This window comes from Pseudomonas sp. GOM6 (assembly GCF_029537485.1).
Lineage (GTDB): Bacteria > Pseudomonadota > Gammaproteobacteria > Pseudomonadales > Pseudomonadaceae > Aquipseudomonas.
Genome location: NZ_JARPUS010000018.1, coordinates 1 through 57,671 on the forward strand (window position 1 = coordinate 1; position 57,671 = coordinate 57,671).

Consider the following 57,671-nt stretch of genomic DNA (forward strand, 5'->3'; position numbering starts at 1 on the left):
TCAAAGCCCTGGCCCTGGCGCAGCGCCGCCGGGTCCAGGCCCTGGGCCTGGGCCCACTGCGGCCAGGCCTGCGGGCGCGAGGCGGTGTGCAACAGCGGCTCGCCGAGCAGGGCGGCGGCGGGACGCTCGGCCAGTTCGGCGAAGCGGGCGTAGCGCGGGCTCAGCACCGGGCCGATGCGCTCGCGGGTCAGCTCAAACACCTGCATGTCCGCCGGCCAGGGGGGCGCGGCGAAGCACAGGGTGGCGTCCACCCCGGGGCGGCGCGGGTCAAGCTCGCCCTCGCTGGCCGACAGCTGCAGGCGCAGCTCCGGCAGCTCGCGGTTGAGGCGATCCAGGCGCGGAATGAACCAGCGCGCCAGCAGGCTGCCGGGGCAGCCGAGCACGAAGGGCGCGTCGTCCTGGCGTTGGCGCAGCTCGGCACAGGTGCCGCGCAGGCGCTCGAAGGCATCGGAGGCGGCATCGCGCAGGCGCACGCCGGCATCGGTGAGTTTTACGCCACGGCCATCCTTGACGAACAGGGCCAGGCCAAGCTGTTCCTCCAGCGCACGGATTTGCCGGCTCACCGCGCCATGGGTAACGCTCAGTTCTTCCGCCGCCTGGCTGACACTCTGCAGGCGGGCAGCGGCTTCGAAGGCACGCAGGGCATTCAGCGGGGGCAGTTCTCGGCTCATGGCATTGGTGAGTTTTTCTGACAGGTTAGCGCAATCTAATCGCTTTTCAGACCGGCAGCCAGGGGTAGAATGGCGCCATCACCCGATTAGCCACTCCCGCCAGGAGCCAGACATGACTTCATTCCGCAGCGGTCCCGACGCCAAGGGCCTGTTCGGCCGCTTCGGTGGCCAGTTCGTCGCCGAAACCCTGATGCCGCTGATCAACCAGCTGGCGGCCGAGTATGAAAAGGCCAAGACCGACCCCGCCTTCCTCGAGGAGCTGGCCTACTTCCAGCGCGACTACATCGGCCGGGCCAGCCCGTTGTACTTCGCCGAGCGCCTGACCGAGCACTTCGGCGGGGCGAAGATCTACCTCAAGCGCGAAGACCTGAACCACACCGGCGCGCACAAGATCAATAACTGCATCGGCCAGATCCTGCTGGCCAAGCGCATGGGCAAGCAGCGCATCATCGCCGAGACCGGCGCCGGCATGCACGGCGTGGCCACCGCCACCGTGGCCGCGCGCTTCGGCATGCAGTGCGTGGTCTACATGGGCACCACCGACATCGATCGCCAGCAGGCCAACGTGTTCCGCATGAAGCTCCTGGGCGCCGAGGTAATCCCGGTCACCGCCGGCACCGGCACCCTCAAGGATGCGATGAACGAAGCCCTGCGCGACTGGGTGACCAACGTCGACAACACCTTCTACCTGATCGGCACCGCCGCCGGCCCGCACCCGTACCCGGCCATGGTCCGCGACTTCCAGGCAGTGATCGGCAACGAAGTACGCGAGCAGATCCTGCAGAAGGAAGGGCGCCTGCCCGATTCGCTGGTCGCCTGCATCGGCGGCGGCTCCAACGCCATCGGCCTGTTCCACCCCTTCCTCGATGACGAAGGCGTGCAGATCGTCGGCGTCGAAGCGGCCGGCCACGGCATCGACACCGGCAAGCATGCCGCCAGCATGGCCGGCGGCGCGCCGGGCGTGCTGCACGGCAACCGCACCTTCCTGCTGCAGGACGCGGACGGCCAGATCACCGATGCCCACTCGATCTCTGCCGGCCTCGACTACCCGGGCGTCGGCCCCGAACATGCCTGGCTGCATGAGATAAAGCGCGTCGAATACGTGCCCTGCACCGATGATGATGCCCTGCAGGCCTTCCACCAGTGCTGCCGCCTGGAAGGCATCATCCCCGCGCTGGAGTCGGCCCACGCCCTGGCCGAAGCCTTCAAGCGCGCGGCCAAGCTGCCCAAGGAGCACCTGATGGTGGTCAACCTGTCCGGCCGCGGCGACAAGGACATGCAGACCGTGATGCACCACATGACCGAACAGGAGAAGCACGCATGAGCCGCCTGCAGAGCCGCTTTGCCGAGCTGAAACAACAGAACCGCGCCGCGCTGGTGACCTTCGTCACCGCCGGCGACCCGGACTACGCCAGCAGCCTGGAAATCCTCAAGGGCCTGCCGGCCGCCGGCGCCGACGTGATCGAGCTGGGCATGCCCTTCACCGACCCGATGGCCGATGGCCCGGCGATCCAGCTGGCCAACATCCGTGCCCTGGCGGCGAAGCAGAACCTGCCGAAGACCCTGCAGATGGTCCGCGAATTCCGCGTCACCGACAGCAGCACGCCGCTGGTGCTGATGGGCTACTACAACCCGATCTTCGCCTACGGCGTCGAGCGTTTCATCGCCGACGCCAAGGAAGCCGGGGTCGACGGCCTGATCATCGTCGACCTGCCGCCGGAGCATAACGACGAGCTGTGCGAGCCGGCTCAGGCCGCCGGTCTGGACTTCATCCGCCTGACCACCCCGACCACCGACGACCAGCGCCTGCCCACCGTGCTCAACGGCAGCTCGGGCTTCGTCTACTACGTCTCGGTAGCCGGCGTGACCGGTGCCGGCGCGGCGACCATGGACCACGTCGAGCAGGCCGTCGCCCGCCTGCGCCGGCATACCGACCTGCCGCTGTGCATCGGCTTCGGCATCCGCACCCCCGAGCACGCCGCCGACGTGGCGCGCCGCGCCGATGGCGTGGTGGTGGGCTCAGCACTGGTCGACCAGATCGCCAAGGCCGAATCGCCGGCCCAGGCCATCGACGGCGTACTCAGCCTGTGCGCCCAGCTGGCCGAAGGCGTGCGCGGCGCTCGTCGCTGAGTTCGCCCCGTAATAGAAAAAGCCGCCCTCGGGCGGCTTTTTCGTTTCAGCGGCAGCTGCTTTATGTGGGAGGGGTGGCGGCAGTCCGCCTTGGCCGCGTCGCTGCTGTGCGGCCTCAGTCGCGGCCAAGGCCCTCCTACAGGTGCTCGCTGCCACGCATGGAGTCGGCCTGATAAAGACAGCTACTCCCACAGGGCTGCGCAGGTGACCGGGCTCAGCGACTGCTGACGATCTGCAGCACCTGCCAGTAGCTCGGCGGCTCGGGGGTCAGGCCGCGTGCGCGCAATAGCGCGTGCAGCTGCGGCAAGCGGAAGTAGGGCACCGAGGCCATCAGGTGGTGCTCGATGTGGTAGTTGACCCGGATCGGCGCGACGAAGGCGCGGGCCAGCCAACCGGCGCGGGTGGTGCGGGTGTTGCGTAGGGTGTCGCGGCTCGGCTCCAGGCAGGCGTGTTCGGCCATCGAGCGGATGCGGATGAACAGTGGGAACGGCGTGACATAGGCCAGCGCCCACACGCCGTACAGCCAGGCTTCGCCGCAGGCCCACAGCGCGGCCAGCAGCAGACCGTTGGTGATCAGCATGCCGGCGGCGTTGCGCAGGAAGGTCAGCGGATAGCTCCACCAGCGCCGCCCGTCCTGCGGCAGCACCTGCACGTCGTTGGCCACCGTCCACTTGAGCACGCCGGCATCCATCAGCACCCGGCCGAGCATGAACTTGAGCCCGGTGATGCCAAACAAGTCGCGCGCCAGCTTGCGCAGCAGCGAGGTGCGCGTGGTGGGAAAGCCGGCCACCAGCGACAGGTCCGGGTCCTGCTCGCGGGAGGTCTTGGCGTGGTGCACCAGGTGATAGGGGCGGTACTTGTGCAGCTCATTCCACACCGGGCGGGCGCACAGCCAGTCGGCCAGCACATCGTTGCCCCACTTGCTCTTGAATAGGGTGCCGTGGGCCGCATCGTGCTGCAGGATGGCCAGGCACAGCTGGCGCCCGGCGATCACCGCCAGGCCGGCGAGCAGGGCGAGGGTAAAGGCCCACAACGGCAGATGCGCCTGGGCCCAGGCCAGCGCGGCGAAGGTCAGCGCCAGCACGCCCCAGGTGGAAAAAACGGCCCAGGCGCCGTGCCAGTCGCAACGCTGGGTGAGGGTGCGGATTTCCTCGCGACTGAGGATATCGGCGATACGGGTACGGGTCTCGGACATGGCGGGACGCTCATTGTGGGAGTCGTCCCGATTGCAGCATCAGCCGCCGTGCATTGCAGGCGCCGGAGGTGACTGAATGCATTGCGATTCGGCCAAAGCGCTCAGCGCAGCTTGCCGGCCATCGCCGCCAGCACCGTCAGCACATCCCGCGCCAGGCGCTTGGAGCGTGCACCATTCCAGCCGGTACGCGGTTGCGGGCTGTCGTCGTGGTCCTTGAACGGCATCTCCACGGTGTAGGCCAGACAGTCGTAGGTCTGCCCGACCCAGTTGCAGGCCAGCGCCAGGTTGGCCTGGCCCGGCTGGTCACGCGGATAGCCGTGGGCCACCTGGAACTCGCCAATGGCCATCAGGCGCTGGCGGAACTCCTGCTCCAACGCCTCTAGGCGCGCGGTGAAGCCCGGGTTGCCCTCGCAGCCGGCGGTGAACACATGGGGGATTTCCTCGTCGCCGTGGATATCGAGGAAGCAGTCCACGCCAATCGCCGCCATCTGCTGCTGAACGAACAGCACTTCCGGGCTGCGCTCGGCCGAGGGCGCCTGCCAGGCGCGGTTGAGGTCCTGGCCGGCGGCGTTGGTGCGCAGGTTGCCGAGGAAGGCGCCGTCCGGGTTCATGTTCGGCACCAGGTACAGGTCGGCCTGGGCGAGGAGGGCGCGCAGCTCGTCGTCATCCTGGCCGAGGCGCTCGATCAGCCCCTCCATGTACCACTCGGCCATGTGTTCGCCCGGGTGCTGCTGGGCGATCAGCCAGACCTTGCGCGGCGCGGCGGCCGTGCCGCGTACGTGCAGCAGCGGTAGCTCGCGGCCCTGCAGGCTGCTGCCGCAGGCCAGCAGCTCGACGTTGGGCAGCGCCAGCGCCTTGACCAGCAGCTGGGCATGGCGGGCGCGGGAGTAGGGCTCGAAGTAGGCGAAGCGGACGCTGGTGCGCTCGGCCAGCAGCTCGAAGTGCAGGCCGCCTTCGTCATAGGTGGTGGGCACACGGAACCAGTCCGCACCGTCATAGCTGGCCACCGCCCGGTAGCCGGTCCAGGCATTTTTGTAGCTGGACTGCGGGGCGTTCTCCAGGGTGAAACGGTGGGTCTGTCCCGGCGTCAGGCCCTCGGCGAGGAAGTGGAACCACTGGAAGTGATCGCTGGCGAAGTCCTTGCGAATAGCCAGGCGCACCCGGCCCGGGTCGCTGGCGTCCAGCACCTGGATATTGCCGCTGTCGAAATCGCTGCGAATCTGCATGGCCTGCCCCTGACGGTGAAAATCGGCAGGATAGCCGTCCCGACCAGGCACCGCACGCCCCCGGGCCGGCAGTGTCGCATCCAGGCAAGAACCGTCGCCGAAGCGTTGCAGGCATGAGCCGGTGGGCACAGACTCGTGAATCAAGGCGAACAATCCGTTCATCATTGCTGCCGAGGAATCATCAGTGAAAACCACCCTGGACGAGCTGCAGGCCTTCACCCAGGTGGTGGATGCCGGTTCCATCAGTGCCGCTGCCGATCAGTTGGGGCAGACCGCTTCAGGCATCAGCCGCGCCCTGAGCCGGCTGGAGGACAAGCTCGGCGTCACCCTGCTACGTCGCACTACCCGGCGCCTGGAGCTGACCGAGGAGGGTGCCGCCTTCCTCACCCAGACCCGACGCATCCTCGCCGCGGTTGATGAGGCAGAAGAACAAATGGCCCTGCGCCGCCAGGTGCCGGCTGGACGCCTGCGAGTCGATGCCGCCACGCCCTTCATGCTGCACGTGCTGGTGCCGCTGGTCGCGGGGTTCCGCCAGCGCTACCCGCAAATCGAGCTGGAGCTGACCAGCAACGAGCAAAACATCGACCTGCTGGAGCAGCGCACCGACCTGGCCATCCGCATCGGCCCGTTGCGCGACTCCAGCCTGCATGCGCGGCCGCTGGGGCAGAGCCCGGTGCGCATACTCGCCAGCCCCGTCTACCTGGCCGCCCGCGGCACACCGCAGCGGCCAGACGACCTGAGCGGTCATGATCTGCTCGGCTTCACCCAGCTGGAGCACCTCAACAGCTGGCCGCTGCGCCACGCTCAGGGCGACAGCCTGACGATCACCCCAACCCTGCGCGCCTCCAGCGGCGAGACCCTGCGCCAGCTGGCCCTGGCCGGCGCTGGACTGGTGTGCCTCTCGGACTTCATGACCGACCGGGATCGCGCCAGCGGCGCCCTGGTGGAAGTGCTGGCCGGCCACCGCAGCGAGCGGCGCCAGCCGATCAACGCGGTGTATTACCGCAACACCGCGCTGGCAGCGCGCATCACCTGCTTCCTCGACTACCTGAGCGCCAGCCTGGTAGCGCATGACTGGGCAAAAAACTGACCGGGCAGTCTTGGCCTTGTGAATTTTATTGTGTATTTTTTCATGAAATTCATAAGAACAAATTTCACGAGGTCACCATGTTCAAGCAGTCCGCCCAACACATTGGCACCTACTACGCCGGCACCTACGGCCAGATTCCCCTGCGCCCGCGCCTGCAGGAGTCGCTCGACTGCGACGTGGTGATCGTCGGCGCCGGCTTCAGCGGCCTGCATACGGGCCTGCGCCTGACGCTGGCCGGCAAGAAGGTGGTGATCCTCGAAGCCAGCCGCCTGGCCTGGGCCGCTTCCGGGCGCAACGGTGGCCAGGCGCTGCCGGGCTGGTCCTGCGACATGCCGCCGCTGGAAAAGGCCCTCGGCCTGGAGCGCGCCAAGCGCCTGTGGGACAGCATGACCTGGGCCGCCGACGAGATGCGCGAGTTGCCGCTGCGCCACGGCTTCGATATCGACTATCGCACCGGCGCCCTGTACACCGCCGTGCTGCCGCGCCGCGTACGCCAGCTGCAGGAGAGCCTGGAGGAAGCCGAACAGAAGTACGGCTACCGGCAGCTGAGCTTTATCGCCAAAGAAGAACTGCCGGAGTGGATCGCCAGCCCGCGCTACCTGGCCGCCCTGCATGACGCCGGCGCCGCCCACCTCAACCCGCTGAAGCTGGCCCAGGGCCTGGCCGCGACTATCGAGGCCCACGGCGGGCGCATCTTCGAGCAGAGCAAGGCTGCCCGCTGGGAGGAAAGCGGCGACGGCTACCGCGTGCACACCGAGCACGGCGAGGTGCGCGGCGACGTACTGGTATTGGCCTGCAACGCCTATGTCGACGATCTTGACCGCGGTCTGGCCAAACGCCTGCTGCCGGTCGGCTCCTACCAGGTGGCCACCGCGCCGCTCGACCCGCAGCTGGCGCAGTCGCTGTTCCCCAAGGGCACCTGTGCCATCGACAACCAGTTCGTCCCCGACTACTTCCGCGTCACCCCGGACAACCGCCTGCTGTTCGGCGGCGGCTGTACCTACCTGGGCGGCATCCCCGAGGATGTGCCGGCGGCGACCCGGCCCTACCTGGAACGCGTGTTCCCGCAGCTGCGCGGGGTGCAGATCGACTACGGCTGGGGCGGGCATATCGACTGCACCATGCACCGCACCCCGGATGTCGGCCGCGAAGGACAGAAGTACTGGCTACAGGGCTTCTCCGGCCACGGCATCCTGCCGACCCTGGCCGCCGCCCGGGCGGTGAGCGATGCGATCCTCGGCGAGGATGAGCTGCTCAACCTGTACCAGGGCCTGGACAACCCGCGCTTCCCCGGCGGCGACCTGCTGGCCGCGCCCATCGAGGCGGTGGGCAAGGCCTGGTACCGGCTGCGCGATCTCTTTTGACCCAATACCCGTAGCCCGGATGCAATCCGGGACAACCGCCCCCGGATTGCATCCGGGCTACGCCAGAAGGACATCCCCATGGAAAAACAGGACGAAATCGAAGGCCTGGCGATCCTGGTGCGCGACCTGCGCAAGCACAAGAACGTCACCCTGGGCGAGCTGGCCGAGCGCATCGGCCGCTCGGTGGGCTTCCTGTCCCAGGTCGAGCGCGGCCTGTCACGCCCAACCGTCGCCGACCTCACCGCCATCAGCGAAGCGCTGGGCGTGCCGACCACCTACTTCTACAACCCCGGCAAGCCGCGCGCGGTGCGCTGGGTGACCCGCCCGGACGAGCGCCGCACCCTGTACTACGCCGGCGGCATCACCGACGTGCTGGCCTCGCCCGGCATGGCCGGCGGCTTCGCCATGCTGGAAAGCTTCCTCGAACCCGGCGCCAGCAGCGGCGAGGGCCATCTGAACGACAGCTCGGAGCAGGGCGGTTTCGTCCTCGAAGGCGAGCTGACGGTCTGGTACGGCGACGATGCCGAACCGGTCACCCTCGGCCCCCGCGACAGCTTCCAGCTGCCGCCGCACGCCCAGTTCCGCTACGCCAACCTCACCGATCAACCCACACGCGTCTTGTGGGTCTTCACCTGAACCCTGCAGATATCGCCATGACAACAACAAGATTCCCCGACCTGCTCAGCGAAGTCCGCGCCTTCCGCGCCGCCCACCCCGACGTGCGCTACGTCGACCTGATCTGCCTGGACATCCCCGGGCACTTCTACGGCAAGCGCTACCCCCTCGACATGCTGGAGAAGGTCGCCGCCGGCGGCCCGCTCAAGCTGCCGCAGAACTGCGTGCTGCTCGGCGCCCAGGGTGGCCTGCACCCGATCGGCGACTACTGCTTCAATGACGGCGACCCGGACGCCCCGCGCCGGCTGATTCCCGGCACCCTCAAGCCAGTGCGCTGGGAGAAGCAGCCGCTGGGGCAGATGCTGATCAGCTCCGACGGCACCGAAGCGCCCATCGAGTTCGAACCGCGCGAGGTGCTGGCCCGTGTACTGAAGCGTCTGCAGGCCAAGGGCATTCGCCCGGTGGTGGCCTTCGAGCTGGAGTTCTACCTGTTCGACCGCACGCTGGACAGCGGCCTGCCGCAGTTCCCGCGCGACCCACTGACCGGCGACGAGGACGACCAGCCGAACATGCACATCGAGCGCCTGTCGCGCTTCTCCGAGGTGCTGCACGACATGGTCGAGGCCGCCCAGGAGCAGGGCGTCGACGCCAACGTAATCACCGCCGAACTCGGCCCGGGGCAGTTCGAGATCAACTTCGCCCACTGCGACGATGGCCTGCACGCCGCCGACCAGGCCGCCCTGTTCTGCCGCAGCACTCGCGGCGTGGCGATGAAACATGGGTACAGGGCCAGCTTCATGAGCAAGCCCTACCTGGACGCACCGGGCAGCGGCATGCACGTGCACGTCAGCCTGTACGACCGCGACGGCCGCAACCTGCTCGACCAGGACGAGCAACGCCCGCTGCGCCACGCCGTGGCCGGCTGCCTGGCGTTGCTGCCGCACTGCATGCCGATCTTCGCCCCCAACCACAACGCCTTCCGCCGCTACGGCGCCATGGTCAACTCGGCGAGCAAGGCCAGCTGGGGCTTCGAGGACCGCGACGCGTGCATCCGCATCCCGGAATCCGACGGCAGGAACCTGCGCCTCGAACACCGCCTGGCCGGCGCCGACGCCAACCCCTACCTGGTCCTCGCGGCCATCCTCAGCGGCATGGAGCACGGCCTGGAACAGCGCCTGCAGCCGATCGCCCCGCTCAATGACGACCGTGACAGCGGCATCGACTTTCCCAAGGACATGCTCACCGCCGTGGCGCAGATGGCCTGCCACGAGGTTGTGAAAGAGAAGCTCGGTAGCGAGTTCGTCTTCGTCTACAGCGAGAACAAGCGCCAGGACCACCTGCAGTTCATGCACGCCATCAGCGCGCGGGAGTACCGCTGGTTCCTCTAGCCCGGCGGGCTCAGGGTAGGCTGGGTAGAGCGCCGCGAAACCCAGCGCACCACCCGTTCACCAGGCAATGCCCGAGCAACCGCGCAAGGCAATTGCCCGGCCCGCAACCAGCTGCTAATTTGCCAGCCACGCCGGTGTAGCTCAGTCGGTAGAGCAGCGCACTCGTAACGCGAAGGTCGCAGGTTCGATTCCTGTCTCCGGCACCAGTCATCCCGTTTCAAGCAGTGCCATGCCCCCCAACAAGCCCGCGCCGCGCGGGCTTATTGTTTTATGCAGCGCCAACCCGTCGCACCTGCCAAGTCTGGGGCAAGCTGTCTCCAGATCAGGCCATGACAGCCTCGCCACAAAAGCCGGGGTGATTCAGGGTTCATCTAAGCTATTTGACTGCACCTGCCAGTAGTGGGGCTTTGAATGCGAGAGACGTCCAAACAAGAACGAACCGATGAAGCCCTTGCAGAGCAGGCAGAACGCCTCAAGTGCATCATCGACGGCACCAACATTGGTACATGGGAGTGGAACGTTCAGACCGGGGAAACCACCTTCAATGAACGCTGGGCGGAGATCATCGGCTACCGCCTTGAAGAACTGGCCCCCGTCGACATCAACACCTGGTTGAACCACGCCCATCCCGATGACCTCACCGAGTCAGGCGCCCGCCTGGAGCGCCACTTCAGGGGCGAAACACCCTTTTATGACTATCAGTGTCGAATGCGCCACAAGTCGGGCCGCTGGGTGTGGGTGCATGACCGTGGACGGGTAGTGAGCTGGACCGCTGACGGCAAGCCTCTGATGATGTATGGCACCCATGCCGACATCACCGAGATGCGCGAGCAGCAGGAGCAGGCCCATCGCACCAGTACTCAACTGCAGGCCATTCTCGACTCGGCAACCGGCGTCAGTGTCATCGCCACCAACCCTGATGGGCTGATTACGCTGTTCAACCGCGGCGCTCAACGCCTGCTGGGCTATCAGGCAGAGGAAGTGGTTGGGCTCCAGACTCCGGCCTTGATCCACCTGGGTGAAGAGGTGGAGCAACGAGGCCGCGAGCTTTCCCAGCTGGTAGGTCGCGAAATCAGTGGTTTCGAGGTTTTCGTCCATCTGGCGCGGCAGGGAGAGCCCGAAACGCGGCAGTGGACCTACGTACACAAGGATGGCTCTCGGCGCCGGGTAAACCTGACGGTGAGTGCCATCTTCGACCGGGAGGGCTCGCCCTCCGGTTTTCTGGGCATTGCCAGCGATATATCCGAGCTGGAGGCCACTGCTGGCGCGTTGCAGGAGAGCGAAAACCGTTTCCGGGAGCTGGTGGCCAACCTGCCCGGGGTTGTCTATCGCTGTGAAAACGATGCCGATTGGACCATGCGTTACATGAGCGATGAGGTCGCTTCCCTGACCGGCTTTCCGGCCAGTGACTTCATTGATAACCGTGTACGCAGCTTCTCCAGTGTCGTGCACCCTGATGACCTGCACATCACCTACCAGTCTGTCGAAGCCATTGAGCGACATGAAAAATTTGAGCTGACCTACCGGCTCCAGCATGTCGACGGTCACAGCGTCTGGGTACGCGAGCAGGGGCGGGGGGAGTATGGCGCCAACGGCGAGCTGCTCTGGGTATCCGGCTTTATCTGGGATATCAGCGACCGCAAGGCCGCCGAGGATGCACTGAGCGTGAGCGAGCGGCGTTTCAGTAGCGCATTCAATACCGCCCCCCAGGGCATGGCCATCGTCGACCTTGACGGGCGCTGGATGGAGGTCAATGACGCCCTCTGTCGCATGCTGGGGTACAGCCGTGAGGAATTACTGCAGCTCGACTTTCAGCACATCACTCATCCCGATGACCTGGCCAAGGATTTGGCGCTTCTGCAGCAGCTTGTGGAGGGCGTGATCGCCGACTACCAGCTGGATAAGCGTTACGTCGACAAGCGCGGCAACGTGCTGTGGATTCTGCTCAGTGTGTCGTTGGTCCGCGATGCTCAGGGTTTACCCCTGCACTTCGTGTCACAGATTCAGGACATCACGGATCGCTTCGAGGCCGAGAAACGCCTGCGCGAGCGTGAAGAGTACCTCAGCACCCTGCTGGACAACGTCATTGACGCCATCGTGACCATCGACGAGAGAGGGCAGATTGAAACCTTCAACCCGGCTGCCGAGCGGATTTTCGGTTACACGAAGGCAGACGTGACAGGGCAAAACGTTAAATTGCTGATGCCCAAGCACTACCGCGATCAGCATGATGAGTTCCTATTGGCCTACCGCAAGAGTGGCGTGCCCCGCATGCTGGGTAAGGACCTGGAATTGCCTGGACTGCGGCGCAATGGCGAGTTGTTCACCATGGAGCTCGCGGTGTCGCAGATCACCCTGCAGGGTCAGCGTCGCTTTATCGCCGTAATCCGCGACATCAGCGAGCGCAAGCGCATCGAGCGCATGAAGAATGAGTTCGTCTCCACCGTCAGCCACGAGTTGCGCACACCGCTCACCTCAATTGCCGGAGCGCTCGGCCTGATCAACGGCGGAGCGTTGGGCGAGGTCCCTGCACAGATGGGGGAAATGTTGCGGATCGCCCAGAGCAACAGCCAGCGCTTGTCAGGTTTGATCAATGACCTGCTGGACATGGACAAGCTGGTGGCCGGCAAAATGACGTTTGATCTGCACACCCTGCAACTCTGGCCGCTGCTGGAGACGGCCGTCGAACAGAACCAGCCCTATGCCACGCAGCATTCGGTGACTCTGCAGTTGAAGCCGCCGCCGCTGGAGGTCGAGGTGCGGGTGGACAGGCAGCGCTTTGATCAGATCATGGCCAACCTGCTCTCCAATGCGGCCAAGTTCTCTGCGCCGGGCGCTGACGTTGAGGTTTCTGCAGCCCTGGTCGAAACACGGGTGCGCATCAGTGTGCGTGACTTCGGCGTGGGGATCCCTGAGGCCTTTCGCGCGCGCATTTTTGGCAAGTTCTCACAGGCTGATGCCACGGATACCCGGCAGAAAGGCGGGACCGGCCTGGGGCTGGCGATCACCAAGGAACTGATTGAACGCATGGCGGGAGCCATCGGCTTTGAGTCCGTCGAGGGCCAGGGCACGGTCTTCTGGGTGGAGCTGCCCGTGGAGCAACAGCCTTGATCCGGCCCAACCACACGCCAAGCGTCATTGCCTGGATATGGCTTGTGGCGACACTGCTGGTCATGGGCGGCCTGGTGGAGCTTGGGCTGTGGCGCTACAACCAGTACAGGGATCAGGAAGAGCAGCGTTTTCTGCGTGCCCAGGGCTATGAAATGAGGGCGGTTCTGTTGGCCGAACTCAATGCCACGTTGCACCTCGCCAGCGGCTTGGCCAGTTACATACCGGCCAAGCAGGGCCGCCTGGACGCGACCGAACTGCAACCCTGGCTGCGTGGACTGTTCACCCAGGGACGCTATATCCGCAATATCGGCTTGGCGCCGGATAACCGGATTGCTTACCTCTACCCGCTTGCAGGAAACGAGTCCGCTCTGGGGCTTTACTACCCCGACCTTGCCGAGCAGTGGCCGCAGGTTCAGCAGATCATCGCAAACAGGGCGCCGCAGCTGGATGGCCCCCTGAATCTGGTGCAGGGCGGTAGGGGGCTTGTCTACAGGGTGCCGGTGTATCTGCAGGATCAACACTACTGGGGGCTGATCAGCACGGTGATTGATTACGACCGGCTCATGGCTTACCTGGATGCCTTGGCGCGCCAGCGTGATCTCGCGATTGCCCTGCTACCCTTCGATGCCCCGCCAGCAGCCTCGGCCGGCAACGTTCGCCTGCCGGTATCGCTGGCCGGAGCGCAATGGCAACTGCAGGTTTCGAGTACATCCCCGCCGCGGGTTGCTTTAGGCCTGGCCAGGGCTTTGGGCTGGAGCATGGCCCTGCTCATCACCTGCCTGGCGGCCTGGATGATGCATCTGCACCGTCGCAGAGCTAGCCTGGCTCAGGCGCTGAGCAGGAGCCAGCAGGATTTCATGCGAGCCTTCGACCTGGCGCCACAGGGAATGGCCATGCTCAACGCCTCGGGGTATCTGCTGGAAGCCAACCAGGCGCTGCGCCAACTTCTCAAGCGCAGCCACAAGGAGTTGGTCGGCGCGGTACTGGCTGATTTCTGCCTGCCGAGTGACCGTGAACTGTTGCACCAACATCTCGCCCAAGAGTCCGGACAGTCGCGCCTGGGCTGGTGGATACGGCTGCTGGATGCAGAGCAGAACCCTGTCGACGTCGAATGCAGTGCCTCCTGGCTTGGCCAGTCGGTGACGGGCGAAGCACTCTGCATCCTGCATATTCAGGACATCACCGAGCGTTTGCGCCTTCAGCAGTTGCAGCGCGAGTTCATTGCCAGCGTCAGCCATGAGCTGCGCACCCCCCTGACCTCCATCGCAGGCTCGCTCGGCCTGATCAACGGCGGCGCGCTGGGCGAGGTACCGCCAGCGATGCAGTCACTGCTGCACATCGCGCAAGCCAACAGTTCGCGCTTGCAGGAGCTGATCAACGACCTGCTCGACATGGAAAAGCTGATGGCCGGAAAAATGCGCTACGACATCCGCGAGCACCCCATCTGGCCGCTGCTTGAAGATGCCGTAACGCACAACCAGCCGTATGCCGACCAGTATCAGGTTGGGCTTGAGCTGGTCGGTAATCCTCTAGAGGTCAACGTCGCCTTCGATAGCCAGCGTCTGACCCAGGTCCTGGCCAACCTGATTTCCAACGCGGTCAAGTTCTCCCCGCCCGGATCGGTCGTAACACTCAAGGCAACTGTCGACCACGACTGGCTGCGGGTTAGTGTCAAGGATTGGGGTATCGGCATTAAGGACGAATTCAAGAGCCGAATATTCAGCCGGTTTTCTCAGGCGGACGCCGGCGATGCCAGGCAGAAGGGCGGCACCGGGTTGGGACTGGCCATCTGCAAGGAGCTGATCGAAGCCATGTCGGGACGCATGGGTTACGAGTCACAGGAACACCTGGGCAGCACCTTCTGGTTCGAGCTGCCCATTGCCAATCAGGTGGTCAAGGTATGACGAAACGCAAGACTCCAAGCCATCCTCCCACGCCATCGAATGAGAGCAGCCGGCTCGCCGCCCTGCTCAAGCTCGAGCTTCTCGATACGCCTGCCGAGGCCATGTTCGACAACATCACCGCGTTGGCGGCGCAGATCTGCCAAACCCCTATTGCGCTGATCTCGTTGATCGATACCGAGCGTCAGTGGTTCAAGAGTCGGCAAGGGCTGGACGCCCATGAAACGCCGCGAGAGCTGGCCTTCTGTGCGCACGCCATCAACGGCGAAAGCCTATTCGAAGTGGAAAACGCCCAGCTCGACCCACGCTTTCGGGACAACCCGCTGGTGACCGGCGCCCCGGATATTCGCTTCTATGCGGGCATGCCACTGGCTGACGATGAGGGCCATAACCTGGGCACCCTGTGTGTGATTGATCGCCAGCCACGGCAACTCAATGCGCAACAGAAGGCAGCGCTAGGACTGCTCGCGCAGCAGGCTATTCACTTGTTCGAGCTGCGTTTGCAGACGCGCCGTCAGCGTGAGCAGGCGGCGCTGCACAAGGCAATTCTGAGCAGTGTGGGGACTGCGGTGCTGGTCACCGACATGGAGGGCGTGATCCGCCAGGCCAGTCCTGGCGTGCGTCCTCTGCTGGGCTATGAGGCGGATGCCCTGAGCGGACAAAGCCTGCAACTGATACTACCGGATGAAGATCGCCAGCTGCGCCATGATGCAGTCAGCCCTTCCGCCAACGGCAGTCATGGACAGACCAGCCTGCATGAGTTGAGTGCCCAACACCGCAAGGGACAGCGCATTCCCGTGCTGTTCAGCCTGACGCCAATTGCCATGGATGGCAGTGCGCAGCTGGGCTATCTGTGCATCCTTAATGACCTGAGCTACCGCGAGGAAGCCCTGCAGCGCTTGCAACACATCGCCGGGCAACTGCCGGGGGTGGTCTATCAGTTCCAGCTGCATCCCGACGGCCGCAGCTGTTTCCCCTACGCCAGCGAGGGGCTACAGGATGTGTACGGACTGCAGCCCGAAGAGGTGCGAGAGGATGCGAGCATCGTGTTCGCACGCATCCACCCGGACGATCTTCCCGCCGTGACCAGCAGCATCCAGGCCTCAGGGGAAAACCTCAGCGTCTGGCACCAGGAGTACCGCTTCCTGCATCCCACCAAGGGGCCCATCTGGCTGGAAGGCCGAGCCATGCCGCAGCAACGTGCCGACGACAGCATTCTCTGGCATGGCTTCATCACCGATATCACTCAGCGAAAACACCTGGAGCAGATGAAAAACGAGTTTGTCTCGACCGTCAGCCACGAGCTGCGCACCCCCCTGACCTCCATTGCCGGCTCGCTGGGTTTGATCAATGGCGAGGCGTTGGGCCCTGTGCCGGACGCCATGCGCGAGATGCTGCTGATTGCCCAAAGCAATACCCAGCGTCTGCGCCAGCTGATTGATGACCTGCTGGACATGGACAAGTTGCTCGCGGGCAAGATGAGCTTTATTCCGCAACGACTGGAACTCGACAGCTTTCTCGCCGAGTGTGCCAGCAACCATCAGGGGTTCGCCCGTCAGCATGAGGTGCAGCTCAGCTACATCGGTGGCCCGGCAGTGCAGGTCATGGCGGACCCTCTGCGCTTGCAGCAGGTGCTGAGCAATCTGCTGTCCAATGCGCTGAAGTTCTCGCCAGCTGGGGGCCAGGTGCTGCTCTCAGGTCAATCACTAGATGGGCAGATCAGGGTTTCGGTGATGGATCAGGGTCCGGGTATTTCTGCCGAGTTTGCCGATCGGCTTTTCGAGAAGTTCGCCCAGGCCGATGCCAGTGACCGCCGGCAGAAAGGCGGCACCGGGCTGGGACTGGCCATCAGCAAAGAGCTGATGGAGCGCATGGGCGGCGCCATTGGCTTTTCTTCACGCCCGGAAGGCGGCACGGTTTTTTGGATTGAGCTACCGGCTCCACTTAAGGATGAAACGCAATGACGATGCTTGAACATGCGGTGGCCAAAGGCCCCAGGTGGATGCCTTTCGTGGTGCTGTTGTGCGGCTTGCTGACCACGCTGGGGGCTTGGTATGCGTTGTGCGCCATCCAGGATAAAGCAGCCGCTGAGGAGTTCCAGCAACTGGGCGATGAGGTGCTGGAGGCGATCGAGAAGCGCATGAGCAACCATCGCCAGATACTCCTAGGGGCGGCAGGTCTGTTTGACGCCAGCGCCGACGTCAGCCGGGACGATTGGCGGCGCTATGTCCAACGCCTGGATCTGGAGTCCAACTATCCGGGCATTCTCGGGCTGGGTTACAGTCAGGCCGTGCAACCGGATCAATTGCAAGCATTCGAGCAGAGCGTGCGCCAGGAGGGCTTTACCGAGTTCGCCATCAAACCGGCGGGCAAACGCGATCTGTACACCTCGATCACCTATCTGGAACCCTTTTCGGGGCGCAATCTGGCGGCGTTTGGCTATGACATGTTTTCCGAGCCCACGCGGCGAGCCGCGATGGTCAGGGCAGCGGAAACCGGCCTTGCCCAGCTGAGCAGCAAGGTCACGCTCCTCCAGGAGAATAACGGGCCGGTGCAAGCGGGCTTGCTGATGTACGTACCCGTTTATCAGGCGGGGGCTCAGCTGGATTCAAGCGCCGAACGCTGGGCGGCGTTACGCGGTTTCGTGTATAGCCCCTACCGCGTAACCGACCTGATGAATGCGCTGCTCGACAGTCGGGATTTGCAGATCGACTTCGCCCTCTACACCGGCGCGACAGCCTCCCCTGAGCAGAGGATTTTCATCAGCCACCCGCGGCTTGAGGCGGCGGGCGAGCCTTCACGCACCCAGTTGCTGGAGCTGTTTGGCCAGCCCGTCTATGTAAGCTTCTATGCGCAGCCTGGTTTCTACGAGCGCTTCCAGCAAGGCCAGGGGCTCTTGCTCGGCCTGGGCGGTGTGATCAGCCTGCTGCTGTTCCTTCTGACCCAGGTACTTGCCAACGGCCAGCAACGGGCCATCGCCTTGGCCAGCGACATGACGTCCCAGCTGCGTCAGAGCGAAGCAAGACTCCAGCGCGTCCTGCAGGGGGGACATGATGGCTGGTGGGACCAGGACATCGAGGCGGGTCGCTTCTTTGCCTCGGCGCATACCTGGCGGATGCTCGGATATCCCGACCAGGGGCCTCAGCCGCCCCTCAAGGACCTTCTGCAACTGGTTCACGCTGACGATGTCGCCGCGCTGCGTGAGCAACTCGTGGCCCCCGCAGGAGTCATGGAGCATTACCTCAATCACGAATGCCGGTTGATACGCCAGGATGGCCAGCCACTCCACGTGCTGCTGCGCGCATTGATTAAATGCTCGCCCGAGGGCCGCATGCTCAGTGCCAGCGGCACTGCGATGGATCTCACCGAGCAGAAGCGCATTGAACAGCTCAAGAATGATTTTGTATCGACGGTCAGCCATGAGCTGCGTACACCGCTGACCTCGATCTCGGGCTCCTTGGGCTTGGTCAACGGCGGCGCTCTCGGCACCGTGCCCGAGAGCATGCGACCCATGCTGGTGATTGCCCAGCAGAACAGCCAGCGGCTTTCCCACTTGATTAACGACCTGCTGGACATGGACAAGCTGGCTGCCGGGAAGCTCAGCTTCGAGCTCACCAGCCTTGATTTGGGCCAACTACTCAGTGAAGCCCTGCTCAGCAATGCCTCCTATGCCGAGCAGCACCAGGTGCAGCTGGTGCTCGACACCATGCCCACCATCACCGTGCGCGCCGATGCGCTTCGTCTGCAACAGGTGCTCGCCAACTACTTGTCCAACGCCATCAAGTTTTCCACGCCTGGCGCGGCGGTGCGGGTGCACGGCACGCTACGGGATGGGCGCGTCAGGGTCAGCGTCACCGACACTGGGCGGGGCATTCCCGAGCATTTCCACTCGCACATTTTCCAGAAGTTCTCCCAGGCAGACAGCAGCGATCAAAGGCAAAAGGGTGGCACCGGACTTGGCTTGGCGATCACCAAGGAACTCATTGAGCGCATGGGCGGGCAGGTGGGTTTCGACTCGCATGAGGGCCGGGGCAGCACCTTCTGGTTCGAGCTCCCGGTACTGGCCGAGAACCTTCCACTGCTTGAAATGCAGCGCCCAACCATCCTGGTGGTCGAAGACGATCTGAATATAGCCCGGCTGTTGCAGTCACTGCTGGAAGGGGGAGGTTATCGGGCGCTGCTGGCTGAAAACCTGGCTGAGGCGCGGCATATCCTGGCAACACATGACGTGGCCGCCGTTACCCTGGACTTGCGCCTGCCTGACGGCCACGGGTTTGAGGTTTTACTGGAGATTCAGCGTGCAGAGCGCACGAGAGACTTGCCCGTTATGGTCATCTCCGCAGCGGCCGATCACGGCCGCCTCAATCTGCAGGGTGGTATCCACCTGGTGGACTGGCTGGATAAACCCATTGACCCGCATCGGCTGTTGAGCGGCCTGCGTCGTGCACTCGGCCACGTGCAGGGCAAACCGCGCATTCTGCATATCGAGGATGACCCCGATCTGCGCAGGGTGGTTGCCGAGCAGGCCAGAAATCTCGCGGAATTTGTGGGGGCCAGCACTCTCGTGGAGGCCCGCCAGCAGCTGGCACGCGGCTCATGGAGTCTGGTGCTGCTTGATCTGCTCCTGCCAGACGGCCATGGCTCCAGCCTGATCGAGGAGATCCACCAGTCCCACCCGGGGCTGCCGATAGTGGTACTGTCTTCGACAGAGCTGTCGACGGAACAACTAAGCTCTGTCGAAGCGGCACTGGCAAAATCTCGAACAGAACCGCGGGCATTCTTGAATGTGCTCGCTCGCCTGCTACCGACCAAAGGGGATACCCATGCCTGAGCTGAAACGCATATTGCATGTGGAGGACGATCCCTCCATTCAGGCCGTTGCCAAGGTGGCTCTGGAGGCTGTCGGCGGATTCGAGGTGCTGAGCTGCAGCAGTGGCCAGGAAGCACTCGACAAGGTGGCGGATTTTGCGCCGGACTTTATTCTGCTGGATGTCATGATGCCCGGCATGGACGGCCCGCAAACGCTGGAGCGCCTGGTAGCGCTGGTCGATATCGACGTTGTTCCGGTCGCCTTTATGACCGCCAAGGTCCAGCCTCCGGAAATCGCGCACTACCTGAGCCTGGGTGCACGTGACGTCATCATTAAACCCTTCGACCCCATGCAGTTGGCGAGTCAGATACGCGCCATTTGGAGCCGCTCGAATGGATAGACAGAAGCAATTGGCTGACCTGCACGCCCAGCTGCAGCTGTTGGGCGAACAGTTCGCCAAACGCCTTGAGGAAGAGTTGCCGCAGCTGGCAGACAGGGCGCAGCAATTACAGCGCTCCACCGATCCCGCAGAGCAGATTGAATGCCTGCAGGATCTGCGCGAACAGCTGCACAAGCTGGCTGGCAGTGCCGGGACCTTTGGTTTCAAGGACCTGGGGCATCAGGCTCGGTTACTGGAACAGCAGTCTCAGCAATGGCTCAGCAGCCTGGAGCTGCAGCGCAAGGGGCTCGACAGCTTTATCGATCAGCTCCAGATACTGGCAGGCACTTCAGATCTCTCCGCCATGGCGACGCCAGCCCCAGCCTCTGTCGCGCTGCCACGCAACAGCGCTTCTCAGGAGGACTCCCGCCTCATCTACATACTCGAGGATGAGGAAAATGTGGGCGAGAGCATCCGGCGCACGCTCTCGACCTTTGGTTACCAAGCCCGCCACTTCATCTGCTCTCGCGAACTGGATGAGGCGATAGCTCAGCAGAGCCCGGACGCACTGATTGTCGATGTCAATCTTGGTAATGATCGCCAGAGTGGCCTGGAATATGCAGCTTCACTGCTGGCTCATCTTCCGCAAATGCCTCCGCTACTGGTACTGACGACGCAGGATGACTTCGCTACCCAGCTACAGGCAGCACGCCTGGGGGCCGTCGGCTTTTTCAGCAAACCGGTTGATGTGGCCAAGCTGGAAAGTCGCCTTGAGCAATGTTTCGCACAGCAGGGCGGAACGCCATACCGCGTATTGATCGTGGATGATGACTATGAGCTGGCCAGTCATTACCGACTGGTGTTGGGCAGCGCCAACATGCTGGCGGAGGTGGTCAGTGAGCCGAGCCGGTTGTTCGAGGCCATTGCTCAGTTCAGCCCAGAGGTGCTGCTGCTGGATGTGAATATGCCGGGCTGCTCGGGAACTGAGCTGGCGCAGATGATTCGCTTCCACGACGACTGGATCAGAATGCCGATCATCTATCTGTCGGCCGAGACCGATATCGGCCTGCAGATGAATGCCCTGCTCAAGGCCGGTGATGATTTCATCACTAAGCCGATATCCGACAAAAGCCTGATCACCACGGTGTTTGCTCGAGCCCAGAGAGCAAGGCTGCTCAGCAATGCATTGTCACGGGATAGTCTGACAGGGCTGCTGAAGCACGCGGACATCAAGGAGCAGGTTGCCGTCGAGCAAGAACGAGCCTTGCGCACAGGCAAGCCCGCAAGTGTGGTCATGCTGGACATCGACCATTTCAAGAAGGTCAACGACTCATACGGCCATGCGGTGGGCGACAACGTCATTCGGGCACTGGCCAACCTGCTCAGGCAGAGGCTGCGTAGAGTCGACGGCATTGGCCGTTACGGCGGCGAAGAATTCCTCGCCGTACTGCCCGAGTGCAGTGCCGCTCAAGCCGTGCAGATACTGGACGAAATTCGCCAGCAATTCTCCGGAATAGCGTTCTCCAGTGAAGTGGGGGATTTCAGTGTCAGCCTGAGTGCGGGCGTAGCGTCATGTGCCGAGTTGGAGGGCACTGCACTGATCGATGCTGCCGACAAGGCGCTCTACGCGGCGAAACATTCGGGACGAAACAAGGTGTGTGTGGCTGAGATATAAAAACCAAACCCGAATGGCCCAGCCTTCGATGGACTATTGGGGTTGCTGGCGAGGCACCAGACACCTCTGCACAGCACTGTCCCCGACAGGACAGTGAGCACAAAAAAGCCCAGCTTCGTGCTGGGCTTTTTCTGTCTGCCGACCTTACTGCGCGGCTTGCATGGTACGTGCGCGCTCAGCCTGCTTCTGCTTCTTGTAGGCCAGCGCCGCCGGCGCCACCTGGCTCACCTGGCCGGTTTCCAGCCACTTCTTCAGGCGATTGGCGTCGGCCATGTGGGTGTACTTGCCGAAGGCATCCAGTACCACGAAGGCCACCGGCTTGCCGGCCATCTGCGTACGCATCACCAGGCAGTGGCCGGCGGCGTTGGTGAAGCCGGTCTTGGTCAGCTGGATGCTCCAGTTGGCCTTGTGCACCAGGCTGTTGGTGTTGCGAAAGCCCAGGCTGTAGCGCGGCTTGGCGAACTGCTGGACGTGCTCGCGGGTGCTGCTGAACTGGCCGATCAGCGGAAACTGGCCGGCGGCCTTGATCAGCTTGACCAGGTCGTTGGCGGTGGACACGTTGCCCTCCGACAGGCCGGTGGGCTCACGGTAGCGGGTGTGGTTCATGCCCAGGGCGCGGGCCTTGGCGTTCATCGCCGCGACAAAGGCCGGCACGCCGCCCGGGTAGTGGTGGGCCAGGCTGGCGGCGGCGCGGTTTTCCGAGCTCATCAGGGTCAGCAGCAGCATGTCGCGGCGGCTCAGTTGGCTGCCGATGCGTACGCGCGAATACACACCACGCATCTCGTGGACGTCCTTGATGACGATGGGCAGCTGCTGATCCAGCGGCTGCTTGGCGTCCAACACCACCATGGCGGTCATCAGCTTGGTCACCGAAGCGATCGGCACCTGCAGGTCGGGGTTGCTGGAGTAGAGGACCTGGTTGTTGTTGAGGTCGACCAGCAGGGCGCTGCCGGAGGCAAGTTCCTGGGTCTGTGGCGCCGCCTGGGTGACGGGGGCGGTGAGGGTCAGGCAGGCCAGCAACAGGCCGGCGAAGGAAAGCATTTTTTTCACGGTCGGGATCCGCACGGTCGAGTGATGCCTGGCGATCCCTGCTGGCGAATGGCGTGAGTATAAGTGTGCGCTGCGCCTCAGGCGAGCGCGGGCGCGCTGCGGCGGCCCAGGCGCAACAGGCCCATGGCCAGGAGGATGACTGCGCCGCCAGCGGCCAGGCGCGGCAGATCGAAGTCGCGGTTCCAGATCAGCAGGTTGACCAGTAGCCCGGCCGGCACGTGCAGCTCGTTCATGATCGCCAGGGTGCCGGCGTCCACCTGGGTGCTGCCCTTGACCCACCAGTACAGCCCCAGCGCGGTGGCGAACAGGCCCATCCAGGCCAGCACGCCCCATTGCACCGCAGTCTGCGGCAGCTTGTCCGGATTGCCGAACAGCAGGAAGGAGGGCAACACCAGCACCAGCGCGCCGAGGAAGAAGTGGCCGAAGAAACGATGCAGCGGTTGCGCCGGCCGGTAGTGCAACAACAGCCGGCGACAGAGCACCTGGCCGGCGGCGAAGGTCGCGTTGGCAATCTGCAGCAGCATGAAGCCGAGCAGGTAGTCACCTTCCAGCTTGTCGAAGCGGATGATCACCCCGCCGCCCACCGCCACCAGCGCGGCAAGCAGCGCCCAGGGGCTGAAGCGGCGGGCCAGAGCATCGTCGAGCAGGGTCACGTAGATCGGCGTGAGCACGGTGAACAGCAGCACCTCGGGCACCGTCAGCACCTGGAAGCTGCGGTACAGACACAGGTAGGTGATGCCGAACTGCAGCGCCCCGGCCAGCCAGAAGCCGGCCAGCATCCGTCTCGGCAGGCCGCGCCAGAGGGTGAGGGGGAGGAACACCAGCGCGGCAATCAGTACCCGCACCAGCACGGCGAAGTCGCTGTCGACCCGCCCGGCCAGGTACTCACCGATCAGGCTGAAGGAAAAGGCCCAGAGGGCCGTGACGATCAGCAGGTAGGGCATGTCAGCTCAGCTGGCGACGCAGCTCGGCCAGCACCGGCGCGCTGTCCGGGCGCACGCCACGCCAGACGAAGAAGGCTTCGGCAGCCTGCTCGACCAGCATGCCCAAGCCGTCGAGGCGGCGCGCCGCGCCATGCTCGGTGGCCCAGCGGTTGAACGCAGTCGGCGCCTTGCCGTACATCATGTCGTAGCACACCGTGTGGCCGGGCCGGATCAGGCTCGGGTCGAGCGGTGGCAGTTCACCGGCCAGCGAGGCCGAGGTGCCGTTGATGATCAGGTCGACCGGCGCGCTGATCCAGTCGAAGCCACTGGCGGCTACCGGGCCGAGGTCGGCGAACTCATGCGCCAGCTGTTCGGCCTTCTCCACCGTACGATTGGCGATGGTCAGGCTCTGTGGTCGTTCGGCCAGCAGCGGCGCCAGCACGCCGCGCACGGCACCACCGGCACCGAGCAGGAGGATGTGTTTGCCCGCCAGGTCGAGCCCGGCATTCACCGTCAGGTCACGCACCAGGCCGGCACCGTCGGTGTTGTCGCCGAGCAGGCGTCCATCATCGAGCTTCTTCAGGGTGTTCACCGCGCCGGCGCGGCGGGCGCGCTCGCTCAACTCGTCGGCCAGGCGATAGGCCTGCTCCTTGAACGGCACGGTGACGTTGCCGCCGCGGCCCTCGGCGAAGAAGGCGCGGGCAAAGCCGGGGAAGTCGTCCAGCGGCGCCAGCAGGGCCTCGTAGGACAGGTCCTGGCCGGTCTGCGCGGCGAACAGGCGGTGGATCAGCGGCGACTTGCTGTGGCCGATGGGGTTGCCGAATACGCCGTAACGATCAGTCACTTCGCGGCCTCGCCAAGCCAGTCGCGATCCTGCAGGAAGTACTCGGTCAGGCGCGCTTCCTCGCTGCCCGGTTCGGGCTTCCAGTCGTAGCCCCAGCGCACGTGCGGCGGCAGCGACATGAGAATGGATTCGGTGCGCCCGCCGGACTGCAGACCGAACAGGGTGCCACGGTCGAACACCAGGTTGAACTCGACGTAGCGGCCACGGCGGAAGGCCTGGAACTCGCGCTGCGCCTCGGTGAACGGCGTGGCCTTGCGCCGCTGCACGATGGGCAGGTACGCCTGGATATAGGCATCGCCGATGGCGCGCAGGAAAGCAAAGCTGGTGTCGAAGTCCCACTCATTCAGGTCGTCGAAGAACAGCCCGCCGATGCCACGCGGCTCGCCGCGGTGCTTGAGGTGGAAGTAGCGATCACACCAGGCCTTGAACTTCGGGTAGACCTCGGCACCGAACGGCGCACAGGCATCGAAGGCGACCTGGTGCCAGTGCACGCAGTCTTCCTCGTTGGCGTAGTAGGGGGTGAGGTCGAAACCGCCGCCGAACCACCATACGGGGTCCTCGCCGGCCTTCTCGGCGCTGAAGAAACGTACGTTGGCGTGCGAAGTGGGTACGTGCGGGTTTTCCGGGTGGATCACCAGCGACACACCCATGGCCTCGAAACCGCGCCCGGCCAGCTCGGGCCTATGGGCACTGGCCGACGGCGGCAGGCTGTCGCCGAACACATGGGAGAAGTTGACCCCGCCCTTCTCGATCAGCGCGCCGTTCTCGATCACCCGGGTGCGGCCACCACCGCCGGCGGGGCGCTCCCAGCTGTCTTCGAAGAAGCGGGCGCCGCCGTCCTCGGCTTCGAGGGCGGCACAGATGCGATCCTGCAGATCGAGCAGGTAGGCCTTCACGGCCTGGGTACGTTCACTCACGGCATGGGTCCGGGCTGGGCAGAAGAGGGCGCAAGCATACCATCGTCGCATCCGCTGCTGGCTTGACGGCGGTCAGTCCACGGCGTTGTATGGGCGTTTTGCCGAGGAGCACGAGACATGGCCAAGCGAATCCAGATCAGCCAGCACGGCGGACCGGAAGTGCTCGAATACACCGACTTCACGCCCGCCGAGCCGGGCCCGCAGGAAGTGCGGGTACGCAACCGCGCCATCGGCCTGAACTTCATCGACACCTACTACCGCAGCGGCCTGTACCAGCCGCCGGCACTGCCGTCCGGCCTGGGCACCGAGGCCGCCGGCGAGGTCGAGGCGGTGGGCAGTGCGGTGAGCCATCTCAAGGTCGGCGACCGCGTGGCCTACGCCACCGGCCCGCTGGGCGCCTGCAGCGAAGTGCATGTGTTGCCGGCGCAACACCTGGTCAAGCTGCCGGACGCGATCAGCTTCGAGCAGGCCGCGGCGATGATGCTCAAGGGCCTCACCGTGCAGTACCTGCTGCGCCAGACTTACGAGGTTAAAGCCGGGCAGACCATTCTCTGGCATGCCGCCGCCGGTGGCGTCGGCCTGTTCGCCTGCCAGTGGGCCAAGGCCCTCGGCGTAAAGCTGATCGGCACCGTGTCGTCGCCGGAAAAAGCCGCGCTGGCCAAGGCCAATGGCGCCTGGGCGACCATCGACTACAGCCACGAAGATGTGGTGCAGCGCGTGCTGGAGCTGACCGACGGGGCCAAGTGCCCGGTGGTCTATGACTCGGTGGGCAAGGACACCTGGGAGCGCTCGCTGGACTGCGTGGCGCCGCGTGGCCTGTTGGTCAGCTTCGGTAACGCCTCGGGGGCAGTCACCGGGGTCAACCTCGGCATCCTGGCGCAGAAGGGCGCGATCTATGTGACCCGGCCCACCCTGTTCGCCTACGCCAACAGCGCCGAGAGGCTACAGGCCATGGCCGACGAGCTGTTCGCGCTGGTCGAGAGCGGTCAGATCAAGGTCGAGATCGGTCAGCGCTACCCGCTGGCCGAAGCCGCCCAGGCGCAGATCGCCCTGGCCAGCCGGCAGACCACCGGTTCGACCATTCTGTTGCCGTAGGTTGGGTTGAGGCGCGTAACGCCGAAGCCCAACGAGCGAACCCAAAGGCGGCTATTTCGCCAATTCGCTCGCCTGTTGGGAACCTACGACGGGCGAATCACATCGCCCGTGCGCAGGTCGCGGATCAGGCTGGGGTTGCGTCGCCCACCCAGAGCACCGCCGAGCACGGCGTCGAGTTGCCCCCGGAAGTACTGCTCGACACGCAGGCGCGAGCGCGCGGAAGGGCGGCCCGCCGGGTTGGCCGAGGTGGACACCAGCGGCCCGGTGAGGGCACACAGCTCGCGCACCAGCGGGTGATCGCTGACGCGCAGGGCCACGCTGTCGTGCATGCCGGTGATCCACTCGGGCAGACGGTTCTGGTGTGGCACCAACCAGGTATTGGGCCCGGGCCAGGTGCTGGCCAGGCGGCCGATCCAGCGCTCGGGCAGGTCGTCGAGGAGAAAATCGAACTGCTCGATATTGTCGGCCACCAGAATCAGCCCCTTGTGCATGGGCCGCTCCTTGAGCGCCAGCAGACGATCCACCGCGGCCTCGTTCCAGGGATCGCAGCCCAGGCCCCAGACTGCCTCGGTCGGATAGGCGATCACCCCGCCCTGACGCACCACCCGTGCTACCCGCTGTACCTGCCAACTGCTGTACATGCTCGCCCCCCGAACGCGATGCCTGGGGCGAGTGTACCCAGCTCAACCAACGCGGTGTACCCAGCGCCCGCTTTCACAGGCAACCAGGCCCTCCAGCTCCAGCTCGGTCAGTGCTGCCAGCGTCGCGCCGAGCTCCAGGCCACAGGCCTGGGCCAGGCTCTCACTGGTCTGCGGGGCTGCACGAAGCTGCTGCAGCAACGGATGGTCGTTGCTCGGCACACTGACGGTACTCGGCGGCACCTGTTGCCAGCCGCGCAGGGCCTGCAGGATGTCGTCGACGCTTTCCACCAGCGTGGCACCTTCACGAATGAGCTGATGACAGCCACGCGCGCCGGGATGATGAATGGAGCCGGGGATGGCATACACCTCGCGGCCCTGCTCGACCGCCAGGCGGGCGGTGATCAGCGAACCACTGGACGGGCTGGCCTCGACGACCAGTACGCCGAGTGACAGGCCACTGATGATGCGGTTGCGCCGCGGAAAGTTGCTGGCCTGCGGGGGACTGTCCAGCGGCAGCTCGGAGACCAGTGCGCCACCCTGTTCAACGATGCGAGCCGCCAGCGCGAGGTGCCGCTGCGGATAGATATGCTGCAACCCCGTTCCCAGCACAGCCACAGTGCCACCGCCAGCTGCCAACGCACCGCTGTGGGCTGCTCCGTCGATACCCAGCGCCAGGCCACTGGTAATCACGAAACCGCCACCGGCCAGGCTGCGGGCAAAGGCGTTGGCCGTATCCAGCCCAGGCCTCGACGCCCGCCGGCTGCCCACCATGGCCAATTGCGGGCGTTCGAGCAGATTGACATCACCCGCCACGAACAACAGCGGCGGGGCATCGTTCAGCTCAGCCAGCAGCCCAGGGTAAAGCGGGTCGTCCCACATCAGCACGGATTGGTCAGGCTGCTCCAGCCAGCCCAGTGCCGAGGCGGCACGTTCACGCACCTCGGCGTTGCGCCGTGCTTCGGCACAGGCCACCGGAAGCCCCAGTGAACGCCAGGCGGCAGCCGGGGCGCTGATGGCGGAACAGGCCGAACCAAAGGCCTCGAGCAAACGCCGAAAGCGCTTCGGCCCTAGTTCGGGCAGGCTGTGCAGGCGCAGACGCGCCTCCAGTTCCGCAGGAGAAATGCAGCTCGTCATGTCGATCGTCCCTGATCGTCAACGCAGAAAAACAAACCCCCGCACGGGGCGGGGGTTTGGCTATTACGGGTTCTTCACCTTGTCCATCAAGGCCAGGTCGCGAGTGGCGTAGAGCACCAGACCATAGCTGAGCTTCTCGTAGGCGCGGAACACCATCAGCAGACCAGAGCGCTGGTCGGGGATCTTCACCGAGTCGCCGGTGACACGATCACGCACGGTCTCGCCAGTCTTGTAGACAGCCAGCACGTTGCCCTCGGACAGGCCATCGATCTTGCCCTTGTTGATGGTCACCACGTCGAACTGACCGATGCGATTCACACCACGCGGCACGTCGAGGATGACGCCATCAACATCGGTCGCCGGCTCGCTCGGCATGAACGTGGAGTTGACGGCGCGTTCTTCGGTGGGGAACAGACGGTCACCCGGACGCACTTCCTGGGTGGTGCGGGTGAGGTGCAGGGTCGCGATATCACCTTCTTCGGCCACCAGCTCACCGCTGCCGATGTCGTCGGCATTGATACCGAGGAGTTCCTTGGTCTCAGGGTCGGTGTAAGTCTTGCCCTGACGGAAAATGCCGTAGACGGCCTGGGCGTCATCGAATGCGCCACGGGCGAAGATCCGGCTGCCCGCGCCACTGATGACACTTTCCTGGTCACCGGCGACGACGTAGGGCTTATCCAGGAAGTCCTCCGCCGTATCGACAATCCGGTTGCTCAGCAGGAAGCTGTTGATGGCCTCCAGGGGAATGGTCGGAATGGCTTCGGCCATCGGCGTGCTGCGTACTTGCGGCGAGAGTTTGATGGTGCCACGCGAAGCACCGCGGTTGAGCATCAGGCGCGGCTGGCCATCGATGTACACCAGGCTCAGGGTATCGCCCGGGTAGATCAGATGAGGATTCTCGATCTGCGGGTTGGCGTGCCACAGTTCCGGCCACTTCCAGGGTTGGCTGAGGAACTTGCCGGAGATGTCCCAAAGGGTATCGCCCTTGACGACCGTGTAGCGCTCCGGGTGACCTTGCTTGAGCTGAACGTCTGCCAGGGCAGTGCCGGACAGGCTCAGGCCGCCAGCGGCGACCAGCAGCAGGGCGAGTAGTGATTTCCTCATGCGGTGAATCCCTTTATTATGTGGCCAGCGCCTGTATGCCGCAGAAGTAGCGGCTTTCGAGCCGTTTTTCAAAGCTGCTCATCATCTTAGCAGCGGTTTTTTACTTTATTCCACAAGTGCATCACAAACAGCCATGGCGATTCTAAACATCCTCGAATTCCCCGATCCGCGTCTGCGGACGATCGCCAAACCGGTGACCGTTTTTGACGAGGCACTCTCGAAGCTGATCGACGACATGTTCGAGACCATGTACGCCGCGCCAGGCATCGGCCTGGCGGCGACCCAGGTCAACGTGCATAAGCGTGTAGTGGTCATGGATCTGTCCGAAGATCAGTCCGAGCCGCGGGTGTTCATCAACCCTGAGTTCGAGTCGCTGACCGAGCAGATGGATCAGTACCAGGAAGGCTGCCTGTCGGTACCCGGCTTCTATGAAAATGTAGACCGTCCACAAAAGGTGCGAATCAAGGCCCAGGAGCGCGACGGTAAACCCTATGAGCTGATCGCCGAGGGTCTGCTCGCCGTGTGCATCCAGCACGAGTGCGATCACCTCAATGGCAAGCTCTTCGTCGACTACCTGTCCAGCCTCAAACGCGACCGGATCAAGAAGAAGCTGGAAAAGCAGCACCGCCAGCAAGCTTGACCCCGATCTTCCAAAGGCTTGCTCCGGCAAGCCTTTTTGTTTGCAGTGAGAAAACCATGCGTATCGTCTTTGCCGGCACCCCGGAATTCGCCGCCCAGCACCTGCAGGCCCTGCTTGATGCCGGCCGTCAGGTGGTAGCTGTTTACACCCAGCCCGACCGTCCAGCCGGGCGCGGGCAAAAGCTGATGCCCAGCCCGGTCAAGCAGCTGGCATTGCTGCATGGCTTGCCGGTGTATCAGCCGCAGACCCTGCGCGATCCTGCAGCGCAGAGCGAACTGGCCGCCCTGCAACCCGATTTGATGGTGGTGGTGGCCTACGGCCTGATCCTGCCTCAGGTGGTGCTCGATACCCCGCGCCTGGGCTGCATCAACAGCCATGCCTCGCTGCTGCCGCGCTGGCGCGGCGCGGCACCGATCCAGCGCGCGATCGAAGCGGGTGACGCCAGCAGCGGCGTCACAGTGATGCAGATGGAAGCTGGCCTGGATACCGGGCCGATGCTGCTCAAGGTCAGCACCTCCATCAGCGCCGAGGATACCGGCGGCAGCCTGCATGACCGCCTCGCCACGCTGGGTTCAGCCGCCGTGGTGGAAGCCGTGGCCAAGCTGGCTGCCGGCGAGCTGCAAGGCGAGGTGCAGGACGACAGCCTGGCCACCTACGCGCACAAGCTGAACAAGGATGAGGCACGCCTGGACTGGAGCCGCCCGGCCGTCGAGCTGGAGCGCCTGATCCGCGCCTTCAATCCCTGGCCGATCTGCCACAGCACGCTAAATGGCGAAGCGCTGAAAATCCACGCCGCCCAACTCGGCGAAGGCAGCGGCCAGCCTGGCAGTATTCTCGCCGCCGACAAGAGCGGCCTGACCGTGGCCTGTGGCCAGGGCTCGCTGCGCCTGACCCGCCTGCAGCTTCCCGGCGGCAAGCCGCTGAGCTTCACCGACCTGTACAACAGCCGCCGCGAACAGTTCGCCCCCGGCCTGGTGCTCGGTCAATGAACCCACGCCTGGCCGCCGCCCGTGCCCTCGCTGCCGTTCTCAACGGCAAGGCCTCGCTGGGCAGCAGCCTGCCGCCGCTGCTGGACAAGGTAGAACCACGCGACCGCGGCCTGGCCCAGGATCTGGCGTTCGGCACCGCGCGCTGGCAGCCGCGCCTGCAACTGCTTGCCGACAAGCTGCTGCAGAAGCCGTTCAAGGCCGCCGACCGCGACGTCGAGGCGCTGCTGCTGATCGGCCTGTACCAGCTGCTGCACACGCGCATCCCCGCCCACGCCGCGATTGGCGAGACGGTCGCCTGCGTCGACAAGCTGAAGAAGAGTTCGCTCAAGGGCCTGCTCAATGCCGTGCTACGCAATGCCCAGCGTGAGCATGCAGACATCTTCGCCGAGCTGGAGCGTGATCCAGTGCTGCATACCGCCCACCCGCGCTGGCTGCAAAAACGCCTGAAGGCCGACTGGCCGGAGCACTGGCAAGCCATCTGCGCAGCCAACAACGAACATCCGCCACTGCTGCTGCGGGTCAACCGCCGTCATGGCAGCCGCGATGACTATCTCGCCGAACTGCGCAGCGCCGGCATCGAAGCCGAAGCCTGCAACTACAGCCGTGACGGTATACGCCTGCTCGCACCCTGCGATGTAAAGACCCTGCCCGGCTTCGCCGCAGGCCGCGTCAGCGTGCAGGACGAGGCGGCCCAGCTGGCCGCCGACCTGCTCGACCTGGCGCCCGGTCAGCGTGTGCTGGACGCCTGTGCCGCGCCGGGCGGCAAGACCTGTCACCTGCTGGAGGCGCAACCCGACCTCGCCGAAGTGATCGCCCTCGACCTGGAACCCGGGCGCTTGGCCCGCGTACAGGAAAACCTTGACCGCCTGCAGCTCAAAGCCACCCTGATCGCCGCCGACGGCCGTGCGACCAAGGTCTGGTGGGATGGCAAGCCGTTCCAGCGCATCCTGCTCGATGCGCCGTGCTCGGCCACCGGCGTGATCCGTCGCCACCCGGATATCAAGCTGACCCGCCAGGCCGACGACATCAGCGCCTTGGCCCAGCTGCAGGGCGAACTGCTGGACGCCCTATGGCCAACCCTGGAGGTTGGCGGTGTGCTGCTCTACGCCACCTGCTCGGTGCTGCCGCAGGAGAACTCGGACAACATCGCCGCCTTCCTCGCCCGCACACCGGGCGCACGTGAACTGGATATCGCCGGCCCCTTCGGCCTGAAACCGGCCCATGGCCGCCAATTGTTGCCGCAGGTAGACGGCCACGACGGCTTCTACTATGCCAAGCTGATAAAGATCGCCGCGACTCCTCGCGGCTGAGGAAGGAACCCGATGAAGATCATCATTCTCGGCGCCGGCCAGGTCGGCGGAACCCTGGCCGAACACCTCGCCGGCGAGGCCAACGACATCACCGTGGTCGACACCGACGGCGACCGCCTGCGTGACCTAGGCGACCGCCTGGATATCCGCACCGTGGTCGGCCGCGGCTCGTTCCCCACCGTACTGCGCCAGGCCGGTGCCGACGACGCCGACATGCTGGTGGCGGTGACCAACAGCGACGAAGTCAACATGATCGCCTGCCAGGTCGCCTACACCCTGTTCCACACGCCGACCAAGATCGCCCGCGTGCGCGAGGCGGCCTACCTGACCCGCACCGGCCTGTTCGACAATGAAGCGATTCCGGTCGACGTGCTGATCAGCCCGGAACAGGTGGTGACCAACTACATCAAGCGCCTGATCGAAATTCCCGGCTCGCTGCAGGTGATCGACTTCGCCGAGGGCAAGGCCCAGTTGGTGGCGGTGCGTGCCTACTACGGCGGCCCGCTGGTCGGCCAGCAACTCAAGCAGCTGCGCGAACACATGCCCAATGTCGACACCCGGGTCGCGGCGATCTTCCGCCGCAACCGACCGATCATGCCCAAGGGCGACACCGTGATCGAAGCCGACGACGAAGTGTTCTTCATCGCCGCCAAAGCGCACATCCGCGCGGTAATGAGCGAGATGCGCCGCCTGGAAGACAGCTACAAACGCATTGTTATCGCCGGCGGCGGGCATATCGGCGAGCGCCTGGCCGAAGCCATCGAGAGCCGCTACCAAGTGAAGATCATCGAGATGAACCCGGCGCGCTGCCGCTACCTCTCGGAAAACCTGGAAAGCTCCGTGGTGCTGCAGGGCAGCGCCTCGGACCGCGACCTGCTGGTGGAAGAGAACATCAACGACGCCGACATCTTCCTCGCCCTGACCAACGACGACGAAGCCAACATCATGTCCTCGCTGCTGGCCAAGCGCCTGGGCGCACGCAAGGTGATGACCATCATCAACAACCCGGCCTACGTCGATCTGGTCCAGGGCGGCGACATCGACATCGCCATCAGCCCGCAGCTGGCCACCATTGGCACCCTGCTGACCCACGTGCGCCGCGGCGACATCGAGAGCGTGCACAGCCTGCGCCGCGGCGCGGCAGAAGCCATCGAGGCCATCGCCCACGGCGACGCCAAGTCGAGCAAGGTGATCGGCCGGATGATCGAGGACATCGCACTGCCGCCGGGCACCACCATCGGCGCGGTGATCCGCGACGAGGAAGTGCTGATCGCCCACGACGACACCATCATCGAGTCCGGCGACCACGTCATCCTGTTCCTGGTCGACAAGAAGTACATTCGCGACGTGGAGCGCCTGTTCCAGGTCGGTCTGACCTTCTTCTAGCGCTGCCGAGGCCTGATGCCATGACGACGCCGGACTCGCTGGAAAAACTGCTGGCCAGGGGCGTGGACAATGCTCTGCTGCGCTTCGGCCTGGGCAAGAGCTACCTGGATGCCGGCAAGCCCGAGGCCGCCGCCGAGCACCTGCAGAAATGCCTGGGCTTCGATCCCAACTATTCGGCGGCGTGGAAGCTGCTGGGCCATGCCTGCCAGCACCAGGGCATGCTCGAAGAAGCGCGCCAGGCCTGGCACAACGGCCTGGAGGTGGCGCGCAAACGCGGCGACAAACAGACGGAAAAGGAAATGACGGTGTTTTTGCGCCGCCTGGAGAAGGCGGCTGCACAGGAAGAAAGCGAAGAGCGCTAGTCAGTCGCGCTTGAAAGCCAGGGCGACTCCGCTGGGCTCGAAACGCACCACCTCCATCTGCACCACCGGGGCCTCGATCGGCAGGCCCTGTACCTGACCGCTGACCACTTCACCGATCTGCAGCAGACGCTGAGCCTCATCGACCACCACAAACACCCCGCTGTCGGAGATATCGCGGGTGGTGACCAGCATCTGGCCATGTACCGGATGATCGATGCGCAGCTGAACCTTGAGCGTCGTACGCACGTGTTCGCGCTTGTTGTCCATGCCATTCCCTGATCAGTGGCGAGAGTGCTCAGACGTTAATGGCTATCGGCCTCGGCATCAATACCACTTCTGCTCGCCATCCGGCCGCTTCTTGAAGCGTTTCATGCTCCACATGTACTGGCTGGGATAGGTGCGCACGTAGCGGGACACCACTTCGCTCATCGCTGCCACGCCTTCTTCGACGTTGTCGCTGTACATGCCTTCGGGCGCCGCTTCGAGGATCACCTTGTAGCCGCTGCCATCGGCCAGGCGCAGCGCATGCAGGAACACGCCCACCGCCTTGCCGCCGGCGAGCATGCCCGGCACGAACTTGCTGGTCAGCGCCGTGGTGCCGAGAAAGGGCACGAAAACCCCACTGCTACGACTCGGCTCGGGGTCAGCGGGAATGCCAACAGCACCGCCTTTGCGCACTTCCTTGATGACGCTGAGGATGCCTTCCTTGGTCGAGGGAGCCACGCGATTGCCCATCTGCACGCGCTGCTTCTGCAGCAGCTCGTCCACCGCCTTGAGCTTGGGCGGACGGTAGAAAATGATCGGTTTGCACTGGTTGCAATAGAAGTGGTTGAGCACCTCCCAGTTGCCCAGGTGGCTGGTGATACCGACCACGCCCTTGCCGCTGGCCAGCGCCTGCTGCAGCACCTCTAGGCCTTCGACTTCGCGGATCAGCTTGAGCGACTTGTGCGCCGGCCAGATCCAGGCGCAGGCGCTTTCGGTCAGGGTCTTGCCGATGTCCTTGAGGCTCTGGCCGACCAGCTGATCCAGCTCAGCCTCGTTCAGCTCGGGAAAGCATTTGTTCAGGTTGGTACGCACGACCTCGCGCGAGCCGTTGGGCAGCTTCCACATCAGCCAGCCAATGGCATTGCCCACCGTCTGCACCGCACGCCAGGGCAGCAGGGCAAACAGACGAAGGAAACCGACCACCAGGGCGCCTTTGAGCTTTTCCACCTGGAAACTCCGAGCATGAAGGGGCGGGCATTGTAACGGCTGCCCGGACGCGCTGCAGGTAATGAGCGACGAAAGCCGTCAGCTCAACTGCGCGTGGCGATCACAATCGGTCGTGTGATCCATGACCATGCCGGTGGCCTGCATGTAGGCATAGCAGATGGTCGGGCCAACGAAGGTAAAGCCCAGCTTCTTCAGGGCCTTACTCATGGCCTCGGCCTCGGGCGTCACCGCCGGCACGTCGCCGCGACCACTGAAGTGATTGATCTTCGGCACACCACCAACGAAGGACCAGAGCAGAGCGACCGGATCCTCCAGCCTGAGCCAGGCCTGGGCGTTCTTGCGCGCCGCCTGCAGCTTGAGGCGGTTGCGGATGATGCCGGGGTCCTGCATGCGCTCTTCGATTTCCGCGTCGGTCATGCACGCCAGACGCTCGGCGTCGAAGCCGAACAGTACCTGCCGATAGCGCTCGCGCTTCTTCAGCACGGTGATCCACGACAACCCCGCCTGGGCCCCCTCCAGCAACAGCATCTCGAACAGGTGCTGCGCATCACGCGAGGGCACGCCCCATTCCTCGTCGTGATAGGCGATGTACAGCGGGTCGTCGTTGCACCAGAAGCAGCGGGTCATGGGCGTGCACCAGTCGGTGGATGGGAAGCAGAACTATAGCCAAAAAATACTGTATGCAAATACAGCCATAAAGTGCGAAACCACAGGCCAGGGCGCAGCCTCGCAGGCCGGGATGATCGGGTATACTGCCCGGCTTTATGCAAACGCCTCGACACCGGTGAAATTCGTGAGCCAGACAACGCCCGACGTGAGCACCTTCCAAGGCCTGATCCTCGCCCTGCAAAGCTATTGGGCCGAGCAAGGCTGCGTGATCCTGCAACCCTATGATATGGAGATGGGGGCCGGTACCTTCCACACCGCCACCTTCCTGCGCGCCATCGGCCCGGAGACCTGGAACGCCGCCTACGTGCAGCCCTCGCGCCGTCCGGCCGACGGCCGCTACGGCGAAAACCCCAACCGCCTGCAGCACTACTACCAGTTCCAGGTGGTCCTCAAACCGAACCCGGAGAATATCCAGGACCTGTACCTGGAGTCGCTGCGCCGCATCGGCGTCGACACCAACGTCCACGACATCCGCTTCGTCGAGGACAACTGGGAGTCGCCAACCCTCGGCGCCTGGGGTCTGGGCTGGGAAGTCTGGCTGAACGGTATGGAAGTCACCCAGTTCACCTACTTCCAGCAGGTCGGCGGCGTCGAGTGCTACCCGGTTACCGGTGAGATCACCTACGGTCTCGAGCGCCTGGCCATGTACCTGCAGGGCGTCGACTCGGTGTATGACCTGGTCTACTCCGACGGCCCGTTCGGCAAGGTCACCTACGGCGACGTGTTCCACCAGAACGAAGTGGAGCAATCCACCTTCAACTTCGAGCACGCCAACGTCGACAAACTGTTCGACCTGTTCGACTTCTACGAGTCCGAGGCCAACCGCCTGATGGAGCTGCAGCTGCCGCTGCCGGCTTATGAAATGGTGATCAAGGCCTCGCACAGCTTCAACCTGCTCGACGCCCGCCGCGCTATCTCGGTGACCGCGCGCCAGCAGTACATCCTGCGCGTGCGCACCCTGGCGCGGAACATCGCCCAGAGCTACCTGCTGGCCCGCGCCAAGCTCGGCTTCCCGATGGCCACCCCCGAACTACGTGACGAAGTGCTGGCCAAGCTCAAGGAGGCCGAATAATGAGTGCTCAGGATTTTCTGGTTGAACTGGGCACCGAAGAGCTGCCACCCAAAGCGCTGAAGAGCCTCGGCGAAGCCTTCCTCGCCGGGATCGAAAAAGGCCTGAAGAGCGCCGGCCTGGAGTATGCCAAGGCGCGCTATTACGCCGCGCCGCGCCGCCTCGCCGTACTGGTCGAACAGCTCGCCGCGCAGCAGCCGGACCGCAGCGTGCGCCTCGATGGTCCACCCGTGCAGGCCGCCTTCGACGCCGAGGGCAAGCCGACCCAGGCGGCGCTGGGCTTCGCCAAGAAGTGCGGCGTCGAGTTGAGCCAGATCGACACCAGCGGCCCGAAACTCAAGTACGAACAGAACATCGCCGGGCAGCCGGCGGTCGGCCTGCTGCCGGCGATCGTCGAAGCCTCGCTGGGTGATCTGCCGATTCCCAAGCGCATGCGCTGGGCCGCGCGCAAGGAAGAGTTCGTGCGCCCGACCCAGTGGCTGGTCATGCTCTACGGCCACCATGTCGTCGATTGCGAGATTCTTGCGCAGAAGGCCGGACGCCTGTCCCGTGGCCACCGTTTCCACGCCAATTACGACGTGGCGATCGAGAGCCCGGCACACTACGCCGAGAATCTGCGTGGCGCCTTCGTGGTCGCCGATTTTGCCGAACGCCGCACGCTGATCAGCCAGCGCGTCGCCGAACTGGCTGCCGCGGAGCAGGGCACCGCCATCGTGCCGCCGGCGCTGCTCGATGAAGTCACCGCCCTGGTCGAGTGGCCGGTGCCGCTGGTCTGCTCGTTCGAGGAGCGTTTCCTCGACGTGCCGCAGGAAGCGCTGATCACCACCATGCAGGACAACCAGAAGTACTTCTGCCTGGTCGACGCGGGCGGCAAGCTGCTGCCACGCTTCATCACCGTGGCCAACATCGAGTCCACGGACCCGGCGCAGATCGTCTCCGGTAACGAGAAAGTCGTGCGCCCGCGTCTGACCGACGCCGAGTTCTTCTTCAAGCAGGACAAGAAGCAGCCGCTGGAACAGCGGAACGAGCGCCTGGCCAACGTGGTGTTCCAGGCCCAGCTGGGTAGCGTGTTCAACAAGGCCGAGCGCGTCTCCAAACTCGCCGCCTTCATCGCCGAGCGCATCGGCGGTGATGCCAGCCGTGCAGCCCGCGCCGGCATCCTGTCCAAGTGCGACCTGGCCAGCGAGATGGTCGGCGAGTTCCCGGAGATGCAGGGCATCGCCGGCTACTACTACGCCAAGCATGATGGCGAGGCCGACGATGTGGCCCTGGCGCTGAACGAGCAGTACATGCCGCGCGGTGCCGGTGCCGAACTGCCGAGCACCCTGACCGGTGCGGCCGTGGCCGTGGCCGACAAGCTCGACACCCTGGTCGGCATCTTCGGCATCGGCATGCTGCCGACCGGCTCCAAGGACCCCTACGCGCTGCGTCGTGCGGCCCTGGGCGTGCTGCGCATCCTGATCGAGAAACAGCTGGACCTGGATCTGGTCGAAGCAGTGGGCTTCGCCATCGGCCTGTACGGCGAAAAGGTCAAGGCCGCCGGCCTGGCCCCGCAGGTGCTGGACTTCATCTTCGACCGCCTGCGTGCGCGTTATGAAGACGAAGGCGTGGATGTCGCGGTGTATCAGGCCGTACGCGCCCTCAGCCCAGCTTCACCGCTGGACTTCGACCAGCGCGTGCAGGCCGTGCAGGCCTTCCGCCAACTGCCGGAAGCCGCCGCCCTGGCCGCCGCCAACAAGCGCGTATCCAACCTGCTGAGCAAGTACGAAGGACAGATCGCCGCCAGCGCCGAAGCCCACTACTTCGACAACCCGGCGGAGTTCAGCCTGTACTCGGCCATCCAGCAGGCCAGCCAGGCCGTACAACCGATGGCGGCCGCACGTTGCTATCGCGAGTCGCTGGAGCGCCTGGCCGCCCTGCGCGAACCGGTCGATGCCTTCTTCGAGGCGGTTCTGGTCAATGCCGAGGATGCCTCGGTGCGTGCCAACCGCTACGCGTTGCTCAACCAGCTGCGCGGCCTGTTCCTCGGCGTCGCCGATATCTCGCTGCTGGGCTGATGGCCAATCGGGCGGCGCAAGGCCGCCCGGTTGCCGTGGTGATCAAATGAAGCTGCTGATTCTCGACCGCGACGGCGTCATCAATGAAGACTCCGACGCCTACATCAAGTCCCTCGACGAATGGATCCCGATCCCGGGCTCCATCGCCGCCATCGCGCGCCTGAGCCAAGCTGGGTGGACTGTGGCCGTGGCCACCAACCAGTCGGGCCTGGCGCGCGGCTACTACGATGCAGCCACGCTGGAGTCCATGCATCAGCGCCTGCGCCAGCTGGTGGCGGAGGAGGGCGGCGAGGTTGGCCTGATCGTGCATTGCCCGCATGGCCCGGACGACGGCTGCGACTGCCGCAAACCGAAGCCAGGCATGCTCAAGCAGATCGCTGCGCACTACGCCACGGAACTGACAGGTGTGTGGTTCGTCGGCGACAGCATGGGTGACCTGGAAGCCGCCCTGGCCGTCCATTGCCAACCCGTGCTGGTAAAAACCGGCAAGGGCGAACGTACGCTGGCCAAACCGTTGCCAGCGGCAACCCTGATATTCGATGATCTGGCGGCGATCGCCGATCAGCTTCTTCGCTAGAGAATACGAGCCCAATGACGACAGTGCAGGCCATCAGAACCTTCCTCTTCTACCTGCTGCTGTCATCGAGCGCCTTCTTCTGGTGCATCCTCTGCGTGTTCATCGCGCCCTTCCTGCCGTTTCGCGCCCGCTACCGCCTCGTGATCCAGGCCTGGTGCCGCTGCGCGACCTGGCTGGCCAAGGTGGTAGCCGGCATCCGCTACGAAGTACACGGCCTCGAGCATATTCCGCAGCAACCCTGCGTGATCCTGGCCAAGCACCAGAGCACCTGGGAAACCTTCTTCCTCTCCGCCTTCTTCGAGCCGCTGTCGCAGGTGGTCAAGCGCGAGCTGCTCTACGTACCCTTCTTCGGCTGGGCCATGGCCATGCTCAAGCCCATCGCCATCGACCGCAGCAACCCCAAGGCCGCACTCAAGCAGCTGGCCAAGCAGGGCGACGAGCGCATCAAGCAGGGTGCCTGGGTGCTGATCTTCCCCGAAGGCACCCGGATTCCACCGGGGCAGATCGGCAAGTTCTCCCGCGGCGGTGCAGCATTGGCAGTAAACGCCGGCCTGCCGGTGCTGCCGATCGCCCACAACGCCGGCGAGTTCTGGCCCAAGCAAGGCTGGGCCAAATACCCCGGCACTATCCAGGTCATCATCGGCCCGGTCATGCACGCCGAAGGCGAGGGCCCTCGCGCCATCGCCGAACTTAACGAACGTGCCTTCAACTGGGTCTGCCAGGCACAGCAGCAAATCAGCGGAACAGCCCCGCAAGTCAGCCGCGAAAGTGCCTCCAGCGTCGTTTGACTGTCTGTGGATAAGCTGTGCACGAAATGCCATCAAAGTGATATCAAGCCGCTTAACCTGATGATTCAAAAGGCTTAATTTACTTACCAAGCCGCACTCTTCGCAGGGCATAAGTTTTCTGCGCAATCGCGCACAGACTTCGTGGCACAGCGCACCGGCAAAGGGGCTAAGCTAGCCCGCATCATGTGAAAGGGACTTTCGCACCATGCCATCGATCTACCAGCTCAAACCCGCCTTCCAGAACCTGCTGCGCCCCACCGTGCAACGCCTTTACGAGCGCGGCGTCACCGCCAATCAGGTCACCCTCGCCGCAGCCGTTATCTCCGTATCGCTTGGCGCTCTGCTGGCGCTATTCCCCACCACCACCTGGCTATTCGCCCTGATCCCGTTGTGGATGCTGCTGCGCATGGCGCTCAACGCCATCGACGGCATGCTTGCCCGCGAATTTGGCCAGCAATCCACGCTGGGAGCCTACCTCAACGAACTGTGCGACGTGCTTGCCGACAGCGCTCTTTACCTGCCTTTTGCCATGCTGGCTGGCGTATCGCCGCTGCTGGTGGTGCTGGTCGTGGTGCTGGCGGTGATCAGCGAGTACGCCGGTGTGCTCGGCCCCATGGTTGGTGCCTCGCGACGTTATGACGGACCTATGGGTAAAAGCGATCGAGCCTTTGCCTTCGGCGTACTGGCTGCCGGGGTTGCCAGCGGCTTGCTCTCAGCGACATGGATCAACGGCCTGTTGGCGCTGATGCTGCTGTTGCTGTTGCTGACCCTGCTCAACCGCGTGCGCCAGGGCCTGAAAGAAGCGGCCTAGCGCCACTCCCCGGAATAAGGACATTCCCATGCTCCACTCAGACACTCCCAACACCGGCCAACTCAGGCACCCGCAGCTAGCCGCGGCGCTACCACAGCGCCCTGCGCTGGCTGCCCCTGCAGCCGCCTCGCGACGTGCCCAGCTACGACGGGCCTTGTTCACCATACCCACCACGCCCTGGTTTTTTCCGGCTGGATAAAAGGAGTTCTGTCCATGCTTGCCTCCATCGCCGCTTTCGCCATCACTTCGGCAGCCCGCCTGCTGACCGGCGCACGCGCCCTCTGGCTGGGCTGTACGGCCCAGCCGGTACAACGCCTGTACTATGCCAACCACAGCAGCCACGGCGATTTCGTCCTGCTCTGGGCCTCGCTGCCGCCGGAACTGCGCCGCCGCACCCGCCCGGTAGCGGGTTCCGACTACTGGATGAAGGGCGAACTGCGCCGCTTCCTCATCCGCGACGTGTTCAACGGCGTGTTGGTCGATCGTGACCGTAGCGATCCCAACGCCAATCCTCTGCAAGCCATGCTCGATGCCCTGGAGCAGGGTGACTCGCTGATCATCTTTCCCGAGGGCACCCGCAACCTCAGCGACGAGCCGCTGCTGCCGTTCAAGAGCGGCCTCTTCCACCTGGCCCAAGCCAGGACGGAGGTCGAATTGGTGCCGGTGTGGATCGCCAACCTCAACCGGGTCATGCCCAAGGGCAGGGCGCTACCGCTGCCACTGCTATGCACCCTGAGTTTCGGTGAGCCGTTGCAGCGCCAGGAAGGCGAGGACAAACACGCCTTCCTGGAACGCGCACGCAACGCCCTGCTGGCCCTGGCCCCGGAGGAAAACTGAGATGGATCACAACACACTCCTGCTGTTTGCCGGTATTGGTGCCGTACTGCTGATTGCCACGCTGATCGCCCGCATCCTGCGCCGCCGCGCCGGGGACGTACCCAACGCGGTGATCGACAACCTCAATGCGCGAATCGATGCCTGGTGGGCCATGGTGCTGGTCATCGGCATCGCCTTCCTGTTTGGCAACAACGGCGTGATCCTGCTGTTCTACTTCGTGTCGTTCTATGCCCTGCGCGAGTTCCTCACCCTGACGCCGACCCGGCGCAGCGACTATCCAGCCCTGGCGGCGGCCTTCTACTTCGCCCTGCCGATGCAGTACCTGCTGATCGCCCTGGACTGGTACGGCTTATTTGCCATTTTCATCCCGGTCTACCTGTTCCTGCTGCTACCGATCCTCGCCTCGCTGGGCGGCGATACCACACGCTTCCTCGAGCGTGCCTCGGAAGTGCAGTGGGGACTCATGATTGCGGTGTACTGCGTGTCCGCGGTGCCGGCGCTGCTGACCCTGGACATCCCCGGCTACGAGGGGCGCAACCTGCTGCTGATCGCCTGGCTGATCATCGTGGTGCAGCTGTCAGACGTGCTGCAGTACGTCTGTGGCAAGCTGGCCGGCAAACGCAAGATCGCGCCCAAGCTGTCGCCGTCGAAAACGGTGGAAGGCTTCGTCGGCGGCGTCGCCCTGGCCAGCTTGGTTGGTGCCTCGCTGTTCTGGATCACCCCGTTCAGCTTCTGGCAGGCCGCACTGATGGCGCTGATCGTCAACCTGCTGGGCTTTGCCGGCGGCCTGGTGATGTCGGCGATCAAGCGCGACCGTGGGGTGAAGGATTGGGGCCACATGATCGAAGGCCACGGCGGTATGCTCGACCGCATGGACTCGGTCTGTTTTGCGGCACCGATCTTCTTCCATTTCGTGCGCTACTGGTGGGCTTGAGCCCACCTTTGGGCAGACAACAAAAGATTGCCGGGAGCAATGTTTGACGTCGCCCGTTAAGGGCGACGGCGCGAAGGGTTTTCGCCAGAAACGGCGGAAACAAAAAACCCGCCGAGGCGGGTTCTTTATGACCTTCCGACATCCTGTCGTTTGCCATCCTGGCGCGGTCTGTCTTCCTTGACTCGGGACATCCTGTTCCCGACTTGTGTATAGGTTAGTCCCCGGTCGGAGCATGAGAAATAGCCTCACTCCCCGTGGTTGTGTAAGCCTTTCGCTATAGCTGTGATGAAAAACGGGAGCCAAGCTCCCGTTTTTCATCAGTGCGGCTGGTTCAGCGTCAGGCGCATATGGCGATTAACATCCTTGTACAGCAGATAACGGAAACGCCCCGGACCACCGGAGTAGCAGGCCTGAGGACAGAAGGCTCGCAACCACATAAAGTCGCCGGCCTCCACTTCAACCCAGTCCTGGTTCAGGCGATAGACCGCCTTGCCTTCCAGCACATACAGGCCGTGCTCCATGACGTGTGTTTCGGCGAAGGGAATCACACCGCCCGGCTCGAAATTCACGATATTGACGTGCATGTCGTGGCGCATATCGGCCATGTCGACAAAGCGGGTGGTGCTCCAGCGGCCCTCGGTATCGGGCATTACCAGCGGCTGGATATCCTGCTCGTTGGTGACGAAGGCTTCTGGCAGCGGCACACCGTCGACGCGCTGGTAGTGCTTGCGGATCCAGTGGAAGCGGGTGTGCTGGCCACTGGTGTTACGCACCTTGTAGTCGGCCCCCGGCGGGATGAAGGCATAGCCGCCCGGCTGCATATTGTGCACCTGGCCCTGCAGGGTCAGGGTCAGCCCGCCCTCGACCACGAACAGCACCGCTTCGGCATTGACGTCCTGCTCGGGCTTGTCGCTGCCACCATTGGGTGCCAGCTCGACGATGTACTGCGAGAACGTCTCGGCAAAACCGGACAGCGGGCGCGCGATGACCCACATGCGCATGTTGTCCCAGAAGGGCAGGTGGCTGGTGACGATGTCACGCATCACGCCCTTGGGAATCACCGCGTAGGCTTCGGTAAACATGGCACGGTCAGTCAACAACTCGGTCTGGGCTGGATGACCACCATGCGGGGCGTAGTAGGAAGTCTTGGACACTGAAGGTCTCCTGTTGAGAATCGGCTCCCCACCAAAAAAATCGGTAGCTGCGCAGCGGCGCTCTATGACCAGACACTGATCAAGCGCGGGGGCAATTCAAGATATCCAGTCCGTCTATCATCGACAAATTAAATGTAGGTATGCGCAGGATTCGATAAACGAATACAAAATCAGAACACCTTGTTGTCGCTCAATCACCCTCTTCTTCCAGCAAACGAGAGAGTGACTCCGCCAACGCGACCACAATCGGTCCTGCACTTGGACGGTGAATGATCGCCACCTCGAACACATCAACCTCAGGAAGGGCAGACTCCTTGTCCAGCACACGGTGCTCATTGGTCACTGCGCGCAGCGGCAGCAAACCGATCCCCATACCGTCAGCCACCGCATCCTGGATGCCACTCAGGCTGGAGCTGGTAAAACTGATACGCCAGCGCCTACCGATAGACTCCAGCGCCGCAATCATCTCGTCACGATACAGGCCGCGTGGTGGGAATGTGACAATCGGCAGTGGGTCCTGATCGAATACCGGACTGCGCAGGCTGTCCACCCAGCGAGTCTTCTCCGACCAGCGCGCCACTGCATCACGGCTATTGCGACGCTGCTTCAACAACACCAGATCCAGTTCACCGCGATCATAGCTGCCAGCCAAATCTCGGCTAAGACCGGCAGTAACCTCCAACTTGATATGGGGATAGCGGCGGTTGAACTCGGCCAGATGACGTGTAGTCCTGCCAGCGGCAAAATCATCGGGGACGCCAATACGCACGACAACCGAAACACTGGCACCCTCCAGCGCCTCATGCAGTTCATCATTGAGCGCAAGCAATCGCCTGGCATACCCCAACACGGTCTCGCCGGAATCAGTCGGTAGCACATCGCGATTGCCCCGCTCCAGCAATCGGTACCCCGCCAACTCTTCCAGCCGGCGGATCTTCTGGCTCACAGTCGATTGTGTCGAATTCAATCGTAGTGCCGCGGTGGTAAAGCTGCCGCAGTCGGCGACCGTCACTAACGCCCGCAACAAATCCAGCTCGAACAAGCGGTTATTCGTTCTATCTATACGATCCATACCAGCATCCACTTTTCAAATCCGCATGCACTGGCTTGTAACAGGGCAGGCCCGCCACCAGCAATACACCCATTTCAATCCAGCAGGGCATTAGCAAAGAAAAAGCCCCCGCTGACTTACATCAGCAGGGGCTTTTATCTACACCATGTGACTGACAGATGGTCTGTCAGCCATGCAGGTAGGCCTTAGAAGTCCAGGTTCGACACCGCCAGGGCATTGGACTCAATGAAATCGCGACGGGGTTCCACAGCATCGCCCATTAGAGTGTTGAAGATCTGGTCGGCTGCGATGGCGTCTTCGATGGTGACCTTGAGCATGCGGCGCACACTGGGGTCCATGGTGGTTTCCCACAGCTGTTCGGGGTTCATCTCGCCGAGACCCTTATAGCGCTGGATGCTGTGGCGCTTGGTGCTCTCGGTCATCAACCAGCCCAGGGCATCCTTGAAGGTGCTGACCGCCTTCTTGCGCTCACCACGCTGCACGTATGCACCGTCTTCCAGCAGGCTGTTGAGCTGATTCCCCAGGGTCGTCACGGACTTGTAGTCGTTGCTGGCAAAGAAGTCGCGGTTGAAGGTGATGTAGTTGGACAGACCATGGGCCGTGACCTCCACCTCCGGCAGCCACAGGTGACGCTCACGATCCTCACGCAGGCTGGCACTGTAGGTCTGACCGGATTTCTCTGCAGCTTTCAGACGCGCCTGGAAGCTCTCCAGCCAGGTTTGCATGGCAGCCTGGTCAGCCATCTGGTCGAGAGAAACACTCGGCAGGTAGACGAAATGCTCGGTGATGTCCTTCGGATAGACCCGAGACAGGCGATCCAGGGTTTTCATCACGCTGCGGTAGTCGTTGACCAGCTTCTCCAGTGCCTCGCCGGAAAGACCGGGCGCGTTCTCGTTGACGTGCAGGCTGGCATCTTCCAGGGCCGACTGGGTCATGTATTCGTCCATGGCCTCGTCGTCCTTGATGTACTGCTCCTGCTTGCCTTTCTTCACCTTGTACAGCGGCGGTTGGGCAATGTAGATATAGCCACGCTCGACCAGCTCCGGCAGCTGACGGAAGAAGAAGGTCAGCAGCAGGGTACGGATGTGCGAACCGTCAACGTCGGCATCGGTCATGATGATGATGTTGTGGTAACGCAGCTTGTCGATGTTGTACTCCTCGCGACCGATACCGCAGCCGAGGGCGGTGATCAGGGTGCCAACCTCCTGGGAGGAGAGCATCTTGTCGAAACGCGCCTTCTCGACGTTGAGGATCTTGCCCTTGAGCGGCAGGATCGCCTGGGTCTTGCGGTTACGGCCCTGCTTGGCAGAACCGCCCGCGGAGTCACCCTCCACTATGTAGAGTTCGGACAGCGCCGGGTCTTTTTCCTGGCAGTCGGCCAGCTTGCCGGGTAGACCGGCGATATCCAGCGCACCTTTACGGCGGGTCATCTCACGGGCTTTACGGGCGGCCTCACGGGCGCGGGCAGCGTCGAGCATCTTGCCGACCACGGCCTTGGCCTCGTTGGGATTCTCCAGCAGGAAGTCGGCGAAGTACTTGCCCATTTCCTGCTCAACCGCGGTCTTCACCTCGCTCGATACCAGCTTGTCCTTGGTCTGCGAGCTGAACTTCGGATCCGGCACCTTGACCGAGATGATCGCGGTCAGACCTTCACGGGCATCATCACCGGTGGTGGCGATCTTGAACTTCTTCGCCAGGCCTTCCTGCTCGATGTAGTTATTCAAATGGCGGGTGAGGGCAGAGCGGAATCCAGCCAGATGGGTTCCGCCATCACGCTGGGGAATGTTGTTGGTGAAGCAGAGGATGTTCTCGTTGAAGCTGTCGTTCCACTGCAACGCCACTTCCACGCCGACGCCGTCTTCTTCGCGCTGAATATTGAAGTGGAACACCTGGTTGACGATGGTTTTGTTGGTGTTCAGGTACTCGACGAAGGCCTTCAAACCACCTTCGTACTTGAACAGCTCTTCCTTGCCGCTGCGTTCATCCTTGAGCAGGATGCCCACACCGGAGTTGAGGAAGGACAGCTCACGCAGGCGCTTGGCCAGGATGTCCCAGCTGAAGTGAATATTCTTGAAGGTATCGTCCGACGGCTTGAAGTGAATCTGCGTACCAGTGCCTTCACTGTCACCCACCGCCGCCAGCGGCGCCTGGGGCACGCCATGTACGTAGGTTTGTTCCCAGACCTTGCCGCTGCGGCGAATGGTCAGGATCAGCTCTTTGGACAGGGCGTTGACCACGGAAACACCTACGCCGTGCAGACCGCCGGACACCTTATAGCTGTTGTCGTCGAACTTACCGCCGGCGTGCAGCACGGTCATGATGACCTCGGCAGCGGATACACCTTCCTCCTTGTGCATGTCCACCGGAATGCCGCGACCGTTATCGCGCACAGTGATGGACTCATCGGGATGAATGGTGATGCTGATGTCGGAGCAATAACCGGCGAGCGCCTCGTCGATGGAGTTGTCCACCACTTCGAACACCATGTGGTGCAGACCGGTACCGTCATCGGTATCACCGATATACATGCCCGGGCGCTTGCGTACGGCATCCAGACCTTTGAGTACCTTGATACTCGAAGAGTCGTATGTTTTGTTTTCGTCGCTCATGGGTTCACTCCCGATGCGGTGATCACTCCATGTTCCACGTGGAACATGGCGACCGGCGTATCCGTGCGCCAGCCATCCTTCAAATATTCTTGGTCGACACAGGTGATGAACACCTGACACTGCAAATCGTCCAGCAGCCGGCACAAGGCCTGTCGATGCTGCTCATCCAGTTCCGACGGTAAGTCGTCCACCAGATAAATACACTGGCCATGTTTGGCCTGGTTCAGTAGATGTCCCTGGGCAATGCGCAAAGCACACACCACTAGTTTCTGCTGACCACGTGAGAGAATCTCTGCGGCATTATGCGCACCAAGGCGCAACCGCAAATCGGCTCGCTGCGGCCCTGCCTGGGTATGTCCCAACTGCTGATCACGGGTGAGGGTAGAAGCCAGGACTTCGGTCAAGGGTCTATCCTTGTCCCAACCGCGGTAGTAGCTCAGGGTCAGCCCATCCAGTTCCACAAGCTCGCGCAAAACCTGCTCGAAAACCGGTTTCAGAGCCTGGATATAAGCTCTTCGATAACTATCTAACTCGTCGCTGGCGAGACACAATTCGCGGTCCCAAGCCGCCTGCGACGCCGCGTCGAGTGTACCATGCCGCAGCCACGAGTTCCGCTGCCGCAGGGCCTTCTGCAGGCGCTGCCAGGCCGGCAGGAAGCGTTGTTCCACGTGGAACACTCCCCAGTCGAGAAACTGCCGCCGCACCTTAGGCGCCCCTTCAAGCAGGCGAAAGCTATCCGGATTGATAACCTGCAGTGGAAGTAACTCTGCCAGTTGGGCAGCACTGCGCGCATTCTGTCCGTCGATACGAATTTGCAGCTCACCTTGACGGTCACGGGAAATCCCCAAACTGTTGGAGATCCCGTTTTGCTGCTCAATCTGCCCGAAGACCGTGCAAGCAGGCTGCTCATGCTGAATCATCGGTTGCAGCTTGTTGCTACGGAACGAGCGAGCAAGCCCAAGCAAATGAATGGCTTCGAGCAGGCTGGTTTTTCCGCTGCCGTTGGCGCCGTGAAGGATATTGATGCGAGGAGAAGGAGAGATCGTCACCGGGCGCAAATTTCGCACCGCGGTGACGGTGACGCGGGAAAGGGACATTCAGTGATTACAGGCGCATCGGCATGACGACATAAGAAGAGTCGTCGTTGTCGGCTTCCTGGACCAGAGCACTGCTGTTGGAGTCAGAGAGAATCAAACGAACCTGCTCAGTGGTCATGACACCCAGGACATCCAGCAGATAGCTGACGTTGAAGCCGATTTCCAGGGAGCCGCCATTGTAGTCAACCACTACTTCCTCTTCGGCCTCTTCCTGTTCCGGGTTGTTAGCCTGAATCTTCAGCAGGCCCGCGGCCAGCTGCAGGCGAATGCCACGGTATTTTTCATTGGAAAGAATCGCGGTGCGGCTAAAGGCCTCACGCAGGGCCTGGCGATCGCCCACAACCAGCTTGTCGCCACCACGCGGCAACACACGTTCGTAATCGGGGAACTTGCCATCGACCAGTTTGGAGGTGAAGGTGAACTCACCAGTGGTCGCGCGAATATGGTTCTGCCCAAGAACGATCGCAACCTCACCATCCTGCTCGGTCAGCAGACGCGCCAGCTCCAGAATGCCTTTACGCGGCACGATAACCTGGTGCTTCTCGTTTTGTTCAATACTGGCCTGCATAGCACACATGGCCAGGCGGTGACCGTCAGTCGCCACAGCACGCAGGACACCTGTCTGAACTTCCAGCAACATGCCGTTGAGGTAGTAACGCACGTCTTGCTGTGCCATGGCGAAACTGGTGCGGTCGATCAAGCGGCGCAACTTGCTCTGCACCAGGGTGAAGGTCAGCGACCCCGGACCTTCTTCCACGGTAGGGAAGTCGTTGGCCGGCAGGGTCGACAGAGTGAAACGACTGCGTCCGGCTTTAACCACCAGCTTCTGCTCATCAAGGCGAATGTCGATCAGCGCATCGCTCGGCAGGCTTTTGCAGATATCCATCAGCTTGCGTGCAGGAACCGTGATTTCGCCCGGTTCGGCACTGTCTTCCAGCGCCACACGACCAACCAGCTCGACCTCCAGGTCAGTACCGGTGAGCGAGAGCTGCTGGCCTTCGACCACCAGCAACACATTCGACAAAACCGGCAAGGTCTGACGACGTTCGACGACGCCGGCGACCAGTTGCAGGGGTTTCAACAGGGCTTCGCGTTGAATAGTGAAATGCATGGTCTCATCCCTTGCCTTGTGGGCTGCGATCAGGTGGTCAGGGTGCGCAGCAGGTTCTTGTAGTCCTCGCGGATATCCGCGTCGGATTCCCGCAGTTCAGCAATCTTACGACAGGCGTGCAGCACTGTGGTGTGGTCTCTTCCGCCAAATGCATCGCCAATTTCCGGCAGGCTATGGTTGGTCAATTCCTTCGATAGCGCCATAGCGACTTGGCGCGGTCTGGCGACAGAGCGAGAACGCCGTTTGGAAAGCAGGTCGGATATCTTGATCTTGTAGTACTCGGCCACCGTGCGCTGAATATTGTCCACGCTGACCAGCTTGTCCTGCAGTGCCAACAGATCCTTCAGTGACTCACGAATCAACTCGATACTGATCGGCTGATTGGTGAAGTGTGAATGAGCAATCACCCTTTTGAGGGCACCTTCCAGTTCGCGCACATTGGAGCGGATACGCTGGGCGATGAAGAAGGCTGCATCATGTGGAAGGTCCACCTTGGTCTGCTCAGCCTTCTTCATCAGAATTGCGACACGGGTTTCCAGCTCAGGCGGCTCCACGGCGACCGTCAGGCCCCAGCCGAAACGTGACTTCAGACGCTCTTCCAGCCCCTCGATCTCTTTTGGGTAGCGATCGCTGGTCAGAATCACCTGCTGACCACCTTCGAGCAGAGCATTGAAGGTGTGGAAGAACTCTTCCTGGGAACGTTCCTTCTTGGCGAAGAATTGGATGTCGTCGATCAGCAGCGCATCCACCGAGCGGTAGAAGCGCTTGAACTCGTTGATGGCATTGAGCTGCAGTGCCTTGACCATATCAGCGACGAATCGCTCGGAGTGCAGGTAAACCACCTTGGCGTTGGGGTTCTTCTTCAACAGGTGGTTGCCCACCGCATGCATCAGGTGAGTCTTGCCCAGGCCGACACCACCATAAAGGAACAACGGGTTGTAACCGTGCTTGAGATTGTCCGCGACCTGCCAGGCTGCAGCCCTGGCCATCTGGTTGGACTTACCCTCGACGAAATTCTCGAAGGTAAAAGTACGGTTCAGGTAACTGGTGTGCTTGAGCGCTCCCTCCACCTGGACCGTACGCTCAGTCGGACGCGGTGCCGGCGGCGCAGTCACTGGTTCACGGGATGGTGCCTCGGCCACCGCAGGTGTGGAAGCCGGAACACTATTAATAGAAGGGGCAGGCGCAGCCATGCGCGGTGCCGGGCTACGCTTGCTGCCGATCAGTAACGACAGCGCCGGAGCTAGGCCATTTGCTCTCTCGGCTAGCAGCTCCAGCAAACGCATCATGTACTTTTCGTTGACCCAGTCGAGCACGAAGCGGTTAGGCGCATAAACGCGCAGCTCGTCGCCGGAAGATTCCACCTGCAAGGGGCGGATCCAGGTGTTGAATTGTTGCGCAGGCAACTCGTCGCGAAGCAGCTCCACACACTGCTGCCAAAGTTCTACGGACACGTATATCCCCTGAAATCGCTACGGTGGCGATGCAAAAAACAGCCTGCATTGTAGCCATGCCAGCACGAGTTATCCACACGAATAGGGAATTTCAGCCAAGCAAAATCAATGATTTATTTCTGTTTTCGCGGCGGGATCAGTTAATGCAAAAGTCTGTGGATAAAGGTAACGCAGCCCACTGCACAACCCCTAGGAGAAGCTGTCTAAAAGAAGGTGCTGTGGGTAAAGACTCAATCCTCCCACAGGAAAAGCACCAGAGCCGCACAAGAGCCTAACGCCTTACCGACATACTTATACCGTGCTAAAGACGAGCAATCACGAGGCGTAGAGGGCCTTGTCCACAGGCAACTGCTCCCCTAAGAGCAGTTATCACTTCAAGCTCTTAAAGAATTTCTTTCCATTTATCTTCTTTCTCAATCCAATGCTGGTTGGAAATTGACCTTGGGGCTCGGTTTCACTAGAATCGCCGGTCTCTTTAAACGGGGGCCATTCCGGCCCGTATGGACCACCCAGGTAAATCACCATGAAACGCACTTTCCAACCCAGCACCCTCAAGCGCGCTCGCACCCATGGTTTCCGCGCTCGCATGGCTACCAAGAACGGCCGCGCCGTCCTGTCGCGTCGTCGCGCCAAGGGCCGCAAGCGTCTGACCGTCTAATAGCCGGAACGGGTGGTGAGTCAAGGCTTCGGCCGGGACAAGCGTCTGCTGACTCCCCGGCAATTCAAATCCGTCTTCGACTCACCTAGCGGCAAGGCCCCTGGCAAGAACGTCCTGCTTCTTGCACGCGCCAACGAACTGGATCACCCCCGCCTCGGGCTGGTGATCGGCAAGAAAAGCGTCAAGCTCTCCGTCGAACGCAATCGTCTGAAACGTCTGATCCGGGACTCATTCCGGCTCAATCAGACCTTGCTCGGTGGACTGGACATTGTCGTGGTAGCCCGCAAGGGGCTTGGCGATCTGGAAAACGCTGAACTGCATCAGCAGTTTGGCAAGCTCTGGAAACGCTTGGCTAGGCAGCGGGCTGAAGCCTCTCCTCCCGGGGTAAGCGAAAGCCCTCATGCGTAAACTGGCCATCCTTCCGATCCAGTTCTACCGCTATGCCATCAGCCCCTTGATGGCCAGTCACTGCCGTTTCTACCCCAGCTGTTCCTGCTACACCCAGCAAGCCATCGAAACGCATGGTGTGCTGCGTGGTGGCTGGCTCGGCATTCGCCGCCTGAGCCGCTGCCATCCCTGGAATCCCGGTGGTTACGACCCGGTTCCACCGCTTTCTTCCTCCCCTTCGCTGACCGAGTAATCCATGGATATCCAACGCTCGATCCTGCTCGTCGCTCTGGCCATCGTGTCCTACCTGATGGTTCTGCAGTGGAACGAGGACTACGGCCAGGCCGCGTTGCCGGCCAACGCCACAGCCACCGTTGGCGGCCAACAGACCGCAAACCTGCCGGACACGCCGAGCAGCAGCACTAGCGCGAGTGACGTGCCGACCGCTAGCGGCGAAGCCACTCCGCAGCTGGCCGCCTCTGCTGCAGTCAGCGATGAGCTGATCCGTGTGAAGACCGATGTCCTCAAACTGGCCATTGATCCCAAGGGCGGCGACATCGTCCAACTGACCCTGCCGCAGTATCCGCGTCGCCAGGATCGCCCGGACGTGTCGTTCCAGCTGTTCGACAACGGTGGCGAACGCACCTACTTGGCGCAGAGCGGCCTGATCGGCAGCAACGCGCCCGACAAGTCCAGCGGTCGTGCGCTGTGGAACAGCGACAAGCGCAGCTACGAAATGGCCGACGGCCAGGATCAGCTGGTGGTCGAGCTGACCTACAGCGAGGGTGGCGTCAACTACGTCAAGCGCTTCAGCTTGGAACGCGGCCAGTACGACCTGAAGGTCGACTACCAGATCGACAACCAGAGCGGTCAGGTGTGGAACGGCAACTTCTACGCCCAGCTCAAGCGTGACGCCAGCGGCGATCCCTCTTCTACCACCGCCACCGGCACCGCCACCTACCTGGGCGCCGCCATGTGGACCGCCGAAGAGCCTTACAAAAAGGTCAGCATGGGCGACATGGACGAGAAGAGCCTGCGCGAAACCGTGCAGGGCGGCTGGGTAGCCTGGCTGCAACATTACTTCGTCACCGCCTGGGTGCCGTCCAAGGACAGCAACAACACCGTGCAGACCCGCAAGGACGGCCAGGGCAACTACATCATCGGTTTCACCGGCCCTCAGCTGAGCGTAGCCAACGGCGCCAGCCTGGAAACCGGTGCCACCCTGTACGCCGGTCCGAAGATCCAGAACCATCTCAAGGAGCTGTCTCCTGGCCTGGAGTTGACCGTCGACTACGGTGTGCTGTGGTTCATCGCCCAGCCAATCTTCTGGCTGCTGGAACATATCCACAGCCTGCTCGGCAACTGGGGCTGGTCGATCATCGTCCTGACCATCATCATCAAACTGGCCTTCTTCCCGCTATCGGCCGCCAGCTACAAGTCGATGGCGCGCATGCGTGCCGTATCGCCCAAGCTGCAGGCGCTGAAAGAACAGTACGGCGATGATCGCCAGAAGATGTCCCAGGCGATGATGGAGCTGTACAAGAAGGAGAAGATCAATCCGCTGGGTGGCTGCCTGCCGATTCTGGTCCAGATGCCGGTATTCCTGGCGCTCTACTGGGTGCTGCTGGAAAGTGTCGAGATGCGCCAAGCACCTTGGCTGGGCTGGATCACCGACCTGTCGATCAAGGATCCGTTCTTCCTACTGCCGATCATCATGGGCGCCACCATGTTCATCCAGCAGCAGCTCAATCCGACCCCGCCGGACCCCATGCAGGCCAAGGTGATGAAGCTGATGCCCATCATCTTCACCTTCTTCTTCCTCTGGTTCCCCGCGGGCCTGGTGCTGTACTGGGTGGTCAACAACGTCCTGTCCATCGCCCAGCAGTGGTACATTACCCGCAAGATCGAGGCGGCCACGGCGAAAGCCTGAACCCGCTAAGCTAAACAAGACGCCCCCTCGTGGGGCGTTTTGCTATCCGCAAGATATCCACAGCCGAGAGCCCGACCATGACCACCGCCCGCGAAACCATTGCCGCAGTCGCCACCGCCCAGGGCCGCGGAGGGGTCGGTATCGTTCGCGTGTCCGGGCCTCGGGCACGGGCCATCGGCATCATCCTGGCCGGACTGGAACCCAAGCCGCGCCACGCCCATTACGGCCCCTGGCACGATGATGACGGCGAGGTGATCGACCAGGGGCTGCTGCTGTTCTTCCCAGGGCCGCACTCCTTCACTGGCGAGGACGTTCTGGAGCTGCAGGGCCACGGCGGCCCGGTAGTGTTGGATATGCTGTTGCAGCGTTGCCTTTCGCTCGGAGCCCGTCAGGCACGACCTGGCGAGTTCAGCGAGCGTGCCTTCCTCAACGACAAACTTGATCTGGCCCAGGCCGAGGCCATTGCCGACCTGATCGAGGCCAGCTCGGCCCAGGCCGCGCGCAACGCACTGCGTTCGCTGCAGGGGGAGTTCTCCAGGCGCGTGCATGAACTGACCGAACGACTGATCCAGCTGCGCATCTACGTCGAAGCAGCCATCGACTTTCCCGAGGAAGAGATCGACTTCCTCGCCGACGGCCATGTGCTGAGTCAGCTGGATGAGGTTCGCGACTACTTATCCACAGTGCTGCGCGAAGCGGGTCAAGGTGCCCTGCTGCGCGACGGTATGAATGTGGTGATTGCCGGCCGGCCCAATGCCGGAAAGTCCAGCCTGCTCAATGCGCTGGCCGGACGCGAAGCGGCCATCGTCACCGATATCGCCGGCACCACCCGCGACGTACTGCGCGAACATATCCACATCGATGGAATGCCCCTGCATGTGGTGGACACTGCCGGCCTGCGCGATACCGAAGATCAGGTCGAACGTATCGGCGTGGAGCGCGCGCTCAAGGCCATCGGCGAGGCCGACCGGGTGCTGCTGGTGGTCGACTCCACCGCACCGGAGGCAGCCGATCCCTTCGCCCTGTGGCCGGAGTTCCTCGACGAAAAACCTGATCCGGCGCGGGTTACCCTGATTCGCAACAAGGCCGACCTGTCGCAAGAAAAGGTCGGCCTGGAAACCTGCGACGATGGCCATGTCACACTCACCCTATCCGCCAAATCGTCCGAAGGCCTTGAGCTGCTCCGCGAACACCTCAAGGCCTGCATGGGGTTCGAGCAGACCGCCGAAAGTGGCTTCAGCGCGCGCCGTCGTCACTTGGAAGCACTGCGTCAGGCCCAGGCCAGCCTTGAGCATGGTCGCAATCAACTGACCCTGATGGGCGCCGGCGAGTTGCTGGCCGAAGACCTGCGCCAGGCCCAACACCATCTCGGCGAAATCACCGGAGCGTTCAGCTCTGACGACCTGCTCGGACGTATCTTTTCCAGCTTTTGCATCGGTAAATAGTCCATCTGGGCTTATCCCGAGCCCGCCTAAACCCTGTGGAAAACCCGCCCTAAGCTCCGTCGATAAGTAGGTGGAAAAGCTAACGATAAATCGCCATGTGCATAACCTGGTCTTTCATCCACAGCTGTCACGCAGCTTTCCCAGTGGTAAATGCCAGGAAAGGCACAGCCTTATCATTGGCTGAAAGCCTTGTATTTACAGGCTTATGGCAATCTATCCACAGAATGTGGCTCCCCTATTCATAAACATAAAAATAAGGCTTTATAAAATTTCTTCTTTTTATTCTCTATGAATCTTAAGACCTATCAGCTGGCTATTTTTTGTGCAGAAGGCTTCATTCACTCTGCCTAAATCCCTATACTTGCGCCCCTTCCTATTTCTCCCTTCTCTACAGGCACGAGGTGCGTGGTGGATTTCCCTTCCCGTTTTGACGTGATCGTGATCGGCGGCGGCCATGCCGGCACCGAGGCTGCGCTGGCAGCCGCACGCATGGGCGTGAAGACCCTGCTGCTGACCCACAATGTGGAAACCCTCGGCCAGATGAGCTGCAACCCGGCGATTGGCGGTATCGGCAAGAGCCACCTGGTAAAAGAGATCGATGCTCTCGGCGGCGCCATGGCCCTGGCTACCGACAAGGGCGGCATCCAGTTTCGTGTGCTCAACAGCCGCAAAGGCCCGGCCGTCCGTGCCACCCGCGCGCAAGCCGACCGTGTGCTGTACAAAGCCGCCGTGCGCGAAATTCTGGAGAACCAGGCCAACCTGTGGATATTCCAGCAATCGGCCGACGACCTGATCGTCGAGCAGGATCAGGTCAAGGGCGTGGTCACCCAGATGGGCCTGCGTTTCATGGCCGACAACGTGGTACTCACCACCGGTACCTTCCTCGGCGGACTTATCCACATCGGCCTGCAGAACTACTCAGGCGGCCGTGCCGGCGATCCACCCTCGATCGCCCTGGCCAAGCGCCTGCGTGAACTACCGCTGCGTGTCGGCCGGCTGAAGACCGGTACGCCACCGCGTATCGATGGTCGCTCGGTGGATTTCTCGGTGATGACTGAGCAGCCCGGCGACACCCCGACCCCGGTGATGTCCTTCCTTGGCAACCAGGCCATGCATCCCAAGCAGATCAGCTGCTGGATGACCCACACCAACGCGCGTACCCACGAGATTATCGCCAGCAACCTGGATCGCTCGCCGATGTACTCCGGCGTAATCGAAGGCATCGGCCCGCGCTACTGCCCGTCGATCGAGGACAAGATCCATCGCTTCGCCGACAAGGACAGCCACCAGGTGTTCATCGAGCCGGAAGGCCTGACCACCCACGAGCTGTACCCCAACGGCATCTCCACCTCGCTGCCGTTCGATGTACAACTGGAGATCGTCCGTTCGATACGCGGCATGGAGAACGCGCACATCGTACGCCCCGGCTACGCCATCGAGTACGACTATTTCGACCCGCGCGATCTGAAATACAGCCTGGAAACCAAGGTCATTGGTGGCCTGTTCTTCGCCGGGCAGATCAACGGCACTACCGGCTACGAAGAAGCCGGTGCCCAGGGCCTGCTGGCCGGCGCCAACGCCGCGCTGCGCGCCCAGGGCAAGGAAGCCTGGTGCCCGCGCCGCGATGAGGCCTATATCGGCGTGCTGGTCGACGACCTGATCACCTTGGGCACCCAGGAGCCCTATCGCATGTTCACCTCGCGTGCCGAATATCGCCTGATCCTGCGCGAGGACAACGCCGACCTGCGTCTGACCGAGAAAGGCCGCGAACTGGGGCTGATCGATGACGCGCGTTGGGCCGCCTTCGAAGCCAAGCGCGAAGGCATCGTGCAGGAAGAGCAGCGCCTGAA

General features: G+C 62.9%; 50 protein-coding genes and 1 tRNA gene (1 of these 51 running past the window's edge). 32 read left to right on the forward strand and 19 right to left on the reverse strand.

The window, feature by feature from the left end; all coding sequences use genetic code 11:
* Positions 1-671 (reverse strand): LysR family transcriptional regulator (locus P7A97_RS17730; protein ID WP_277691439.1); only part of this gene is annotated, 671 nt, incomplete at its 3' end.
* 112 nt (positions 672-783) lie between these two features.
* Between P7A97_RS17730 and trpB the strand changes: the two genes are divergently transcribed.
* Together trpB and trpA are read left to right on the forward strand one after the other, a co-directional pair.
* On the forward strand, positions 784-1,995 hold the full coding sequence (trpB, locus tag P7A97_RS17735) for a tryptophan synthase subunit beta (RefSeq protein ID WP_277691440.1): 1,212 nt from the start codon (positions 784-786) through the stop codon (positions 1,993-1,995).
* Positions 1,992-2,801, forward strand: coding sequence for a tryptophan synthase subunit alpha (trpA, locus tag P7A97_RS17740; RefSeq protein WP_272794423.1), 810 nt, complete (start codon positions 1,992-1,994; stop codon positions 2,799-2,801). The genes trpB and trpA overlap by 4 nt, the downstream gene beginning before the upstream one ends.
* 214 nt (positions 2,802-3,015) lie before the next feature.
* On the opposite strand, the gene P7A97_RS17745 is transcribed toward trpA, so the two are convergent.
* Together P7A97_RS17745 and P7A97_RS17750 are read right to left on the reverse strand one after the other, a co-directional pair.
* A complete protein-coding gene (locus P7A97_RS17745) occupies positions 3,016-3,996 on the reverse strand; it encodes a fatty acid desaturase family protein (protein WP_277691442.1) in 981 nt (326 codons plus the stop codon).
* 101 nt (positions 3,997-4,097) lie between these two features.
* The gene (locus P7A97_RS17750) at positions 4,098-5,222 is read right to left on the reverse strand and encodes a M14-type cytosolic carboxypeptidase (protein ID WP_277691443.1); all 1,125 of its coding nucleotides are present in this window, start codon (positions 5,220-5,222) and stop codon (positions 4,098-4,100) included.
* A gap of 184 nt (positions 5,223-5,406) precedes the next feature.
* Between P7A97_RS17750 and P7A97_RS17755 the strand changes: the two genes are divergently transcribed.
* The 11 genes from P7A97_RS17755 to P7A97_RS17805 all read left to right on the forward strand — a co-directional run bounded on the left by P7A97_RS17755 (position 5,407) and on the right by P7A97_RS17805 (position 21,555).
* Entirely contained in the window at positions 5,407-6,312 is a 906-nt protein-coding gene (locus tag P7A97_RS17755; protein WP_277691444.1) for a LysR family transcriptional regulator, read from the forward strand.
* 77 nt (positions 6,313-6,389) lie between these two features.
* Complete coding sequence (locus P7A97_RS17760) at positions 6,390-7,676, forward strand: FAD-binding oxidoreductase (RefSeq protein ID WP_277691445.1); 1,287 nt, start codon at positions 6,390-6,392, stop codon at positions 7,674-7,676.
* A gap of 78 nt (positions 7,677-7,754) precedes the next feature.
* A complete protein-coding gene (locus tag P7A97_RS17765; RefSeq protein ID WP_277691446.1) occupies positions 7,755-8,312 on the forward strand; it encodes an XRE family transcriptional regulator in 558 nt (185 codons plus the stop codon).
* Positions 8,313-8,329: 17 nt separating this feature from the next.
* Positions 8,330-9,679, forward strand: a complete 1,350-nt coding sequence (locus P7A97_RS17770) for a glutamine synthetase family protein (protein ID WP_277691448.1) — start codon at positions 8,330-8,332, stop codon at positions 9,677-9,679.
* 130 nt (positions 9,680-9,809) lie between these two features.
* Positions 9,810-9,885: transfer RNA gene (locus tag P7A97_RS17775), tRNA-Thr, on the forward strand.
* Between the two features lie 205 nt (positions 9,886-10,090).
* Positions 10,091-12,790 (forward strand): PAS domain S-box protein, encoded by a 2,700-nt coding sequence (locus P7A97_RS17780; protein WP_277691450.1) that lies wholly within the window; start codon positions 10,091-10,093, stop codon positions 12,788-12,790.
* 44 nt (positions 12,791-12,834) lie between these two features.
* The gene (locus P7A97_RS17785; RefSeq protein WP_277691451.1) at positions 12,835-14,694 is read left to right on the forward strand and encodes an ATP-binding protein; all 1,860 of its coding nucleotides are present in this window, start codon (positions 12,835-12,837) and stop codon (positions 14,692-14,694) included.
* Positions 14,691-16,655, forward strand: a complete 1,965-nt coding sequence (locus P7A97_RS17790) for an ATP-binding protein (protein WP_277691452.1) — start codon at positions 14,691-14,693, stop codon at positions 16,653-16,655. The genes P7A97_RS17785 and P7A97_RS17790 overlap by 4 nt, the downstream gene beginning before the upstream one ends.
* A complete protein-coding gene (locus tag P7A97_RS17795) occupies positions 16,652-19,522 on the forward strand; it encodes a CHASE domain-containing protein (protein ID WP_277691453.1) in 2,871 nt (956 codons plus the stop codon). Before P7A97_RS17790 ends, P7A97_RS17795 begins: the two co-directional genes overlap by 4 nt.
* Positions 19,515-19,901, forward strand: coding sequence for a response regulator (locus P7A97_RS17800; RefSeq protein ID WP_277691455.1), 387 nt, complete (start codon positions 19,515-19,517; stop codon positions 19,899-19,901). Before P7A97_RS17795 ends, P7A97_RS17800 begins: the two co-directional genes overlap by 8 nt.
* Complete coding sequence (locus tag P7A97_RS17805; RefSeq protein ID WP_277691457.1) at positions 19,894-21,555, forward strand: diguanylate cyclase; 1,662 nt, start codon at positions 19,894-19,896, stop codon at positions 21,553-21,555. The genes P7A97_RS17800 and P7A97_RS17805 overlap by 8 nt, the downstream gene beginning before the upstream one ends.
* Positions 21,556-21,699: 144 nt before the next feature.
* On the opposite strand, the gene pbpG is transcribed toward P7A97_RS17805, so the two are convergent.
* The 4 genes from pbpG to hemF all read right to left on the reverse strand — a co-directional run bounded on the left by pbpG (position 21,700) and on the right by hemF (position 25,289).
* The gene (pbpG, locus tag P7A97_RS17810) at positions 21,700-22,596 is read right to left on the reverse strand and encodes a D-alanyl-D-alanine endopeptidase (protein WP_277691516.1); all 897 of its coding nucleotides are present in this window, start codon (positions 22,594-22,596) and stop codon (positions 21,700-21,702) included.
* Between the two features lie 86 nt (positions 22,597-22,682).
* Positions 22,683-23,549 (reverse strand): carboxylate/amino acid/amine transporter, encoded by an 867-nt coding sequence (locus P7A97_RS17815; RefSeq protein ID WP_277691458.1) that lies wholly within the window; start codon positions 23,547-23,549, stop codon positions 22,683-22,685.
* Between the two features lies 1 nt (position 23,550).
* On the reverse strand, positions 23,551-24,372 hold the full coding sequence (gene aroE, locus P7A97_RS17820) for a shikimate dehydrogenase (protein WP_277691459.1): 822 nt from the start codon (positions 24,370-24,372) through the stop codon (positions 23,551-23,553).
* Positions 24,369-25,289: an oxygen-dependent coproporphyrinogen oxidase gene (hemF, locus tag P7A97_RS17825; RefSeq protein WP_277691460.1), complete on the reverse strand. Its 921-nt coding sequence runs from the start codon at positions 25,287-25,289 to the stop codon at positions 24,369-24,371. The genes aroE and hemF overlap by 4 nt, the downstream gene beginning before the upstream one ends.
* Before the next feature lie 117 nt (positions 25,290-25,406).
* On the opposite strand from hemF, the gene P7A97_RS17830 reads away from it, so the two are divergent.
* Positions 25,407-26,384, forward strand: coding sequence for an NADPH:quinone reductase (locus P7A97_RS17830; protein WP_277691461.1), 978 nt, complete (start codon positions 25,407-25,409; stop codon positions 26,382-26,384).
* 83 nt (positions 26,385-26,467) lie between these two features.
* Here the strand turns inward: P7A97_RS17830 and P7A97_RS17835 are convergent, their stop codons facing one another.
* From P7A97_RS17835 to P7A97_RS17845, 3 genes are all read right to left on the reverse strand, one after another.
* Positions 26,468-27,025 carry a Sua5/YciO/YrdC/YwlC family protein gene (locus P7A97_RS17835; protein ID WP_277691462.1) on the reverse strand — a complete coding sequence of 186 codons (558 nt, stop codon included), beginning with the start codon at positions 27,023-27,025 and terminating at the stop codon, positions 26,468-26,470.
* Between the two features lie 42 nt (positions 27,026-27,067).
* Positions 27,068-28,159 (reverse strand): DNA-processing protein DprA, encoded by a 1,092-nt coding sequence (gene dprA / locus P7A97_RS17840; protein WP_277691463.1) that lies wholly within the window; start codon positions 28,157-28,159, stop codon positions 27,068-27,070.
* A 63-nt stretch (positions 28,160-28,222) separates the two neighbouring features.
* Complete coding sequence (locus P7A97_RS17845; RefSeq protein WP_277691464.1) at positions 28,223-29,263, reverse strand: LysM peptidoglycan-binding domain-containing protein; 1,041 nt, start codon at positions 29,261-29,263, stop codon at positions 28,223-28,225.
* Between the two features lie 133 nt (positions 29,264-29,396).
* Here P7A97_RS17845 and def point away from each other — a divergent pair, with 133 nt between their 5' ends.
* The 5 genes from def to P7A97_RS17870 are packed head-to-tail and all read left to right on the forward strand — an operon-like array spanning position 29,397 to position 33,950.
* Positions 29,397-29,903 carry a peptide deformylase gene (def, locus tag P7A97_RS17850; protein ID WP_277691465.1) on the forward strand — a complete coding sequence of 169 codons (507 nt, stop codon included), beginning with the start codon at positions 29,397-29,399 and terminating at the stop codon, positions 29,901-29,903.
* A 56-nt stretch (positions 29,904-29,959) separates the two neighbouring features.
* Entirely contained in the window at positions 29,960-30,892 is a 933-nt protein-coding gene (gene fmt / locus P7A97_RS17855) for a methionyl-tRNA formyltransferase (protein WP_277691466.1), read from the forward strand.
* The gene (gene rsmB, locus P7A97_RS17860; protein ID WP_277691467.1) at positions 30,889-32,202 is read left to right on the forward strand and encodes a 16S rRNA (cytosine(967)-C(5))-methyltransferase RsmB; all 1,314 of its coding nucleotides are present in this window, start codon (positions 30,889-30,891) and stop codon (positions 32,200-32,202) included. The genes fmt and rsmB overlap by 4 nt, the downstream gene beginning before the upstream one ends.
* A 12-nt stretch (positions 32,203-32,214) precedes the next feature.
* Positions 32,215-33,588 carry a Trk system potassium transporter TrkA gene (trkA, locus tag P7A97_RS17865; RefSeq protein WP_277691468.1) on the forward strand — a complete coding sequence of 458 codons (1,374 nt, stop codon included), beginning with the start codon at positions 32,215-32,217 and terminating at the stop codon, positions 33,586-33,588.
* Between the two features lie 20 nt (positions 33,589-33,608).
* Positions 33,609-33,950 (forward strand): tetratricopeptide repeat protein, encoded by a 342-nt coding sequence (locus P7A97_RS17870; RefSeq protein ID WP_277691470.1) that lies wholly within the window; start codon positions 33,609-33,611, stop codon positions 33,948-33,950.
* On the opposite strand, the gene P7A97_RS17875 is transcribed toward P7A97_RS17870, so the two are convergent.
* From P7A97_RS17875 to P7A97_RS17885, 3 genes are all read right to left on the reverse strand, one after another.
* On the reverse strand, positions 33,951-34,217 hold the full coding sequence (locus tag P7A97_RS17875; RefSeq protein ID WP_277691471.1) for a PilZ domain-containing protein: 267 nt from the start codon (positions 34,215-34,217) through the stop codon (positions 33,951-33,953). It abuts the gene before it with no gap.
* A 57-nt stretch (positions 34,218-34,274) separates the two neighbouring features.
* Entirely contained in the window at positions 34,275-35,162 is an 888-nt protein-coding gene (locus P7A97_RS17880; RefSeq protein ID WP_277691472.1) for a lysophospholipid acyltransferase, read from the reverse strand.
* A gap of 78 nt (positions 35,163-35,240) precedes the next feature.
* The gene (locus P7A97_RS17885) at positions 35,241-35,789 is read right to left on the reverse strand and encodes a DNA-3-methyladenine glycosylase I (RefSeq protein ID WP_277691473.1); all 549 of its coding nucleotides are present in this window, start codon (positions 35,787-35,789) and stop codon (positions 35,241-35,243) included.
* Positions 35,790-35,955: 166 nt separating this feature from the next.
* Here P7A97_RS17885 and glyQ point away from each other — a divergent pair, with 166 nt between their 5' ends.
* From glyQ to P7A97_RS17920, 7 genes are all read left to right on the forward strand, one after another.
* Complete coding sequence (glyQ, locus tag P7A97_RS17890; RefSeq protein WP_277691474.1) at positions 35,956-36,903, forward strand: glycine--tRNA ligase subunit alpha; 948 nt, start codon at positions 35,956-35,958, stop codon at positions 36,901-36,903.
* On the forward strand, positions 36,903-38,957 hold the full coding sequence (gene glyS / locus P7A97_RS17895; RefSeq protein ID WP_277691475.1) for a glycine--tRNA ligase subunit beta: 2,055 nt from the start codon (positions 36,903-36,905) through the stop codon (positions 38,955-38,957). The genes glyQ and glyS overlap by 1 nt, the downstream gene beginning before the upstream one ends.
* A 46-nt stretch (positions 38,958-39,003) precedes the next feature.
* Positions 39,004-39,534 carry a D-glycero-beta-D-manno-heptose 1,7-bisphosphate 7-phosphatase gene (gmhB, locus tag P7A97_RS17900; RefSeq protein ID WP_277691476.1) on the forward strand — a complete coding sequence of 177 codons (531 nt, stop codon included), beginning with the start codon at positions 39,004-39,006 and terminating at the stop codon, positions 39,532-39,534.
* Positions 39,535-39,548: 14 nt separating this feature from the next.
* A complete protein-coding gene (locus P7A97_RS17905) occupies positions 39,549-40,322 on the forward strand; it encodes a lysophospholipid acyltransferase family protein (RefSeq protein WP_277691477.1) in 774 nt (257 codons plus the stop codon).
* 205 nt (positions 40,323-40,527) lie between these two features.
* Positions 40,528-41,133 (forward strand): CDP-alcohol phosphatidyltransferase family protein, encoded by a 606-nt coding sequence (locus P7A97_RS17910; RefSeq protein ID WP_277691478.1) that lies wholly within the window; start codon positions 40,528-40,530, stop codon positions 41,131-41,133.
* Positions 41,134-41,346: 213 nt separating this feature from the next.
* Positions 41,347-41,970, forward strand: a complete 624-nt coding sequence (locus tag P7A97_RS17915) for a lysophospholipid acyltransferase family protein (RefSeq protein ID WP_277691479.1) — start codon at positions 41,347-41,349, stop codon at positions 41,968-41,970.
* A 1-nt stretch (position 41,971) separates the two neighbouring features.
* Positions 41,972-42,904, forward strand: a complete 933-nt coding sequence (locus tag P7A97_RS17920; RefSeq protein ID WP_277691480.1) for a phosphatidate cytidylyltransferase — start codon at positions 41,972-41,974, stop codon at positions 42,902-42,904.
* A 317-nt stretch (positions 42,905-43,221) separates the two neighbouring features.
* Here the strand turns inward: P7A97_RS17920 and P7A97_RS17925 are convergent, their stop codons facing one another.
* From P7A97_RS17925 to dnaA, 6 genes are all read right to left on the reverse strand, one after another.
* The gene (locus P7A97_RS17925; protein WP_277691481.1) at positions 43,222-44,058 is read right to left on the reverse strand and encodes a bifunctional allantoicase/(S)-ureidoglycine aminohydrolase; all 837 of its coding nucleotides are present in this window, start codon (positions 44,056-44,058) and stop codon (positions 43,222-43,224) included.
* A gap of 190 nt (positions 44,059-44,248) precedes the next feature.
* Complete coding sequence (locus P7A97_RS17930; protein ID WP_277691482.1) at positions 44,249-45,130, reverse strand: LysR substrate-binding domain-containing protein; 882 nt, start codon at positions 45,128-45,130, stop codon at positions 44,249-44,251.
* 185 nt (positions 45,131-45,315) lie between these two features.
* The gene (gene gyrB, locus P7A97_RS17935) at positions 45,316-47,739 is read right to left on the reverse strand and encodes a DNA topoisomerase (ATP-hydrolyzing) subunit B (RefSeq protein ID WP_277691484.1); all 2,424 of its coding nucleotides are present in this window, start codon (positions 47,737-47,739) and stop codon (positions 45,316-45,318) included.
* Positions 47,736-48,836 (reverse strand): DNA replication/repair protein RecF, encoded by a 1,101-nt coding sequence (recF, locus tag P7A97_RS17940; RefSeq protein WP_277691485.1) that lies wholly within the window; start codon positions 48,834-48,836, stop codon positions 47,736-47,738. Before recF ends, gyrB begins: the two co-directional genes overlap by 4 nt.
* 7 nt (positions 48,837-48,843) lie before the next feature.
* Positions 48,844-49,947 (reverse strand): DNA polymerase III subunit beta, encoded by a 1,104-nt coding sequence (gene dnaN, locus P7A97_RS17945; RefSeq protein ID WP_277691486.1) that lies wholly within the window; start codon positions 49,945-49,947, stop codon positions 48,844-48,846.
* Between the two features lie 29 nt (positions 49,948-49,976).
* Complete coding sequence (dnaA, locus tag P7A97_RS17950) at positions 49,977-51,401, reverse strand: chromosomal replication initiator protein DnaA (protein ID WP_277691487.1); 1,425 nt, start codon at positions 51,399-51,401, stop codon at positions 49,977-49,979.
* A 523-nt stretch (positions 51,402-51,924) separates the two neighbouring features.
* On the opposite strand from dnaA, the gene rpmH reads away from it, so the two are divergent.
* The 6 genes from rpmH to mnmG all read left to right on the forward strand — a co-directional run.
* Positions 51,925-52,059: a 50S ribosomal protein L34 gene (gene rpmH / locus P7A97_RS17955; protein WP_137973924.1), complete on the forward strand. Its 135-nt coding sequence runs from the start codon at positions 51,925-51,927 to the stop codon at positions 52,057-52,059.
* A 12-nt stretch (positions 52,060-52,071) separates the two neighbouring features.
* Entirely contained in the window at positions 52,072-52,467 is a 396-nt protein-coding gene (gene rnpA, locus P7A97_RS17960) for a ribonuclease P protein component (protein WP_277691489.1), read from the forward strand.
* Positions 52,460-52,699 carry a membrane protein insertion efficiency factor YidD gene (gene yidD, locus P7A97_RS17965; RefSeq protein WP_277691490.1) on the forward strand — a complete coding sequence of 80 codons (240 nt, stop codon included), beginning with the start codon at positions 52,460-52,462 and terminating at the stop codon, positions 52,697-52,699. The genes rnpA and yidD overlap by 8 nt, the downstream gene beginning before the upstream one ends.
* Before the next feature lie 3 nt (positions 52,700-52,702).
* On the forward strand, positions 52,703-54,376 hold the full coding sequence (yidC, locus tag P7A97_RS17970; RefSeq protein WP_277691491.1) for a membrane protein insertase YidC: 1,674 nt from the start codon (positions 52,703-52,705) through the stop codon (positions 54,374-54,376).
* 77 nt (positions 54,377-54,453) lie between these two features.
* Positions 54,454-55,821 carry a tRNA uridine-5-carboxymethylaminomethyl(34) synthesis GTPase MnmE gene (gene mnmE, locus P7A97_RS17975; protein WP_277691492.1) on the forward strand — a complete coding sequence of 456 codons (1,368 nt, stop codon included), beginning with the start codon at positions 54,454-54,456 and terminating at the stop codon, positions 55,819-55,821.
* 408 nt (positions 55,822-56,229) lie between these two features.
* Positions 56,230-57,671, forward strand: partial view of a tRNA uridine-5-carboxymethylaminomethyl(34) synthesis enzyme MnmG gene (mnmG, locus tag P7A97_RS17980; RefSeq protein WP_277691493.1) — the 5' portion only. Its footprint extends 451 nt past the window's final position; 1,442 of the gene's 1,893 nt are visible here — the first part of the coding sequence; it begins with the start codon at positions 56,230-56,232; its stop codon lies beyond the right edge, outside the window.

Coding starts and splice junctions, on each gene's coding strand:
- gyrB (WP_277691484.1), bottom strand. CDS start 47,739: ATGAGCGACGAAAACAAAACATACGACTCTTCGAGTATCAAGGTACTC.
- P7A97_RS17910 (WP_277691478.1), top strand. CDS start 40,528: ATGCCATCGATCTACCAGCTCAAACCCGCCTTCCAGAACCTGCTGCGC.
- P7A97_RS17800 (WP_277691455.1), top strand. CDS start 19,515: ATGCCTGAGCTGAAACGCATATTGCATGTGGAGGACGATCCCTCCATT.
- trpA (WP_272794423.1), top strand. CDS start 1,992: ATGAGCCGCCTGCAGAGCCGCTTTGCCGAGCTGAAACAACAGAACCGC.
- recF (WP_277691485.1), bottom strand. CDS start 48,836: ATGTCCCTTTCCCGCGTCACCGTCACCGCGGTGCGAAATTTGCGCCCG.
- fmt (WP_277691466.1), top strand. CDS start 29,960: ATGCGTATCGTCTTTGCCGGCACCCCGGAATTCGCCGCCCAGCACCTG.
- P7A97_RS17930 (WP_277691482.1), bottom strand. CDS start 45,130: ATGGATCGTATAGATAGAACGAATAACCGCTTGTTCGAGCTGGATTTG.
- dprA (WP_277691463.1), bottom strand. CDS start 28,159: ATGACGAGCTGCATTTCTCCTGCGGAACTGGAGGCGCGTCTGCGCCTG.
- P7A97_RS17795 (WP_277691453.1), top strand. CDS start 16,652: ATGACGATGCTTGAACATGCGGTGGCCAAAGGCCCCAGGTGGATGCCT.
- P7A97_RS17765 (WP_277691446.1), top strand. CDS start 7,755: ATGGAAAAACAGGACGAAATCGAAGGCCTGGCGATCCTGGTGCGCGAC.
- P7A97_RS17750 (WP_277691443.1), bottom strand. CDS start 5,222: ATGCAGATTCGCAGCGATTTCGACAGCGGCAATATCCAGGTGCTGGAC.
- P7A97_RS17920 (WP_277691480.1), top strand. CDS start 41,972: ATGGATCACAACACACTCCTGCTGTTTGCCGGTATTGGTGCCGTACTG.
- P7A97_RS17770 (WP_277691448.1), top strand. CDS start 8,330: ATGACAACAACAAGATTCCCCGACCTGCTCAGCGAAGTCCGCGCCTTC.
- P7A97_RS17790 (WP_277691452.1), top strand. CDS start 14,691: ATGACGAAACGCAAGACTCCAAGCCATCCTCCCACGCCATCGAATGAG.
- gmhB (WP_277691476.1), top strand. CDS start 39,004: ATGAAGCTGCTGATTCTCGACCGCGACGGCGTCATCAATGAAGACTCC.
- P7A97_RS17805 (WP_277691457.1), top strand. CDS start 19,894: ATGGATAGACAGAAGCAATTGGCTGACCTGCACGCCCAGCTGCAGCTG.
- P7A97_RS17875 (WP_277691471.1), bottom strand. CDS start 34,217: ATGGACAACAAGCGCGAACACGTGCGTACGACGCTCAAGGTTCAGCTG.
- P7A97_RS17760 (WP_277691445.1), top strand. CDS start 6,390: ATGTTCAAGCAGTCCGCCCAACACATTGGCACCTACTACGCCGGCACC.
- P7A97_RS17845 (WP_277691464.1), bottom strand. CDS start 29,263: ATGAGGAAATCACTACTCGCCCTGCTGCTGGTCGCCGCTGGCGGCCTG.
- pbpG (WP_277691516.1), bottom strand. CDS start 22,596: ATGCTTTCCTTCGCCGGCCTGTTGCTGGCCTGCCTGACCCTCACCGCC.
- mnmE (WP_277691492.1), top strand. CDS start 54,454: ATGACCACCGCCCGCGAAACCATTGCCGCAGTCGCCACCGCCCAGGGC.
- yidC (WP_277691491.1), top strand. CDS start 52,703: ATGGATATCCAACGCTCGATCCTGCTCGTCGCTCTGGCCATCGTGTCC.
- rsmB (WP_277691467.1), top strand. CDS start 30,889: ATGAACCCACGCCTGGCCGCCGCCCGTGCCCTCGCTGCCGTTCTCAAC.
- P7A97_RS17780 (WP_277691450.1), top strand. CDS start 10,091: ATGCGAGAGACGTCCAAACAAGAACGAACCGATGAAGCCCTTGCAGAG.
- def (WP_277691465.1), top strand. CDS start 29,397: ATGGCGATTCTAAACATCCTCGAATTCCCCGATCCGCGTCTGCGGACG.
- P7A97_RS17915 (WP_277691479.1), top strand. CDS start 41,347: ATGCTTGCCTCCATCGCCGCTTTCGCCATCACTTCGGCAGCCCGCCTG.
- trpB (WP_277691440.1), top strand. CDS start 784: ATGACTTCATTCCGCAGCGGTCCCGACGCCAAGGGCCTGTTCGGCCGC.
- P7A97_RS17835 (WP_277691462.1), bottom strand. CDS start 27,025: ATGTACAGCAGTTGGCAGGTACAGCGGGTAGCACGGGTGGTGCGTCAG.
- P7A97_RS17885 (WP_277691473.1), bottom strand. CDS start 35,789: ATGACCCGCTGCTTCTGGTGCAACGACGACCCGCTGTACATCGCCTAT.
- P7A97_RS17905 (WP_277691477.1), top strand. CDS start 39,549: ATGACGACAGTGCAGGCCATCAGAACCTTCCTCTTCTACCTGCTGCTG.
- P7A97_RS17815 (WP_277691458.1), bottom strand. CDS start 23,549: ATGCCCTACCTGCTGATCGTCACGGCCCTCTGGGCCTTTTCCTTCAGC.
- dnaN (WP_277691486.1), bottom strand. CDS start 49,947: ATGCATTTCACTATTCAACGCGAAGCCCTGTTGAAACCCCTGCAACTG.
- trkA (WP_277691468.1), top strand. CDS start 32,215: ATGAAGATCATCATTCTCGGCGCCGGCCAGGTCGGCGGAACCCTGGCC.
- rpmH (WP_137973924.1), top strand. CDS start 51,925: ATGAAACGCACTTTCCAACCCAGCACCCTCAAGCGCGCTCGCACCCAT.
- P7A97_RS17830 (WP_277691461.1), top strand. CDS start 25,407: ATGGCCAAGCGAATCCAGATCAGCCAGCACGGCGGACCGGAAGTGCTC.
- P7A97_RS17745 (WP_277691442.1), bottom strand. CDS start 3,996: ATGTCCGAGACCCGTACCCGTATCGCCGATATCCTCAGTCGCGAGGAA.
- glyS (WP_277691475.1), top strand. CDS start 36,903: ATGAGTGCTCAGGATTTTCTGGTTGAACTGGGCACCGAAGAGCTGCCA.
- P7A97_RS17870 (WP_277691470.1), top strand. CDS start 33,609: ATGACGACGCCGGACTCGCTGGAAAAACTGCTGGCCAGGGGCGTGGAC.
- yidD (WP_277691490.1), top strand. CDS start 52,460: ATGCGTAAACTGGCCATCCTTCCGATCCAGTTCTACCGCTATGCCATC.